This window comes from Enemella dayhoffiae (assembly GCF_002250625.1).
Taxonomy (GTDB): Bacteria; Actinomycetota; Actinomycetes; order Propionibacteriales; family Propionibacteriaceae; genus Enemella; species Enemella dayhoffiae.
Genome location: NZ_NMVQ01000047.1, coordinates 55,194 through 108,046 on the forward strand (window position 1 = coordinate 55,194; position 52,853 = coordinate 108,046).

Here is a 52,853-nt window from a genome sequence, read left to right on the forward strand (position 1 = left end):
TGCTGCGCTGGGACCCCTCCACCAGTCCGGCGCGGGAGCGCGAACAGACCGCTCCCACCGAACCAGGCTCCGAGCAGGCACCCGACCCCCACCCGGACACGCTGCGCAGCGCCGAGCTGGCCCCGGGGGATGAGTTGCCCGCGTGGCGGTTGCCGATCACCCAGCACCTGATCGTCGCCCTGGCCACCGCCACCTACGACTTCAACGACGTGCATCTGGATCGCGATGCGGCCCGCCGCCGCGGGGCACCCGATGTGTACATGAACATCCTCGGCAGCAATGCGCTGATCGAACGCTATGTGACCGACTGGGCGGGGCCGCTGGCCCGGTTGACCAGCTTGCGGACCCGGCTGCGGGTGCAGAACCTGCCCGGTGACACCCTCACCGTCACCGGGCGGGTGGAGCGGAACGAGGGGAGCACGGTAGGGCTGACGGTCACAGCGACCAACTCCCGCGGGCCGCACGTGCTGGCCGAGTGCGACATCCTGCTGCCCGGCTGATCAGCCGAAGTCGAGCGTCGCGGGCGTGATGCCCTCGGCCCGGAGCAGGTGCTTCAGCACCCGACCGACCGGGTTGCGGGGCAACTGCTCGCGAAGCTCGAGATAGCGAGGTCGGGCATAGCGCGGCACCTGACCGCAGATCCAGTCGTGCAACGCGACAGGGTCGAGCGGCGTACCGGGTTGGGGCACCACCACGACCTTCACCTCGTCCTCCCCCAGCGCGGAGGGCACGGCATGCACCGCCACCTCGGCGATCCTCGGGTGGGCGGCGATCGCCGTCTCCAACTCGTAGCTGGAGATGTTCTCCCCGCCTCGACGCAGGCTGTCGGTCACGCGGTCCACGAAGCTCAGATAGCCCTCGTCATCGAATCGGCCCAGGTCGCCGGTGTGGAACCAACCACCGCGCCACGCCTCCTCGGTCTGCTCCGGCCGGTTCCAGTAGCCGTCGAACATCACCCCCGGACGTCGTGGCCGACAGGTGATCTCGCCCACGGTTCCGTTCGGCACGGGCCGATCCGACTCGTCGCGCAACTCCACCTCGAAGGACCCGATCGCCTGTCCCGCGGTGCCCGCCCGGTACGCCCCCGGTGGGGTCATCGTGATCAACGCGGCCTCGGTCATCCCGAACACCCCCGCCCCGGCCCGGCGTACGCCGAAGCGGTCCCGCCACAGCTGGGCCAGTTCGCGGGAGACCGGAGAGCCGCTCACCGCGCGGAGCTGGCCGTGGCAACGCTGCTCGGCCGGCGAGTCGGGTGCCTGGGCGACCAGGGCGAGCATGGCCCCCATCGTGGCCGCCACCCGCGCACCGGAGCGCTCGATCGCGGGCCAGAAGTCACGCACCGAGAAGCGACTGGCCAGGCTGATCCTGCTGCCTAGGGCCACCGTCGCGGCCACCTGGGTGAGGGCGCTCAGGTGGAACAGCGGCAGCGCGGTCCAGACAGTCTCCTCCGGCATACGCTCCAGGTTCTCCGCCACGTCGATGGCGAAGTTGACCAGATAGCGGTGGCTGACCACACAGGCCTTGGACACGCCGGTGGTCCCCGAGGTGAAGACCAGGTGCCCCGGTGCCGCCGGGTCGGGCCCCGTCACTCCCATCGGCCCCGTCGCTCCCATCGACCCCGGCGGCTCGGGCGACTCGGCCGGTTCCTCCGGGACCGCCTGTGGTGCCGGTACACCCGCCGATTCGGCCGCGCGAGTCAATTCCTCGCGGAACTCCTCCTGCGCGAACAGCAGCGTCGGTTGGGAATCCTCGACCTGGTGGGCGAGGAAGCGTCCGACATTGGCGATGTTCCAGGGCACCACGACGTTGCCGCGGCGCGCACAGGCCCACCAGAGGACTAGTTGGAAGGGACAGTTGCGGGCCATGATGCCGACGCGTTCTCCCGTGCCGATGTCCTGCCGCAGCTGAATCGCCAGCTGACGAGACCACCGGTCAAGCTCCGCGAGCGTCCATTCCCTGTCGTCGAAGGAGATCCGGACGTCGGCCCCGGTGGCCAGGGATCGGTCGATCAGGTCGATGATGCCCAGACCACGCAGACCGTTCCCGGTCATGACAGCCGCTCGACCACCATGGCCATCCCCTGTCCGCCGGCGGTGCACATGGTCTCCAGGCCGAATAGACCGTCCCGCCAGCGCAGGCCGTTGATCAGCGTGGTCGCGATCCGCGCCCCGGTCTGGCCGAACGGGTGGCCCAGCGCGATCGCCCCGCCGAACGGGTTCACCCGGGCCCGGTCCACCCCGAGCTCGTCGATGGTCGGCACCACCTGGGCGGCGAACGCCTCGTTGATCTCGACCACGTCCATGTCGTTGATCCCCAGCCCGGCCTGTTTCAGCGCACGCCGGGAGGCCTCAACGGTGCCCATCCCCATGATCTCGGGAGAGAGCGCGGCCACGGCGGTGGAGACGATCCGGGCCAGCGGCTTGAGGCCCAGGCTCTGGGCCCGTTCGTCGGACATCACGACCAGCGCGGCGGCCCCGTCGTTGAGGCCACAGCAGTTTCCGGCGGTGACCGTGCCGTCCGGGCGGAACACCGGTTTCAACCCCGCCAGGCCGTCCACGGTGACCCCGGCCCGCGGTCCGTCGTCCCGATCGACGACGGTGCCGTCCGGCCGGGTCACCGGGGTAATGTCCAGATCGAAGAACCCCGCCGCGATCGCTGCCTGGGCGCGTTCCTGGGTCTCTGCGGCGTACTCGTCCTGACGCTGGCGGGAGACTCCCCGGGCCTGCGCCACGTTCTCCGCCGTCTGCCCCATGGCGATGTAGACATCGGGCAGCTCGCCCTCCTCCCGCGGGTCGGTCCACGGGGCGGCGCCGGCACCGGTGCGCTGTTCGCTGCGTGCCCGGGCCCGGTCGAAGAGGGGGTTGTGGGTGTCCGGCATCCCGTCGGCCTTGCCGCGGCCGAATCGGGAGACGCATTCCACCCCCGCCGAGAGCACGATGTCGGCCTCACCGGCACGAATCGCGTGGGCCGCCATCCTGGTCGACTGCAGGCTGGAGGCGCAGTAGCGCTGCACCGTCGTGCCCGGCACGCCGTCCAACCCCAGCTCGATGGCCACGACGCGCGCCAGGCCGTAACCCTGTTCGCCCGCCGGCTGGGCGCACCCGAGCACCAGGTCGTCGATGTGACTCGGGTCGAGCTCGGGGATCTGATCCAGGGCGGCCCGGATCATGGCGGTGGCCAGGTCGTCGGCCCGCAGATCCACCAGCGACCCCTTGTAGGCTCGCCCGATCGGTGAGCGGGTCGCGGCGACGATGACGGCTTCTGGCATCAGATACCTCGTGTTCGGTCGGGGGACGTGTCCCGGAGCTTGAATTTCTGGATCTTGCCGCCCGCGTTGCGCGGCAGGGTGTCGACGAACTCGACGGCGCGCGGACACTTGTAGTTGGCCAACCGCTCCCGGCAGAAGGCGATCAGTTCGGCCTCACTCGGATCGCCCCCGGCCGCCGGCACCACCACCGCACGGGCCACCTCACCGAACCGGGGATCGGGTTGCCCGACCACCGCCACGTCGGCGACCCGCGGGTGCTCGAGCAGCACCCGTTCGACCTCGGCCGGATAGACGTTGAAACCGCCGCTGATGAACATGTCCTTCAGCCGGTCGGTGATGGTCAGGTAACCGTCCGCATCCAGCCATCCCACGTCACCGGTGTGCAGCCACCCCTGCCGGTCGATCGTCTCCTCCGTGGCCCGGGGGTTCTCGAAATAGCCGATCATCACGTTCGGCCCGCGGATCACGATCTCGCCGCTCTCCCCTGCTGGGAGGCGATTTCCAGCCGCGTCGTGGATCTCCACCTCGACCCCGGGGATGGCCACCCCCGAGGTGGTGGACAGGCGGTGTTCGTCGGCGTCCGGCGGGCAGATCGTCGCCGTGCCGCAACTCTCGGTCTGCCCGTAGGCGGTGAGCACCGTACCGATGCCCAGCTCATCACGCATCGCGCGCAACAGCGGCACCGGAACCATGGCCGCCCCGGTGACGGCGAGACGCAGGCTGGACAGGTCGGCCGATCGATGTCGCGGATCGTCAAGCAGGGAACGGAATACGGTCGGCGCACCAGGAAGCACGGTGATCCGGTGCCGATGGATGAGTTCCAGCACGGTCCCGACGTCGAACACCCCCACCGGATGCAGCGCCGCACGGACCAGCAGGCAGGCGAGCATCCCGGCCCGATAACCGAAACTGTGGAACAGCGGGTTCACCAGCAGGTAACGATCCTCCGGCCCCACCCCGGCACCGGTCGCCCAGGCGAGGTCGGTGACGAGGTTGCTGCCGTGGCTGACCATCGCGCCCTTGGGGTGTCCGGTGGTGCCCGAGGTGAACAGGATGTCGGCCACGTCGTCGGGTCCCAGCGCCTCGATCCGTTGCTCCACCTCGGCGTTATGCCCGGCCCCGGCAGCCAGGAACTCCTGCCAGCCCAGGGAATCGGGCGTACTCGCCTCCTCGAAGGAGACGACGGTGCGCAGGTGTGGCAGGTCCTCCGCCGATCGCAGCATCGCGACATAGTCGGTGTCCAGGAAGTGCCGCTGCACCAGCAGCACCTCGACGCGGACCAGGTTGAGCGCATAGGCCGCCTCGGCCCCGCGGAAGCGCGTGTTCAACGGGGTCAGCACCGCCCCGGCGCAGAGGATGCCGTACGCCGCGACCACCCAGCGCAGGCTGTTCGGGGCCCACAGACCGACCCGGTCCCCGGGTCGTACCCCCTGGGCCACCAACGCCGCGGCCACCTCGCGGGCCGTGGCCCACAGCCCTTCGTGGGTCAGCACCTGGTCGCCCTCGATCACGGCTGGACGGTCCCCGGCGTCGGCCGCGGCGGCCGCCAGGGCGTGCGGGATGCTCACCGGAGCCGAAACGGTGTCGTCCATGGTCACCTCCTGGGCACGGATCGTAGCGAACCAACCAAGCGCTTGCTAGTGTACGCGTGTCGGCCCGTTGCCGGGCAAGAGCGATCGAGGAGGATCCATGGGCGAGGCCTACATCGTGGACGCCGTCCGGACGCCGGTCGCCCGGCGCGGCGGCGACCTGGCGAATCTGCACCCCGCCGACCTGGGTGCGCACTCGCTGCGGGCGCTGGTCGAGCGCACCGGAATCGACCCGGCCGCCGTGGAGGACGTGATCCTCGGCTGTGTGGACACGATCGGCGGCCAGGCCGGAGATGTGGCCCGCACCGCCTGGCTGGTCGCCGGGTTGCCCGAGGAGGTGCCCGGGACCACCATCGATCGGCAGTGTGGTTCCTCCCAGCAGGCGGTGCACTTCGCCGCCCAGGCGGTGCTGAGCGGGACCAGCGACCTGGTCGTCGCGGGTGGGCTGCAGCAGATGAGCAGCATCCCGATCTCCGCGGCGATGTTGACCGGCCAGCAGTACGGATATGACGATCCGTTCACCGGATCCACCGGTTGGCGGGCGCGTTATGGCACCGAGCCGCCCTCGCAGTTCCGTTCGGCCCAGATGATCGCCGATCGCTGGAAGTGCGATCGTGCCGCGATGGAGCGCTTCGCCCTGGCCAGCCACGAGAAGGCGCTCGCCGCGATCGACGCGGGCCGCTTCGACGACGAGATCGCCCCGGTCGGGGACTTTGCGGTGGATTCCTGCCCGCGCCGAGGCACCTCCCTGGAGAAGATGGCCGCCCTGGATCCGTTGGAGGACGGCGGCAGCATCACCGCCGCGGTCGCCTCGCAGATCTGCGACGCCTCGGCCGCCCTGCTGATCGCCTCGGAGCGAGGCGTCCGGACCCACGGGTTGACACCGATGGCGCGGGTGCATCACCTGTCGGTGCGCGGCGCCGATCCGGTCTGGATGCTCACCGCCCCGATCCCGGCCACCGCGCACGCGCTGCAGCGGACCGGCCTGGACATCGACGACATCGACCTGTTCGAGGTGAACGAAGCGTTCGCCTCGGTGGTGCTGGCTTGGCTCGCCGAGTCGGGTGCCGACCCGGATCGGGTGAACGTCAACGGTGGTGCGATCGCGTTGGGGCACCCGCTCGGTGCCACCGGTGCCCGGCTGATGACCACCATGCTGCACGAGCTGCGCCGCCGAGGTGGCCGCTATGGGCTGCAGGTGATGTGCGAGGGTGGCGGACAGGCCAATGTCACCATCGTGGAGAGACTGTGACGATCGTGGAGAGACTGTGACCATGAACCGTGATCCTCGAGGGGTGATCGTCACCGGCGGCACCCGAGGCATCGGCGCGGCCATCGCGGCCCGCTTCGCCGCGGCGGGTGATCGGGTGCTGGTCTGCGGGCGTACGCCACCTCCGGCGCTGCCCGACGGGGTCGAGTGCACCTCGTGCGATGTCCGCGATCCGGAGCAGGTGCAGGAGCTGATCGAACAGGCCATTCAGCGTCTCGGCCGATTGGACGTGGTCGTCAACAACGCCGGCGGCGCCCCGGTGGTCGATGCCGCAACGGTGTCCCCCCGACTGGTGAGCAAGGTGATCGAGCTCAATCTGATCGCCCCCTTCCTGGTGGCCCAGGCGGGGTACCGGGTGATGCGCGAGCAGGACGGTGGGGGCGTGGTGTTGAACATCGGGAGCGTTGCCGGCAATCACCCGGCACGCGGCACCGCGGCGTACACGGCGGCCAAGGCCGGGTTGAGCGGCCTGACCCGGGCCCTCGCGTTGGAGTTCGCGCCCGAGGTGCGGGTCAACCAGGTGACGGTGGGGCTGGTGCTCACCGAGCTGGCGGAGCAGTACTACGGCGACGAACAGCGGCAGGCCGAGGTCGCCGCGGTGGTCCCGATGAACCGGATGGCGACCCCGGAGGACGTGGCGGCCGCCTGCCTCCTGCTCGCCGCTGCGGATGCCGGTTATGTCAACGGTGCCGAGCTCCTGGTCGACGGGGGCGGTGAGTTCCCGGCCCGCGACGTGGTGCTGCGTCGCTGAGCGGAGCCGGTCGGGTCAGGGTCAGTAGCGCGGTGCCGGTTGCACCCCGTCCAATCGTCCCTGGAGCAGCTCCCAGACCACGCGGGTGAGGAAGTCGACACCGGCGACCAGGTCCTCATCGCGGGTGAACTCCCGTTCGCAGTGGGAAACCCCGTCCACACTCGGGATGAACAGCATCACCGTCGGCACCACGGTGTTCATCGGCACCGAGTCGTGGCCCGCCATGGTCTGCATCCGGCGTACCTCGACTCCCGCGTCGGCGGCCACCTTCTCGGCCAGCTCGACCCCCTCGTTCGGGTAGTACAGCTTGGGTCGTACGTCGAAGTCGCGGGCGCTCACCTCGACCCCGGTCTCGCGTTGCAGCTCGTCGAATCGTTGCACCAGTCGATCACGGGCGGCCTGCACGATCTCGGGGTCGTTGGACCGCAGGTCGCCGACCATGCGGACGTACCGGTTCACCACGATCGGCGAGTTCGGTTCCACGGTGAAATAGCCGACCGACGACATCAGCGCCTCGGGCTCGAACTCGTCGCAGATGTCGTGCAGCATGGTGATCACCCGCGACGCCACATAGAGCGCGTCGTGCCGGTCGGCCATCAGCGTCGCGCCGGTGTGCGACTGCTCCCCGGTAACCTCGATGTCCAACTTCTGCGTGTACCAGGTGGAGTCCACCACCCCGAATCCGATCCCCTCCCGCTCCAGGATGCGTCCCTGTTCGATGTGGATCTCCGCGTACGCCGCGGGCTGGGGCGGCTCGTCACTGCCCAGCGCGTCGATCGCGGTCAGCGCCTCGCGCACGGAGGTGCCGGCCAGGTCGGTCACCTGCAGCATCGTGTCGCGGTCCATGATTCCGGCGAACACCGAGCTGCCCATGATCGAGGGCTGGAAGCGGCCGCCCTCCTCGTTGAACCAGTCGACGACGGCGAGGTTGTACGCCGCCGCCCCCGGCTGTTGCTCCGCGCGGGCCTGCAGCCGCTCGGCGGCGTGCAGCGCGGCGATCACCCCGTACGCCCCGTCGTACTTTCCGCCGCGTGGCTGGGAATCCAGGTGCGACCCGACGAACACGTAGGGAGCACCCGGGCTGAGCTCGACCAGCGCGTACAGGTTGCCGATGCCGTCGATGCGCGTCTGCCAGTCGTGCCGCTCGGCGAAGCCGCGGAACCAGGCGCGGAGCTCGCCGTCGGCGTTGGTGGCGGCCTGTCGCTCCACCCCGCCGGCCTCGGTGGCCCCGATCCGGCTCACCTCGGCGAAGGACTCCAGGAAGTCGGTCTGCATCATTTCTCCTTCCGGTGCAGCGAAACGCTGTTCAGTGGATCTGGCCGCGGGTCTCCCGCACCCGCAGCAGGAAGATCATCGCCAGCACCAGCACCGCGAACCCCATCACATAGAACGCCGGCACATAGGGGATCTTCGTGGCCGACACCAGCGCTGTTCCGATCAGCGGAGCGGTGCCGCCGAAGATTGCATACCCGAGGTTGTAGCTGAACGCGGCCGAGGTGAAGCGGGTCCTGGTGTCGAAGACCTCAATGAAGAAGGTGTAGCAGCCACCGCCATAGAGGGTGATCGCCAGCACGAACAGCAACTGTCCGAGCAGGGCCAGCGCCACCTTGCCGCTGGTGACCAGCAGGAAGGCGGGCAGGGTGAGCACGAGGATCGCCGCGAGCCCGATCAGCAGCATCTTCCGGCGGCCCAGCCGGTCACCGAGCCGGCCCATGAGCGGCAACAGAATCGTGTAGGCGGTCATCGCGATCGCGTTCAGGCCAAGGGATTGCGTGCTGCTGAGCTTTCCGGTGGTGGCCACGTAGGTGATGAAATAGCCGGAGAGGAAATAGAACCCCATCGCGGTCATCCCCATCACGAAGACGACCTGCAGCATCTTCAACCAGTTCTCCCGGAACGCCTCGCCGACTGATACCGAGGCCGCCTTCTCGGCGCGCACCTCGGCCTCCATCTCCCGGAAGGCGGGCGATTCGTCGGTCCGCAGCCGGATCCAGAGCCCGAACAGTGCCAGCGGCAGCGCCAACCAGAAGGGGATCCGCCAACCCCAGCTCAGAAAGGCCGCGGGGCTGAGCGTGCTCTGCAGCAGCAGCACCAGTGCCGATGCGGCCACCGACGGCAGCGCGGTGGCCGCCAACGCGATGTTGATCCACCAGCCGCGCCGGTCCACCGGTGCGTGCTCGAACACGAACGCCGGGGAGCCGACCGACTCACCCCCGGCGGAAAACCCTTGGAGCAACCGGAGCAGCACCAGCAGCACGGTGGCCGTCACCCCGAGGGTGTGATAGCTGGGCAGGGACCCGATACCGGCGGTGGCGACACCGATCAGCAGCAGGGTCGCGAAGAGCACGTTGCGACGACCGATCTTGTCGCCCAGGGCGCCGAAGACCAGGCCGCCAATCGGGCGGATGAAGAACGACACCCCATAGGCCGCGAAGAGCGACAGCAACGCCGTCGTTTCATTGCCCGGTGGGAAGAACAGTTTGGACAGGGTGATCGCCGAGATGGCATAGAGGGCGAAGTCGTAGAACTCGATGAACTGTCCGACCGAGGCGCCCGCGAGTACCCTGCGCTGCATCGGGGTGATCACGCCCTGGGTGTGATAGGCGTTCTCCAGCGCGGTGTCGCCGGCGCCGGCGCCCCTCGTTCCTGTCCCGGTGCTCCCGGTCATCGGTCCTCCTGTCCGGGCCGACCCGGCCCACCGGAGCAGGATCTCGAGTCGGTGTTGCAGGGACGCTACCCCGAGATTCCGACTCTGTTAAGGGATCCGGTCGGGCATCTCAGAACTCGACGCGCACCACCTCGCGCCACCGTGGCAGGAACTGCTGTGGATCTTCCACCGCGTCGCCGCGGTTCCACAGGGCCAGATACAGCTCGACCGCGGGCGCGCTGAGGCGTACGCCGGCCGCCGGGCTGGGCTCGGTGCGGGTGCGGGTGCCCTCAGGTCCGAGCTCCAACGACCAGGACCGATCGGAGTCGCTGGCGGTGAACTCGACGGTCAGCGGTTCGGGGTTCGTCAGCCCGGTCCGGCGCCGCGGCACGAAGCCGGTCAACAGTTCATCGATCCCGTCGGCGGCAAGCCGGGGCGTCAGCCACGTCTCCGCCGCCGTCGGCGTACGCCCCAGCCGCGCCGCGAGCGCGTCGACCGCGTGGATGCTGGTCTCGTGACACTGCCGTCGGGCCCAGCCAACCCGCGGCGAGTCCCCGGTCCGCAGGAAGAACGGGACGTCGAGCTCCTCCGGGGCGCCGCCCAGGGTGCTGAGCAGTTCGGCCCACCCGTCGTCGAACCAGTCCAGCAGGTCGGTCGCCCGCCGGCCGGCCTCGGTGAGCGCCGACCCGTCGGACATGCCGCGGCCGAGCAGCACGTCGGTCGCCCAGCGGTGCACCATCCCCTGGTGCACGACCAGGTCGCGGACCGTCCAGTCGGGGCACGTCGGCACCGGGGCGTCCAGTCCGGCGCTGGTGGCGTTGGCCCGTAGCACCGTCCCGGCCCGGCCGATCCCGTCCCCGAGCTCTTCCCAGTCGATCAGTGTCGCCATGCCCCCAGTCAACCGGCTCACCGCCAACTTTGTCAGTGGTTATGCCCCGGACAACCCAGGGGCCGGGGCGTCTGACCTGCAGTCGCCGGATCGGCCGGCTCCTGAACACAGTCGCACTGGGTTTGATCATGGAGGTTCGCGGAGACTGCAGGTCAGACGCCCCCGCACCCGGAAACCGGCCGCCCCGGGCGGTCCCCGTATAATGACCGGATCACGGGAGTCCGGGGCACCGGGCTGAGAGGAAGGTCAGACCTTCGACCGTCGAACCTGATCTGGGTCATGCCAGCGCAGGGAGGCCTCTGCACCAGTCGAGAACTGGTCACCCGTGCCCAACGAGAAAGGGGCACACCATGCGAAACACCCAACACGTCAACCACGACCACGACGCCGAACCCGCCGACGAGACCCGCCCGGCCGCCACCGGCCGGCGATCTTGGCGGGTTGTCGACATCGTGGTCGCCGCCGTCCTCGGCGTCGCCTGCGGACTGATCTTCGTCGGCTGGAACTCCCTCGGGTACGCCTGGTTCGAGGCGATGAACGCCCTGACTCCGGGCCTCGGCGGCCTGGCCGCCGGCGTCTGGTTCCTCGGCGGACCGCTCGGCGGGCTGATCATCCGCAAGCCCGGCGCCGCCCTGTTCGTCGAGTTGGTCGCCGGGTTCGTGTCGATGGCGATCGGCAACCAGTGGGGCTGGACCACCATGTATTCGGCCCTGGCCCAGGGGCTCGGCGCCGAGCTGGTGTTCGCGATATTCGCCTATCGCCGCTTCGGCGTCGCCGTGGCGCTCCTGTCCGGCCTGGTCGCCGGGGTCGGCGCGTGGACGTGCGAGTTCATCCTCGGCAACTTTGCCAAGGACCTCGGCTACAACGTGATCTATCTGGCCTGCGTCGCCGTCTCCGGCGCCGTCCTGGCCGGCCTGCTCGCCTGGCTGCTGATGAAGGCGCTCGCCCGCGCCGGCGCCCTGGACCGCTTCGCCTCCGGGCGGGAGTCGGGCCGGTTGGTGTGAGTACACGTTGACACCGCTCGGGGTGCGGGCCGAGGGCTGGGGCTGGCGGCACGCCAGCCGCCGGGCCTGGGCGGTCTCCGGGTTGGACCTGCGGGTCGAACCCGGGGAACGGGTGCTGCTGCTCGGCGCCTCCGGAGCGGGTAAGAGCACGCTGCTGCACGCTCTGGCCGGCGTCCTCGGCGGCGCCGAGGAGGGCGCGGAGGCCGGCCGGCTGCTGGTCGACGGGCGGCACCCGACCCGCGCCCGGGGCCGGGTCGGGTTGGTGCTGCAGGACCCGGAATCCCAGGTGGTGCTGGCCCGGGTGGGTGATGACGTCGCTTTCGGGTTGGAGAACCTCGGCGTCCCGCGCGCCCAGATCTGGCCCCGGGTGACCGACGCCCTGCACTGGGTCGGCCTGCCGTTGCCGCTGGACCATCCCACCGAGCAGTTGTCCGGTGGGCAGAAGCAGCGCCTGGCGATCGCCGGTGCGGTCGCCATGCGGACGGGACTGCTGCTGCTCGACGAGCCGACCGCAAACCTCGATCCCGAAGGGATCTGCGAGGTACGCCGCGCGGTGACCAATCTGGTCGCCGACCGGGAGACCACGCTGATCGTGGTGGAGCACCGGGTCGACCTGTGGCAGGACCTGATCGACCGGGTGCTCGTGCTGGACGCGGGCGGTGGCCTGCTCGCCGACGGGCCGCCCGAGCAGATTTTCCAGTCCCAGCAGGAATCCCTGCTGAACGCCGGGGTGTGGGTGCCCGGCGTACCGCTGCCCGAGATCGAGGTGCCGCCCCCGGCGTACCAGCCGACCGAACTGCTGCGCGGCAGCGACCTGGCGATCGGTCACCACACCGTACTACGCAGCGGCATCGACCTCGGCATCGACGCCGGCGCCTCGACGGTGCTGACGGGTCCCAACGGTTCGGGCAAGACCACACTCGCCCTCACCCTGGCCGGGTTGCTGCCGCGGCACGCTGGTGAGCTGGCGGCGGCCGAGGAGCTGCGGCCGGCTCCCCTGCGACGTGGCAGGCGTACGCCCGACCCCGCGGACCCGGCCGGGTGGCGCTCGGTCGACCTGCTGCGCCGGATCGGTACCGTGTTCCAGCAGCCGGAACACCAGTTCGTCGCCCCCACCGTGCGCGATGAGCTCGCGATCGGGTTACGCGCACTCAAGCTCCCCACCGCCCAGATCGACCAACGCTGCCAGGAGTTGTTGGCGCTGCTGCGGCTCACCCCGTTGGCGGCCGCCAACCCGTTCACCCTGTCCGGGGGGCAGAAACGGCGGCTGTCGGTGGGCACCGTGCTCGCCACCGGCCCGCGGGTGATCTTCCTCGACGAGCCCACCTTCGGCCAGGACCGGAACAGCTGGATCGACCTGGTCCGGCTGGTCGCGGGCATGCTGGCCGAGGACCGGGCCGTGGTCTCGGTGACCCACGACGACGCGTTCATCGAGCTGCTCGGGCAGCGTCGGGTGCACCTGGCGGGCCGATGACGCTGCTCGATCGGCTCAACCCGGTGACCCGGATCGCGATGGCCATGCTGTTGTCGATTCCGCTGATCCTCACCCTGGACTGGCTCAGCGCCGGGGTGGGTCTGGTGCTGGTGATCACGGCCGCCCTGCTGGTCGGGTTCCCGCCCGCGATGATCGCCAGACGACTCGCCCTGTTGCTGCTGGTCGCCCTGCTCGCTGCGGTCTCGATGGCCCTCTATGGCAGACCCGGGGGCCGGGAATGGTTTGCCTGGTTGCTGATCCGGGTGACCGACAACTCGCTGCTGCTGGCCCTTGCGGTGCTGTTGCGGGTGCTGACGCTTGGCCTGTCGGCGATCCTGCTGCTCGGTGACATCGACCCGACCGACCTGGCGGACGGGTTGGCTCAGGTCGCGCGGCTGCCCTCCCGGTTCGTGCTCGGCGCGCTGGCCGGGGTGCGGATGCTGGGGTTGTTCACCGATGACTGGCGCACCCTCGGCCTGGCCCGGCGGGCCCGCGGGCTCGGTGACGCGGGGCGGGTACGCCGGTGGCTGTCGATGGCGTTCGCCCTGCTGGTGTTGGCAATCCGGCGCGGCAGCCGCTTGGCCACGGCGATGGAGGCCAAGGGGTTCGGCGCCACCGGACCCGACGCACCGGTCCGCAGCTGGGCGCGCCCCTCCCGGTTGGGAGCAACAGATGCGGTGGGAGTGTGCGTAACGTTGCTGATGGCGTTGGTGGCGGTCGGCTCCGCGGTCTGGTTCGGCACCGTGTTCTGGGTTGGTTCGTGATCGGCTCGCAGCAGGCGGTCGAGCTTGCCGCGGCGATGCTGCTGCCGGGGCTGCGCGACAAGCGCGGGCGGTGGGTCGCCCTGCTCGACGGCGGCTCGGGGGCGGGCAAGACCAGCCTGGCGCACGGGTTGGCCACCGCGCTGGCCGAGGCGAGCGGGCGGCGGTTGCGGGTGGTCAGCCTGGACGACTGCTATCCCGGCTGGGACGGGCTGGCCGCCGGGTCGGCGATGGTGGCCGAGCAGATCCTCGGCCCGGCCGGTGGCTACCGCCGCTGGGACTGGACAAACGATCGTCCCGGAGCATGGGTGCCCCTGCCGCCCACAGACGGCCTGCTGGTCGAGGGGTGTGGCGCGATCACCCCGCAATCGGTGGCGCTGGCGGATGTTGCGGTGTGGGTGGAACTTTCCGAGCCGGTACGCCGAGCCCGCGCCCTGGCGCGGGACGGGGCGGCGTACGCCCCGCACTGGAACCGCTGGGCCGAGCAGGAGGCCCGCCACTGGCGCGAGCACCGACCCCGCGAGCTGGCCGACGTGGTGCTCGACCTCGGCTGACCCGTCACAACAACCCCCAGATCGGACCCGTTTTCGCACTGGGCGAATAGGGGGCGATTCTGGTCATGATCATTTTCGATGGTGCACCGGACGGACTGGTGAACGAAGATGGGTCCCATGGAGAAACCTCGCGCGGATGAACGCGGCATCGACGACTATCTGCAGACCTATCGCGAGCTGATGGGGTTCGTACCCCCTCGGGTGCAGGCCCGCTTCGACGACCTGCGCGAGACGAACCCGGATCTGCTGCTCGCACAGGAGAAGGTGCGCGCCCTGGTGTCCAACCCGGCCGATCTGGACGAGCTCACCGTGCAGCTGATGCTGTTCGCGATCCTCGCCAGCCGGCTCAGCGATGCGGCCAAGCTGCACGGTTGGGCCGCCCGCCGCAAGGGGGCGAGCTGGGCCCAGCTGCAGCAGACGCTCGACCTGGCGTACCTGTTCGGGGGCCAGTCGGTGGCCAACCGCGCCCCCTCGGTGCTCGCGGAGATCCGTGAGCTCGAGGCGAAGCACGGGCTGCCGAGCTACTGACTCGGCGCATCAGCCGGCGATGGTGGCGTGCTCCCGCAGCTGGGCCGGCGTCGGCACCGGGTCGAACCCGAAGAACTCCAGATAGGCGGGGATCTGCTCGAACAGCATGTCCGTGCCCACCTGCGTCGCACAGCCCCGCTCCCGGGCCGCCCCAAGGAAGGGGGTGACCCGATGGGTCATCACCACCTCACCGACGAAGGACCCCGGGTCGAGCCGGGAAATCTCGACCGGCATCGGATCCCCGGGGTTCATCCCCAGCGGGGTGCCGTTGACGACCACCTCGAAGCCGGCCGGATCGTTGCCACCGGTCTCGACCTGCAGCTGCGGATAGTGCCGCCGCAACCGTTCGGCCAATCCCTCCATCGCCTCGACCCGGGTGTCATACACCGCGAGCCGGGAAACCCCTGCCGCGGCGAGCGATGCGGCGATCGCCGAACCGACCCCGCCGGAGCCGACCACCAACGCGGAGGCCCCCTGCGGCATACGCCCGTTGCCCAGCATTCCGCGGACGAACCCTTCACCGTCGAACATGTCGGCGACCAGCCGCCCGTCCGCCTCCACCCGGACCGCGTTCGCCGCCCCAGCGATGGCGGCGGTCGGGCGCACCTCGTCGACCAGGTCGAGCACGGTGACCTTGTGCGGCATGGTGACCAGCGCCCCGCGCACATTGGTCGCCTTCATCACGATTTCGAAGCCGGTCCCGAACTCGGTGGACCGCATGCCGAGCGGCACCACCCGGGCGTCGATCCCGGCGTGGTCGAACCACGGGTTGTAGATCATCGGCGCCTTGAACGAGTGCGTGGGATCGCCCAGGTGCAGCAGCAGGGTGGTGTTTCCGGTGAGCATCGGAACCTCCTCAAGGGATGTGGACCGGCACGGTTGAGCCGGTTCTGGAAGCGGTCAGGATGGCTGTCACCACGGCGACGGCGGCCAGTCCGGCCCGCCCGTCACACAGTGGCTTCTCCGCGCCACGGATCACCGCGGCGAAGTGGGAGATCTGTGCGGCGAGTGGGTCCCGGGCCGCGACCTGGAGCTGTTCGGTCCGCAGCGGCTCGGTCCAGGACGCCTCGCCAGGGAAGAACTTCAGCCGCATGGTGGGGATGGCCAGTGAGCCGCGCGTACCCATCACCACATAGGCGTCCTCGTCCTGGTGGCGTTCGTAGCTCAGGTTCTCCCCGGCGGTCTGCTCCCAGGAGCGGGCCGAGGCGGCGACGTCGGAGAGCAGGAAGGTGCCCAGCGCACCGTTCGCGAAGCGCAGCAGCACCGCGGCGGTGTCCTCCACCGCAAACCCCCGCGCCGCGTTGGCGACGGACGCCTGGACCTCGGTGATCGGGCCCAGCAGCTGCCGCAGGTTGTCCACGTCATGGATCAGGTTGAGTTGGATCGGCCCGCCACCAGGTCGGCGCCGCCACCCGTCCCCGACATCGAAATAGGCGTCCGGTTTGTGGAAGCAGGCGTTTCCCTGCACCGCCACCAGCCGACCGAGACGACCGGAGGCGATCACCTCGCGAGCCGCCGCCATCACGGCCGAATGGGTGCGATGGTGACCGGTCAGCAGGGCCACCCCGGCCGCCTCCGCCCGGGTCACCAGGTCGGCCGCTTCGGTGACCGTGACGGCCAGTGGTTTCTCCACCAGGACGGGGATCCCGGCATCGATCACCGCGACCGCGTCGGCATGGTGACACAGGTTGGGCGTGGCCACCACCACCCCGTCCGGGCGTTGCTCGGCAAGCAGCTCCGGCACCGACCGATGCACCGGTACGCCGAGCGCGGCCGCCAGGTCGGCAGCTTGCGGGGACGGGTCCGCGATCCCGCAGAGTTCGGTCCCGGCGTACGCCTGGATCTCCTCGATGTGACGCCGCCCGATCAGACCGGCCCCGGCGACGGCGATCCGCACCGCCGCCGGGGCCTGATGCGTCGAGACGGACATCAGCCGCGCTGCGAGTCGCCGGCAGCGGCGCGGATCCGCAGGTATTCGTCCTTGGGAATCTCCTGCGCGTCCTTCTCGCCCAGGTCGTTCACGTGGATCCGATAGGTCTCCCGGGCCGACCAGGCGGAGAGGGCGCAGACGATGGTGATCGCCATCGTGATCGAGCCGATCTTCCACCAGATGCCGGTGCTGCCCGGGGGCGCCACCAGGGTGAAGATGGTGGGCAGGAAGGCCGTCAGCATGGTGCCGACGTTCTGCGAGATCGCCATCGAGGTGACCCGGGTGCGGGTCGGGAACAGCTCGGGATAGAACGACGGGAAGATGCCGTTGTAGCCCTGATAGACGAGTCCCCACATGGCCAGCGAGAACACGATCGCCAGCGGCACACTGCCCTGCCCGATCGCCCACAGATAGCCGAAGGAGAGGGCGCCGGAGGCCAGGCAGCCGACGATGATCGGAGGTCGCCGACCGATCCGGTCCGAAAGCGAGCCGACGAACGGGATCACGATGCAGGCGAGGATGTTGCCGAGCACCGGGATCCACAGATAGACGTCCTTGTGGAAGCCGACCCCGTACGCCTTCTGGGTGGCGTACGCCGCGCCGAAGACCGTGGTCACGGTGGGGATCACGTTCATCAGCGCCATCAGCACCACGCGGCCCATGTTCGGAGCCGTCTCGGCGAACGCGCGGGTGATCGGGTTGACCTGGACCGCGCCCTCCTCGGCCTCCTCCTTGAAGGCGGGGGTTTCCGGAACCCCGCGGCGGATCAGATAGCCGGCGACCACGACCACCACCGAGAGCACGAACGGCAGGCGCCAGCCCCAGGAGTTGAACGCGGCCTCGGGCAGCAGTCGGGCCAGCGGGATGAACACCGCGGCCGCCAGGATCTGGCCGAACTGGGTGCCCTGCAGGGTGAACGAGGCGAAGTAGCCGCGTTTGCCGAACGGGGCGTGCTCGACGATCATCGAGCTGGCGCCGGAGATCTCACCGGCGACCGCGAAACCTTGGATCAGCCGCAGCACCACCAGCAGGATCGGGGCCAGCGCGCCCACCTGCTGATAGGTCGGCAGGAACGCCACCGCCAGGGTGGACAGACCCATCAGCATCATGCAGAGCACGAGCACGTTCTTGCGTCCGTGGGTGTCGCCCCAGCGGCCGAGGAAGAAGGCGCCGATCGGGCGGGCCACGTAACCGACGCCGTAGGTCGCCAGCGAGGTGGCGATGGCGACGGTCGGGTCCCCGGCGGGAAAGAAGATCTGCGGGAAGATCAGCGCCGCGGCCTGGGCATAGATGAAGAAGTCGTAGTACTCCAGTGCCGAGCCGATGAACCCGGAGGCAGCGGCCTTCCGGGGGCTGTGTTCGCCCTGCGGCTCGTGGTGGTTCGCGTCCAGCTGGGCCCCGCCTGCTGCGTGGGACATGGCTGCTCCATTCGTCGTTGGATGGTCACGGTCCCTGGCCTAGGCAATGAACCGTATGGTACAAACTATGTACGAGGCAGTACATTAAACCGATGTTGGATACTTTCACAAGGGGGTGAGCGGATCTTGTCTCGCTATGCACTGCAGAAATGTCTCTTCGACCACCTGCGCCGCCTGGAGGACCCGGGCGACAACAGGGCCGCCGATGACCTGGTCACCGACGGTTACGACCTCGACCCGGCCGAACTGGCCGCAGCCAGCGGCGGCGATGTCGCCGCGTTCCACGACCTCGGCGTACACCCGGTGTTGATCAACGGCTATTGCCGCGCCAACGGGTGGAAGCGCGCCGACTACAAGCAGCTGTTCCGGGCCGAACAGGTCCGCGACGCCGAGCAGACGGGAGAGCTCCGATGGCAGAACTCGTGACCGGCCTCTCCGCCTCACACGCGCCGATGATGTCGGCCGACCCCGGGTCGGCGCCGCCGGAGATGGCCGAACGGTTCTTCGGCGCGATCGACCGGCTCACCGCGGCGGTGCGCGACGCCGACGCACAGGCGCTGGTGATGGTGTCCGGCGAGCACTTCAGCAACTTCTTCCTGGACAACCTGCCGCAGATCTCGATCGGGCTCGGCGAGTCCCACCTGGGGCCGGTGGAGAAGTGGCTGGGGATCGACCGGGTGGAGGTGCCCGGGCAGCCCGCGCTGGCCGAGCACCTGCTGGCCGGCACCATCGCCCGCGGGCACCTGCCGGGGTTGTCGCACCGACTGGTCGTGGACCACGGGTTCATGACGGTCTATGACCGGCTGTCCCCGGCCAAGGACCTGCCGCTGGTGCCGATCATCGTCAACTGCACCACTCCCCCGCTGATGACGTTGCGGCACGCATGGAACTTCGGGGTGTCACTGGGCGAGGCGATCCGCGACTTCGACGGCCTGCAGCGGGTCGCGCTGTGCGGTGCCGGCGGGCTGTCCCACTTCGTCGGCGAGCCGCGGGTGGGTGACATCGAGGAGGACTTCGACCGCTGGTTCCTGCGGATGCTGGAGGCGGGCTGTCCCGACGAACTGCTCGACCTCGGCAACGAGGAGCTGGCCGAGGCCGGCAACGGCACCGGCGAGGTGCGCGCCTGGGTGATGGTCGCCGGCGCGATGGCCGGATCCCGCACCACCGCGCTGAACTACGAGCCGATCTATGAGTGGATCAACGGCATGGGTGCGGTGCTGCACGAGCCGGTCACCGGTTCGACGGGCCAGGAGTCCTGATGGCGCGCACGGTCGTGGACGTGCACGCGCATGCGATGCCGATGTCGCTGCTGCGCTGGCTGGAGGGTGAGGGACTGGCCGACCTGTCCCGGCTCGAGGACCACATCGTGGTGATCGACCCGCGGGTGTCCGGGGTCGGCGCGGGTGCGCCGCTTCCGTTGCCGGACTCGATGTTCGACAATGCCGTACGCCTGGCGGAGATGGCGGCGGACGCGGTCTCGCACCAGGCGATCTCGCTGCCACCCTTCCTGATGGGGTCGACGTGCACCGACACCGACCTGGTGCTGGAGCTGGTACGCCGGGGCAACGACGCGTTGGCCGAGCTGGTGGCCGACGACGAGTCGCTGATCGGGCTGGTGGGCGTACCCGTAGGGCACCCGGGTGCCGAGGCCGAGCTGCGCCGCGGACTGGACGAGCTGGGGCTGGCGGGGGCGGCGATCGGCTCCCGGGGCGCCGGCAAGGACCTGGACGACCCGGTGAACGCCCCGGTCTGGTCGCTGCTCGCCGAGCGGGAGGTGTTCACCTTCCTGCATCCGTCGGCGATGCCGGATCCGCCGCGGATGAAGGACTTCTGGTTTCCGCAACTGGTCGGATATCCCATGGAGACGGCGATCGCGACGGCCCGGTTGGCGTTCTCGGGGGTGCTGGAGGCCAACCGGTTCCCGCTCTGCCTGGCCCACGGCGGCGGTTGTCTGCCGTCGCTGCGCGGCCGGTTGGACATGGGCTGGGACCGCAAGCCGGTGGCGCACACCACCGAGGTGCCGCCGAGCGAGATCTTCGACCGGCTCTATTACGACACCGCGGTGTTCTCACCGGTGCTGCTGCAGCGGCTGATCGAGGATGTGGGCGCCGAGCACGTGCTGGTCGGCACCGATTATCCGTTCGACCTGCGCGAGAAGCACCCGGTGGCCGCGGTGGACACCCTCGGTCTGTCGTCGGAGCAGAACCGCGCGGTCCTCGGCGAGGTCGCCGCCCGGCTGCTGCGGATCAGCTGATGCTGGTGTCGGTTCGGGCGCGCGCGCGTCGGTGGGTCGCGGTCTCAGGCCTCGTCGGTGCTGCGCAACCAGCTCAGCACGCTGTCCACCGCCATCTGGCGCAGCCGAGCCCGATTGCCCGGATCTGCCATGTCGTAACCGAAAACGGCCTGGATGGAGTTGCGGTGGTTCACCGAATACATCGCCTGGGCCATGATCAGCAGGTGCACCTCCATGGCGCTCACGCGGCGGGCGAAGCTGCCGTCGGCGAGGCCGCGCTCCAGCACCTCGGCGATCAGCGTGATCACCGGGGAGTTCAACGCCATCGCCCGTTCGGAGGCACGCAGGTATTGCGCCTGGTGGATGTTCTCGATCGACACCAGCCGGCACAGCTCGGGGTGGGCGCCGTGATAGTCGAACGCGAAGCGGACGATCTTGGTCATCGCCTCGACCGGCGGCAGATCCCCGAGTCGCAGGTTTTGTTCCTCGGAACGGATTGCGGCGTACACGCCCTCGAGGACGGCGGTGTAGAGACCCTCCTTGCCGCCGAAGTAGTAGTAGATCATCCGCTTGGTGGTGCGGGTCTTGGCGGCGATCTCGTCGACCCGGGCACCGGAATAGCCGTTGGCGGCGAACTCATCGGTCGCGACGGCCAGGATGTCCGACCGGGTGCGTGCCGCGTCTCGCTGCAGCTCGACCGGTGCCTGGTTGGTCATCGTGCTCGTCCTTTCCGCAACCCTCGCCGGGTCTGTGCCACCCCCAGTGTTCCACGTTTTCCCGAATCCCCCGACCGGAAGGAAGTGTGATGAGTCCGTTCATCGCCGTGCTCAACGGCCCCAATCTGAACCTGCTCGGCCAACGCCAGCCGGAGGTGTACGGCCACGACACCCTGGCCGACGTCGAGAAACTGTGCGCCGACACCGCCGAGCGGTTCGGGCTGGAGGTGCGTTGTCGGCAGAGCAATCACGAGGGCGAGTTGCTCGACGTGGTGCACCAGTGGCGCACCGAGGCGGCCGGGTTCGTGGTGAACGCCGGCGCGCTCACCCACACCTCCGTCGCGCTGCGCGACGCGCTGGTCACGATCACCAGCCCGCTGATGGAGGTGCACATCTCCAACGTGCACGCGCGGGAGTCGTTCCGGCACCACTCCTATCTCTCCGACATCGCCAGCGGGGTGATCGTCGGCTGCGGGATTCAGGGGTACGCCTTCGCCATCGAACGCCTCGCCGCACTCCGGGAACGCTGATGCGCAAGGGGATTGCGACGGTGTCGGTAGGCGGCACGCTGACCGAGAAGCTGGACGCCATCTCGGCGGCCCGGTTCGACGGGATCGAGCTGTTCGACGCGGACCTGATCTCCTCCCAGCTGTCGCCGCGAGAGCTCGCGGCGCGCTGCGCCGACCTGGGGCTGGGGATCGACCTGTTCCAGCCGGTGCGCGACGTCGAGGGTACGCCGCCGGCCCGCTTCGACGCCGTGCTGCACCGAGTGCGGGCGAAGTTCGACGTGATGGCGCAGCTGGGGGTGGACCGGGTGCTGATCTGCTCGTCGGTGGCGCCGGACGCGATCGTCGACGACCGCGACCTGATGGCCGAGCAGTTGTCGGCGGTGGGTGACCTGGCCGCGGAGGCGGGGATCCTGGTCGGCTACGAAGCGCTCGCCTGGGGGCGTACCACCAGCCGTTTCACCGAGTCGTGGGACGTGGTGCAGCGCTGCGGGCACGACCACGTCGGTGTGGTGGTGGACACCTTCCACATGCTCGGCCGCGGTGACGGGCCCGAGGCGCTGGCCGGCGTACCCGGGGAGAAGATCACCTTCCTGCAGGTGGCCGACGCCCCGCGGATGGGGATGGCGGTGCTCGACTGGTCTCGGCACTTCCGCTGTTTCCCCGGGCAGGGGAACCTCGACGTCGCCCCGCTGGTGGCCGAGGCGTACGCCCGCGGTTATCGCGGGCCGCTGTCGCTGGAGATCTTCTCCGACGTGGTCCGCGAGGCCGACCCGCGGGCGACCGCCCTGGACGCCATGCGCTCCCTGCTGCACCTGGAGGAGGAGCTCCGCGATCTCTGGGCCGACGACTCCGAGCAGGATCGCCCGCACGTCGCGCTGTTCGACCCCCCGCCGCCCCCGGCCCGGGTGGACCCGGCGTTCGTGGAGATCGCGGTGGGTGGCGAGTTCGGTTCGGCCGGGATCCAGCAAACCCTGTCCGGCTTGGGTTTCAGCCACGTCGGGACGCACCGCGGGCTGCCGGTGCACTGGTGGCGCAACGGCGACGCGCACGTGGTGCTGAACGCGCTGCCGACGGCGGCCCCGCTGTCGGTGACCGCCGTCGGGGTGGGGGTCGGCGACCCGCTGGACGTGGCCTCCCGCGCCGAGGCGCTGCTGTGGCCGCGCGCCCGATCGCGGCGCCGTCCCGGTGACGCGCCGCTGCCCGGCCTGGACACCCCCGGTGGCCTGGCCGTGTTCCTCACCGGCGGGGACCACGGCGACGGCTGGCAGGTCGACTTCCGCGCCCCGGAGCATCCGGCGGCTGCGCCCCTCAACGAAGACGGTGTCGGACTCGGCATCGACCACATCGGCGCCTCGATCGACCCGAACCTGCTGCCGGCCGAGCAGTCCTTCTTCCGCACCGTGCTGGGGATGCGGGCGGGCGCGCTGACCGAGTTCATGCAGCCGGGCGGGCGGATGCGCTCGCGTCCGCTCACCCCGTCCGTCGGTGAGCTGCGGATGATCGTGTCGGTGGACGACGGTACTCGCCCCGACGAGGCCCGGCGCGGACTGAACCAGGTGGCGATCGCGGTTTCCGACGTGTTCGCAGTGGTGGCCCAGGCCCGGCGGGCCGGGTTGCAGCTGATGCCGGTGCCGGACAACTACTACGTCGACCTGGCCGCCCGGTTCGCCGAGCTGTCGTCGGAGCAGGTCGAGCGGCTGCGGCAGCACGGCGTGCTCTATGACCGTGACGAGAACGGCGGGGAGCTGTTGCACCTCTACACCCCGATCCTGGGCAACGGGTTCTATTTCGAGGTGCTGGAGCGACGGAACGGGTACGCCGGCTTCGGCGCCGCGAACACGAGCATCCGGCTGGCCGCCCACGCCGAGCAGCGGGAGCGCGACCCGCTGGAGCGCTGAGGCGTACGCCCGCACGCCGGTAGTCCTGCCGTCGGGAGGCCGGACTAGTGCCCGTCAACCAGAACTTGACATCGTCAGTGTCCAGGAGGTCGGCCTCCGGCAGGCCGACGACCGCGAAGTGCTCGACCGGGCCGCCGGCGCAGGACGCATCTTGGTGACTCACGACGTCTCGACCATGCTGGGTTTCGCCTACGGACGCGTGGCGGCTGGGCTGTTCATGCCGGGCGTCCTCGAGATCCCCGACCAGACTCCGCGCTCGGTGATCATCGATGAACTCCTTCTGATCGCCGCGGCCAGCCAGCCGGAGGAGTGGCGCGACACGGTCCGCTACCTCCCGCTCCGCTGACCCGCTCACGCGGGGAGGACGCGGCCGCGGGGTTGACCCTCCATCACCTGCTGCAGCAACTCGACGGTCTCCTCGTCGAGGTCGACGTTGAGCCGGCGGGCGTGCCGGACCATCCGCAGCGCGAGCCGCTCCACCTCGGTGACGTTGTTGGCGCGGTGCTCGGTGCGGACCCGGGCACAGAGCAACCGTTCGTCCTCGGGGGCGGCAACCAGGGCACGGTTGGTCGCCCAGCGGGCCAGGTCGAGGTCGCCGCGCTCGAGCGCGCGCTGACTGAGCACCAGTCCGACGTCTCGCACCATGGACGAGATGTCGGAGCGCAGTTCCTCGGCCCAGTGCCACTGCCCGGGTGCGGCGTCGGCCAGCGGAGCCCCGCGTACCAGTTCCAGCGCCTGCACCAGATGACCGTCCGCGGCCCGGTCGACCCCCCCGATGGTGAGCAGTTGCAGCCGGTGCCAATCGGAAGAGACTCCGCCGTGCAGGGAGATCCGGCCGGAGTAGGCGTCCGGCAGGTAGGGCTCCCCGGTGGGGTCGAGCCCCAGCCAGCCCCTCAAACGGCTCATGTTGGAACGCCGCGTGGTCTCGGCGACGAACAGGGCGTTGGTCATCATCGCCGAGGTCGCGTTCGGGTTCTCCAGCAGCCAGGCACAGTATTCGATGCACTGCCGACGGGCCCGGTTGGGTGTCTCGCCGACCGCGCCGACCAGCTCGATCGGTCCGACCAGCAGCACCATTGGCGGTTGGGCCGCCCCCGCTGGGGTGGCTGCATGCAGGACCGGTTCGTGGGCGTCCATGGCAGCGGGCTCCTCGGTGCGTCGATCGGCCCGCCTCGGGCCCAGGGGTGTCACGTTCGCGAATCGGTCCGGCTCCTCGGCGTACGCCGCGGCCACCGGATCGCGGGGCTCGTCCACCGACCCCGGGGCGGACCACCAGGGTGCCGGCCTGGTCTCCGGAGACCGCGTACGCTCCAGCAGCCCGACCAGGCTGTCCCGGGTGCTGCCGAGCAGTCGTTGGGCGATGAAGTCGATCTGATTGGGCAGGGAGGACAGCTCGGGTGGGGCCACGAGTTCGGCACCGGGGATCTGGTCGTCGGCGACCACGGCCACCACCCGGCCGGAGTCGGTCAGATCCGCCAGCCGCCTGCGCTGCTGGGGCGTCAGCGTCTGCCCGATCAGCAGCACCCGGGGGCGCCAGGCCTCTGCCAGTTGGGGGCGGCAGCGCAGATCGCGCGGGTGGGCGTCCGGCGCGGGGTGTCGCGCTGCCGCGGACAGCACCGTGTCGAGATCGTCGGCGGTTCGCACCTCAGGCTGGTCGATCGCCAGCACCAGTTCCGCGTCACCGCCGATGACAGTGACGCTCTGTCCGCTGCCCCACCAGGAGGAGCTCAACTCCAGCAAAAGCGACCCGAACACCCCGGCGACCGTGTCCGCGTCCCCCGACAGCCCGAGCAACCCGATCGTCTCCAGGTCGTGCAGCAGCAGGGTCCCGTCGGCCAGTTCACCGAGGCAGACGACACTGGGGTAGGGGCAGGGTTCATCGGCCAGTGCGTCCGCGCCGACCAGCGCGGCTCCGCCGTCGCGGTCGAGCCAGAGGTGGGTGGCGTCGGCGTGGAATCCGGGCGGGAGCGTCGCCGGCACGCGATCCACCTTCACGCTGATCCGGTCGTCGTCGACCAGCACCGCACCCAACCCCGGAAGGGATTCCCCGGCCTCGCGATAGTGCCGGCCGAGAGCGCGCAGGGCCAGGTTGAGCACGGTCAGGCTGAGCGGATCCTGGGCCTGCCCCAACGCCGCTTCGAGGTGGCGCTGAGGCGGTGTCAGCGGCAGCAGTTGGCGCCCCAGCGGGCGCTGGGTCAGCTGGGTCCGCCGACGGGTCGCCACGACCCCGAGCAGGGCGGCGGCGGTGAGCGAGCTGATTCCTGCGACGCCGAGCGCGATCCGGGCGGCGGGTGCCAGAGCGGCCTGTTGCTCCTCCAGCGGGTCCGTTGCCGTTGCGGGCCCGCTCACGCCGACCGCGCAGAGCTGCTCGGCCGGGGCGTACGCCGCAGCGCTGGCGGACTCGTCGGAGGGGGCAGCGGGCGCGGGTTGGCCGGAGGGGACAGCTGCCGGCGGGTCGGAAGCCACGGCCCCCGGTGCCGGTGGAGGTTCGGCTGGAGCGGGTTTCGCAGGCGGCGCCTTCGGGATGCCCGGCAGGGCCAGCAGCCAGCCGATCTCGATCTCGTCGGGATCGTCGATGAGCGACTGGTTGGCGGCGGCGATCTTGGCCCACATCCGCCCGTCGCCGTAGTGCTGTTCGGCGATCGACCACAGGCTCTCGCCCCGTTGCACTCGGTGCCGCTGCCACTGATCGGATTGCGGGCTGGACCGTTCGGGCACGGCCGGCGTCGGCGCGGGCGTACGTTGCCCGACGTGGTCCGGGGCCGGGACCGACCGGGTGTGTGCGGGGGGTGGCTGCGCGTGCGAGACGGCCGGGGCCGCGATCATCGCCGCGACGCTGAGCACCAGCACCGACATGGCGGCCTGGGGTCGGCCGAGGCCGGGCAGGGTGATCCGGATCCGCTGCCGGCTGAGCACGCGGACGATCTCACTGAGGACCGAGAGGGTGAAGACGGCCCAGGCCGCCCAACCGAGGACGGTCAGCGCGCCCAGCAGGATCGCACCGTTGTCCGGGGTGAGCAGCACCTCGGGGAAGTCGCGCCACAGCCGGGCCAACTGAGAGAGCCGGCCGACGCGCAGCAGCACCCACGGCACCCCACCGACCAGACCGATCAGCAGCAGCAGCGCGGCCACACCGCGGACGAATCGCATCATCGTCTCCGATAGGTGTCCAGGGCCGAGACGGCCCGTCCGGACACCTCCACCGAACCGGGCAGCCCCCAGCCGATCAGGTCGGCCAGCCAGACCCGGCAGGAGACGTGTGCGGTGACGTTGGCCGGAGTTCCGGGCGGCGTACCGAAACCCGCCAGGTCCAGCTGCACGGACTGTTCGGAGCAGCGCAGACCCGCCGTCGACAACCCGCTTCGCGCACTGGTGTTCGCTTCCCGGCGAGCCGTGTCGACATCGCGGGCCAGCGTGGCCGCCCGGGCGGCGCTGTGCGCGACGTCGTTGACCGCGGCCCGGGCGAACCAGACGCGGGCACCGCCGACGAGGACGGCCACGACCAGCACGATGACCGGCGTCAGCACGGCCAGCTCCAGCGCGGCCGCCCCGCGCTCCTGACGGCGGTTCATCGGTGCTCCAGGGGTGCGCTGGCCCGCTCGGTGACCGCGGACATGCCCAGGTCGACCAGCAGCGGGACTCGTCCGCTGACGTCCACGTCGACCCGCCCCGCCCCGCGGCGTACGGTCACGCTGACCTCGCTGAGCCCTCCGGCGTTGGCGACCGCGGTGGCGGCGCTGTGCCCCGCGCCGTGCCCGGCCCCCAAGGCCGACTCCGCCTCGGCAGCGGCGGCCGCGGCCTGCAGGACGGTGTTTCGACCATGCCACCAGAGACCCGCCTGCAGCCCACCGAGCAGGGTCAGCAGCAGCACCGGTGTGATTACCGCCCACTGCACCGACTCGCTGAGCCCACGCTCATCCCTGGCCGCATGTGTCGCAGAGACCCGCATGATTCACCGCGGCATTTTTCCCTGTACGTACACGGTTACCGCAGCGATCACCAAGCCGGCAATGGTCACCGCACCGGCCATAGCCCTATACTCGCGTTCCATGACCGAGGCCGTGATCTACTGCCGCATCTCCCGGGACGCCGCCGGCCAAGGCCTCGGCGTGACCCGCCAGCGCGATGACGCCACCAGCCTCGCACACGCCCGCGGGTGGACCATCACAGAAACCTTGGTGGACAACGATATCTCCGCATCCGGCCGCCGCCACCGCCCCGGCTTCGAACGCCTCATCACCCTCCTCACCGAAGGCCGCACCACCGTCGTCGTGGCCTGGACCCTCGACCGCCTCACCCGCAACCGCGCCGACACCGTCCGCCTCATCGAGGCCGCCCAAGATGCCCGCGCCACCATCGCCCTCGTCCGCGGCTCCGACCTCGACATGTCCTCACCCGCCGGCCGCCTCACCGCCGACCTGCTGGCCGCCGTGGCCCGCTCCGAGATCGAGACCAAGGCCGACCGCCATCAACGCGCCGCCCAGCAGGCAGCCGAGGCCGGCCGCTGGCACGGAGGTGTACGCCCCTTCGGCTACGAGTCCGACGGCGTCAGCATCCGCGCCGGCGAGGCCGGTGCAATCGCAGCCGGCGCCCAATGGATCCTCGACGGCGTGCCCCTCGCCGACATAGCTCGGCGCTGGAACGACAACGGCACCCCCACCACCAGCGGTCACGACTGGGACGGCAAGTCAGTCGCGCAGGTGATGCGCCGAGCCCGCAACGCCGGCCTGCGCCGCCACCAGGGCAACCCGATCGGCCCAGCCGAGTGGCCAGAGATCATCGACCCCGACACCTGGCACGCCGTCCTCGCCGTCCTCAACGACCCCGGACGCCGCCATCGCCGCCACGACGCCTGGCTCCTCACCGGCGGCATCGCACTGTGTGGCCGGTGCGGGGCTCCCATGCAGGCCGGCACCTCGAGCGGTACCCGGATCGGCGGGAAGAAGGAGGTGTACCCCACCTACCGCTGCTCCGCGGCCGCCCATCTCAACCGGCACCGCGGCCGCGTCGACGCAGTCGTCGAGGAAGCCGTGATCACCTACCTGTCCCGCCCCGACATCGGCACCCTACTCCCCGCCGACAGCCCCGACCTGTCCGGCATTACCGACGAAATCGACACCCTGCGACAGCGATCGGATCGACTCGCCGATGCCTACGCCGACGGGACCGTGGACCTGCAGCAACTCACCCGCGCCAACACCCGCATCGCCGCCCGTCTGACCGACCTCGAGCAGCAGCTGGCCGCCGCTGCCCCCACCCTGCAGCGCGGCCTGTCCATCGTCCACGCCCCCGACCCGCGCGAGGCCTGGCAGGAGTTGACCCTGCAGGCACGCAAGGACGTCATCCGCGCACTCGCCACCGTGTGGGTCGACCCGATCGGCAAGGGGAAGCGCCGCGAGGTCGGCGTCCGCGTCGAGTGGCTCACCTGAGTCGTCGGCCGGCTGCCTTCTTGGCACGCAGCTGCCGGAGCATCCGCACGAGGGTGGGCAGCTCGCGCTGGGCGCGTGGGTCGTCCAGCAGCTGCAGTGTGCGCTGGGCCATCCGGGTCGGACTCATGCCCAGCTCGACGGCCGCCGCACGGCGGTGCCGCCAGGGCAGAAACGCGGCGTGGATCATCGCCTTCTCCTCGGCGGTGAGGGTGGCCACGGGGGCGATTGTTGCTGACTCCATACCGGCACGGTAAGGGTCGGGTCTGACAGTTTCCTCCGGCCCGCCTTTACCGCTTCTTGGGAACGCAGGGCACCGACTCGAACCCGCTCGGAAGGACCGTGGGGGCAACCATCGAATCGATCGGCCCCTGCTGTCCATCGACGACGTGGAGCTCGTAACCCTTCGCACCCCGGTTCGGGGTGGTCTTCATCAGCTCGTTGCCCAGCTGGATGAACTTGTTGTACAGGGTGGTCACGCCCGGCTTGTTGATGTCCGGCACCGCCTCGCTGCGCCACTTCCCCAACATGTCGCTGACGTCATCGGTCTCTCGGGACTCCTGGTTCGCAGTGGCCCATTCGACCTTGTACAGAGCGCCGCTGTTGCTGCTCACGCCATGGGTGGCATCGATCTTGACCATGACGTATGACGGCTTGCCGGTGAGCTTGGCCTCCTTGCGCAGGGCCTCGACCTTCTTGATGGCCTCGTGATTCTCGTCCGTGGGAAGACTGAACTCGTAGGTCACCCCCTGGGGGCCGTTGTCGCAGACGAAGGTGACCGGGCCGTCAGAGGCCTTCCAGCTCGGCATCTCCTCGGGGGGCCCCTCTCCAGCGTTCGGGTCGTAGGACCCTGACGGTTCCGACCGCGGGGCCGTGGAGGCCGGGCCGGGCTGGGTGGCCCCGCTGGTTGGCCCCGGGGCGGGCTGCGCACCCTGATTGCCGCCACTGCAGGCCGACATGGCGAGAACGCAGACGCTGGTGATGATCAGGGTCTTGTACATGAGTCCTGGACCTCCTGGGGGGTGAGTGGGCATCAATCATCACCCGCGAGCCGCCGCATGCACCGCCCAGTGACCGAACCGTGACGGAATCACAACTCGTGAGACGGGTCCTCCTCGAGGCGTCGTCGGATGGTGGCCTTCTCGGCCGGATGGGTGTGCAGCGGATCGAGCCGGGCCTGCACGGTGAGTCGATCCACCCACAGCGCCTCGGCCACGTGCTCCAGATCGCCGCGATGGAAGACCACCTCGTCGAGCACCTGGTCGAGGTCGGGCAGTAACCAGCGCGCCGCGTGGTGCCGCACGCGCCGCTCCACGGTGGGTGGCTGGCAGCTGGTGTGACCGCGGCGGATGTGCTCGAGCTCGTGGGCGAGGGTGGCTCGCCGTTCGCGCTGCAGTAGCCGGCGGTGCATCCAGATCCGGGAGACGCCGTCGGTGAGGCCCCAGACGCCGCGGGGCAACTCGGCCCAGTGGAGGGTGATGTGGGGGCGCTGGCGGAGTTCGTTCCAGGGGTGCGGGGTGGTAGTGAGCTCCATGCTCCGGAAGAGTAAGCGTGCCGACTGACGGTCAGGGCTTCAGAACGTGGAAGACCCTCTGGAAGTACCCGAGAGCCTGTAGGACCAAGGCGAGCAGGTAGATAGACCCCCCCACGATCACGGCTGAGGCGACCTTGCCCCAAAATACCGAGAGGACGCCAGCGAAGATCTGGTAGAGCACCGTCACTGCAGCCAGAGTGACGCCGTACATCACCGTGAAGACAAGGTGGGTTCTGGTGTTGTCAAGAACTGTGAGTGCGTAACCATCTGTGGCCAGCCCGGCAGTGCTTCGAGCGTCGATGCTCTTGTTCCAGATTGTCACGGCCATGCTGAAGCAAAGCCCGATCACAATTGCCAGAATGGTGAGTATGCCCGTCACGTTGTCAAGCTTCATGCCCCAACGGAAGGCGGCCATCCCTATGCCGGCTCCGAACAGAGGCATGAGTACCTGCGACGCACGAAGATGTCGTCGTCGATCAGCCCCCAACTGGAGGAATTGATCCCTAGGGGTCAGTAGAAGGCTTGGAATCTGTTGGTCTGACACCCCAGTCCCCTCCAAATCCGTTCTCAACATCCACTGGCTCGCTCGACCAATCGCAGTCGTTTGGCTCGAGTAGATCTGCGATCCCGGCTGCCTTCATTTCGGTGACCGCCTCCTGGCATGCGGCCTTGAACCCATCTTCCTCCGCTCGCCCAACCACGCCTTCGGGACCTGCCGGAAACGACAGTGTGATTCCGGCCTGGGTGTCGACATGGAACTGACGGGTTTTCTGATCCTTGCGCAACTCGAGTGCGACGCGCCAGCCCTCGTCCAAGAGTTGCTGCGCCGCGCGATCGGCATCTTGATAGTCCGCGTGCAGGGGGATTTCGGGCATCAGTGCCGCGATCAGCTTCTTGGCGTCAACCTTCCCCTCAGGGTCCCGGAATCGGTCCCAGGGCCACCACTTGCGCCGCGGCATCGCCACTCTGAACTCAGGCAGCATGGTGATCGGTGACGATGCGCCCTCACGAACCGATGTGCGTTGTAGAACGATCGCCTTGATCTTCGACTGGCTCGCCCAGCGCTGCATAGCATGCTCAGACATCGCTGGTCTGATATCGACACGAAGCCCTAGGCGTGTGAGGAGTATCTCCTTCACCATGCGGGTCACGAGCGTCGTTAGTCCTCGATTGCCGAATCTCTCCACCAAGAGGAGTCCGATCTTGCCGGTTCGAGAAAACAGGAAGACATGACGGAGTGGCAGGTCTGTCACGTCGTCAGGGCCGATAGGAACCCTGCCACCAGAGGAGAGGCGGAGGGCGCCAGACATTCCCCTGGTCCCTGACGTGGCTTCGACCAGCAGGCACAGCTCTCCCTGCCTGACGGCCTTGATTGTGATGGTCTGGTCGGAACCCTTCTCATCATGCGCACGCTCACGGTCCAGCATGAGTGCATACGCCTTTGTCACTGCATCGAGGGCAGACGTTTGTCCGCCGTCGACGTCGCTGAGAGGTCGGAACTCGTCAGAACGATTTGGGACACCGAATGTCACGATGTAGGGCACGAGCTGATAGCTGCTCGCCATCACTCCTCCTCGTCCTGGTTCTCCTCGCCGGTCTTCTCCTGTCCCCGCAACTGCTCCTCACGCCCCGACGCGAGCCCTGTCTGGTACGCCGCCAACTGCTGCAGCAGATCCGCCGGCACCTGATCACCGCGGCGGATCTGCACGATCACGTCCTTGTCGACGTGGATGATGTCGAAGCGGGCCCGACGGAACTGGTCGATCAGCTCGCCGTGGTCCTCGGCCAGCATCAGCGCATCCAGTCGATCGAGGATGCGCTCCAGCTCGGCAGCGTCGCCGGTTGACTCAGCGTCCGCCAGGTCACTCTCGATGGTCCGGATCAGCGGATTGTCGCCGTTGTGGCGCAGGAAGCGCTCGCGGCGGCTCCGGATCGCCGCCGTGGTCTTCTCAGCCTCAGCTGTGCCTGCATCCTTCTGCCCTCCTCGCTCCAGGCGGTTCCGAAGAATGCCCAACAGTGCCTCGTTCGACAGCTGCGCATAGTCCGGTTCCACGACAGTCAACCTGTCCACCGGGACTCCGATCGAGATCGCGGCTTTGGTCAGGAACGGCCCCTCGCCTATGTGAGGGAACGCCTTGGCCAGGCCGGCGATCGTTCGCTCCTCCGGCATCCGACCCAGCGTTTCGTTCTTGAGCAGGCTGTGGACGTGCTGCCGTTGGAGTCCCGACTTGCGCACCAGCTCGGGCTGGGTCATGTGGGAGGCGTCCATCAGCTCCTGGATGAACTTCCCTAGCTCGTGCACAACTCAACCTTCCGACTTGACCAGGTCGACCGCCAGCGAGGATCGGCGGCCGTGTCAACCGGGACATGACCGCTTGACGTGTCGATTGTGTCAAGCAGCCTCGGTCACCCACAACGGCGCGCCGTGGGGCGACTACGGGAACGACAAGAGTGTGATTACTTGACATTCCGTCAATCGTGGCACGACACTTAGTCGTGTGATACTTGACAAGCAGTCAACCGAGAGGGGACAGTGGTGGAACACCGAAAGCGACGACGCCGAGCGAAGGGGCGCTGGATGCGACTCAATGACCCGAACCTGCTCCGCAGGTACATGGACGATCGGGACTTCAGTCAAGCCCGCCTGGCTCGCTACGCCGGCTGCTCGCGCCAGTTCATCTGGCAACTGCTGAACGATCCCACCCGGCGCACCTGCACCCAGGAGGTCGGCCGTCGCATCGAGGAGGCGTTGAACGTGCTCGAGGGCACCCTATTCACGCCCAACAAGTCGCCTGATACGCGACCTTCCGTCACTCAGAAGACGACGGCCGCCTGACCCCAGTCAAGAAGAAGGCCCCCGCTGGTGGAAGCAGCGAGGGCCAGACAGATCGAAAGGACCGATCCGTGAGTACCAACCCTACCGGCAACGATCGTCGGGCCGATCTCACCGACGAGCAGCGCGCCAAGATTCGCGAGCAGGTCCTGCAGACGGCACCCCTACCGAACGAGCAGCAGCTCCGCGTCATCCGTGCGGCCTTCCGCTCCGGCCGCCGCAGTACCGACAAAGGGGCTGCAGCGTGACCACCTTCGAGCTCGGCTACGCCATCACTGCCGGACTGCTCCTGCTCGTGGTGCTCATCGCTCTCACTGGCAACGGGGACGACACCGGCTGGAGAGCACGTTGAGCGCCACAGTGATCGGGATCGATCCCAGCCTCACCGCCACCGGTATCTGCACCACTGCCGGTGATCTCATCACCCTCCGCTCAACCCCGACCGCCGGCGGTCTCCCCGAGGAGCTCGCCCGCATCGAGGCACTCACCGGCCGCATCCTCGCCCACGCCGACGGTGCCGATGTCGCGGTGATCGAGGCGCCCTCGTTCGGCCAGTCACGCCAGGGCGGCGAGCACATCCGCGCCGGGCTGTGGTGGATGATCGTCGCCGCCCTCACCCACGCTGACATCAGCACGGTCCGCGTTCCGCCCGCCGCGCTCAAGAAGTTCGCCACGGGCCGCGGGAACGCGACGAAGCCGGACATGCGGATGGCGCTCTATCAGCGCGCCAGCATCGACTGCCGCGACGACAACCAGGTGGACGCCTTCTGGCTCCGCCAGATCGGTCTCCACCACCTCGACCACCCCGACGCCATCCGCCTCCCGGCCACCCATCTCGTGGGGCTGGCGAAGGTCGACTGGCCGATTCCGGACGCCTGTCCGTTCTGAGCCGGCGGTCCCGGAGCGCGCAGGGGAAGGCCGCTCCGGGACCGCCCACCACCCACCGAAAACCCAATCCCGCAAAGGACTCCTCGATGACCACCACGCACGAGACCCGAGTCGACGAACCGCCGTTCGACCCCGACTACGACACCAGCACCCCGCCCGACCCTCAGGACCCCAAGCCGCCGTTCGACCTGGCGCCCCCGGGGCTCGACGAACCGCGCGACCCCGACGACCGGGTGGCCTGTTGCGGAGACCTGACTGTCCGTCACCTCGGCACCAACATCCTCGTCCGGCCGAAGAGTCGGGAGCCGTTCGCCGGCATGCTGCGCTCGGTTCGCCTCGACGGCGGCCACCTCGTTCTCAACACGGGCAGGTTGCACGCAGTCTCCCTCGACACCCCCTGCGAGGTCATCGATGCCTGACCTGTCCTGGCTCAACGGGGCCGTCCTCACCATCGTCGTGCTCCCGGTCGTCGCGTACGCCGCGGGTCTACTCATCACCGATTGGAGGCGATCGCGGTGACCGTCGAGGAAATCCAGCGACTACGGCAACGCGCCATGTTCAACGGCCCGGTCGGCCGCAAGGAGGTCGCCGAGCTGTGCGACTTCACCCTCGGGTTGATCGCCCGCCGCAACCAGTTCGCCAACCCCAGAAGGGAATCCCGTCATGGCTGAGCGCCGCTACATCAACCCTCGCACCGGCGAGGTCAACGATGATCCCGCCATTCGCCCGTTCGATCAGGTGCTCCGCGACCTGTCCGAGGGTGCCACCAATCGCGAGCTGTCCGATCGTTTCTGGGACCTGCTGCAGGCGGTGCAGGAGACCGCGAAGGCCGGGTCGCTGACCTTCACCCTGTCCATCGGTTTCGACGGCGTGGGCCGCATCGAGATCAAGGACGAAATCAAGACCAAGATCCCCGAGCACAACCGCCAGACCACCGCGTTCTTCATCGACCAGTCCGGCAACGCGACTCGCCGCGATCCCAACCAGCCAGAGATTCCCGGCGTACGCCATCTCCCCACCCAGGAAGCGAACTGACTCATGTCCAACAACACCGACACCATCTACACCCAGACCCCCGTTGACGCCGAACCGCAGACGGCCATGGTCCTCACGCAGACCGCCCAGCAGGCCGTCCTCCCGCGCCGTCTCGAAGACGGCGGCCTGTACGCCGTGCTCCGCGGCGACCGGATCGAGCTGATCGAGACTCCCGGCTACGCCGACCGGCACGCCGACGAGCGAGCCGATGCCCCGCGCATGGTGCACCGCCAGGTCACCGTGACGACCGCTCAGTCCCTGCTCGACCACCTCGCGCGCAATACTGACGACAACCCCGAGAAGGTCGGCGAGGAGTACCTCTTCAACGATGGATCCCTGGAGGTGTGGGCGAACCTCGATCGCCGCACCATCACTGCCCATCTCGACGGCGTCAGCGGGTGGCGCAAGCACAGCGCGACGCTGACGCTGAAGCACTCCCGTGAGTGGTCCGAGTGGAGCGAGGTCGACGGTCAACTGTTGCCGCAGGTGCGGTTCGCGCAGTTCATCGAGGATCACCTGTCCACCATCGGGCAGCCGGACGGCGCCGAGCTGCTGGACGTCTGCCAGACACTGCAGGCCAACACCAAGGTCGCGTTCAAGAGTCAGCAGATCCTCGCGAACGGCCAGCGCCAGTTCCAGTACGAGGAGACGGTGGAGGCGAAGGCTGGGCAGAAGGGGGCGCTGAAGATCCCGGGTGAGCTCACCCTCGTGCTGCGGCCGTTCCAGGGCTCCGAGCCGGTCGCCGTGACGGCCCGGTTCCGGTACCACCTCGAGGAGGGGTTGCTGCGTCTCGGTGTTCGCCTGACTGAGCCGGAGAAGGCGGTCGAGGATGCGTTCGACGGGATCGTCGAGACGGTCGCGGCCGGGGTACCCGTGCCGGTGCTGTACGGGGAGGGCTGATCTCCGTGACCGCCACAGACCCTGTCGAGCAGGTATGGGTGCCCCCGGTGTCGGAGGTGCCCCGCGATCGCTGGTCGAGGCCGTACATCACCCCGCCCGACGGCGGGAAGCGGACCGCATACCAGCGCATGACCACCTTCATCAAGGTGCTCGAGGATCGGGCGCAGCTGGAGAAGTGGGGCAAGCGGATGGTGGGAGTCGGCCTCGCCGCACGCCAGCAGGACCTCCTGTTCGGCCTCACCCCCCACATCCCGGTCCTGACCACCATTCACGGCCCCGGCCAGCCCTCGGCAAGTGGGACCTCACAGTGCGTGTGCGGGTCGCCGTTGAACCGGTACGGGGATTGTGAGGAGGAGAAGCGTTCCAAGGGCGCGGTCGATGAGTTGGTGCAGGCGGCGATGGATGCCGCGTCGTCATCGGCGAAGGCCACCATCGGCACCACCTGGCATTCCCTGACCCAGCGGTGCGACGAGGGGAAGGACCTCGGCCCCATGCCCGCCGACCTCGACCAGGCGATGCAGCGCTACATCGCGGCCACCAAGGGTTGGGAGTGGGTGCACATCGAGCAGCTGATGGTGCTCGACGAGTACCGCGTCGCTGGCACGCCGGACCGGATCGCGCGCATTCCCGGCGTGGACGGGTTGGTGATCGTGGACCTCAAGACCGGTGCCTCCACGCTCCGATTCGGGATGCGTGAGGTTGCCATGCAACTGGCCGGCTACTCGCGGTCGGTCCTCTACAACCACGAGACCGGTGTCCGCGCCGCGGTGCCGGATCTGCGGACCGACATCGGTGTGGTCATCGCGCTCAACCCTGTCAGCTTCGAGGTCACGTTGCGGCAGGTGAACCTCGACGCCGGCTGGAAGGCGTGCCAGGTCGCGGCGTGGGTGAAGGACTGGCGACAGCAGAAGAACATCGACACCTCGTTCGAAGTGGCGATCGCCGGCCAGGCCACCCTCGCCGCTGAGGCCGAGGCGTACAACCAGACCCTCAGTCAGGGTGACGTGCTCGACGGCATGGTCGTCGACTACCCCGCCCCCACGCCCGAGGCGATCTCACAGGGAATCCGCCATTGCCGCACCCGCGAAGCCCTGATCGGTCTGTGGGAGACCGCCGCGAAGGCGGGCAGCTGGACCGAACGGCACACGGCCGAGGCCAAGGTCCGCCTCGAGGACATCGCCGGAGACCAGGCGCAACTGGCGCACATCAGAGCTTCCTGAAACCCAACCCAGAAAGAAGGAACAGAGAATGTCAGAACCGACTTGGGAAACCATCGAGGTCCCCCGCGGCAGCTTTGTCGGCTGGGGCGACCAGCAGGGACAGCACGTCACCGGTACGGTCATCGAGTACAGCCCCGCCGGAGGAACCGACTTCAACAACGAGGTCTGCCCCCGACTCACCGTCGAACTCACCGCCCCCGCGGCCTCGTTCGACAAGGCGGGCAACCGCAGCGACTACCAGGCCGGCGATCTCGTCGTCCTGAACTGCGGCCTCGCGAACCTGAAGCGGGCGGTGAAGTTCGCCAACGTCGAGGCCGGTGACATGGTGAAGATCACCCTGGCCGGGTTCGAGAAGGTCGACAAGGGCACGGTGAAGCTGTTCGACATGAAGGTGGCCCGCGGGGCCGGTCGCAGCGCCCAGCAGGCTCCCGCCCAGGCTCCGCAGCAGCAGTTCCAACAGGCGCCGCCTCAGCAGACGTTCCAGCAGCAGACCCCTGCCCCGCAGCAGCAGTTCCAGCAGGCGCCGGCCCAGTCCAACCCGTGGGGCGGCAACCAGACCGCCGAACCCCCCTTCTGAGCCGGACCTGAGCCATGACCGCCACGATCGCCAACACCGAGACCCGGATCGTCGATGCCATGCGCGCCGACGACTGGGGCACGGTTGATGCGCTCACCGCCGAGCTGGACCGACTGCAACACCTGCAGCCGGTCCAGCCGGTCACCCCCCTCGGCGCCTCAGCCCTCTGGTATGCCCAGCAAGGCATTCCCGTCTTCCCCTGCTGGCCACCCGGAACCCGCGACCACGCGGGAAATCCCCGCGACAAGCAGCCCATGACTCGCAGCGGTTTCAAGCAGGCCACCCTCGACCCCGCCCAGATCACTGACTGGTGGACCCGATGCCCTGACGCCAACGTGGCGCTGGCCACCGGCCATCGCATGGATGTGGTCGACCTCGACGGCCCCGAGGCGATCCATGCATGGGGGGAGCTCGCCGACCGGCCCGAGGTGGTGGCGGTGGTGAAGACCCCGCGGCCGGGTGGCTGGCACCTGTGGGTGCCGGTATCGGGCCGTGGGAATCGGGCGAACATGCTGCCCCACGTCGACTACCGCGGTATCGGCGGTTATGTCCTCGCTCCGCCCTCGCGCGTCGTCGAGACCGGCTACCAGGGCCGATATCGGTTCACGCGCCCGCCGCTGGGTGGCGCGAGATGACCACCGTGAGGCGCCCGGCGGGCGCGGCTGCAGCGACGTGTCGAACTTCCTGACCGGCCGACTCAATCATGCCGAGCTCGCCGCCCCCCCTCAAGTGGGCGCTCGGCGTGATGACGAGCACCCCGACACTGCCCGCGCTCCTCTCTACGACAACAGGAGAAATCAATGACCCATCGCATCATCACCGCCGGCGACATCGGCGAGGACCAGCGCGAGATCGAGTACGAGCCGTTCCCGATCGAAGCGCCCGTCGAGCCCGCACCCGGTCCCCTGCCCGAGGAGGTGCCGGCATGAGTGACCGCCGCTTCTCGGAACGACCGTTCGCCGCCGGCTCCCTGGTCGGCCTTCGCGCCTTCCGGGTGGACGGGCTCGGCCGTCTGACGGGGGTGCGGTATCAGCGGGTGTGGCACCCGGGTGTCAACGAGGCCGAGTGCGTCCCGCGTGACGACAGCCTGGCCATGTTCAACTTAACCACCATCTTTAACCCCCTCGCCTCGATCCGACTGAGCGGAATCACAGGTTCACCCGCCGAAGAGAAGACCCGCACCGACGACGAAAAGGTGTTGTGGGAGCGACCCGAGCCGGAACTCGACCTGCCAGAGCCCCCGCATCAGCTGGCTGGCATGGATTGCACGTGCGGCTTCTATGCCTACTTCGACGGGCGCAACGACTACTACAGCGAGGGAATCACCCACGACCTCATGGTGTCGGGAATTATCGAGGGCTACGGGGTCTGCACTGTCGGCTCCCGGGGATTCCGCGCCTCCAAGGCACGACTCCTCGCCCTCATTGCCGACAATCCCGATGATCTGGCCCGTCACGCCGTCGCCTATGCCCGGCTGAGGAAGCTCTACCCCGACGTGCCTTGGTACGACACCGAGGTCGACGCCATCACCGCCCATCCCCTCAGCGACATGCTGCCCGCCCCGGACAGCCCCGACTTCTGGACGCGCTCATGACCACCCTGCATCCGGTTGAACAGGTACGGGGCGGTGCCGTCAGATTTCGCCACATCGTCCTGGGTGCCGCGGTGGTTGCTGCGGCCTGGAGCACGCCGCTGGCGTGGCTCGCAATCGTCGGAAGTGCTGTCGAGGAAGGAGACCGATGATGCCTGACCGATTCCCGCAGCGGCCGGACCGCGCTATCCGGGACTGGGTCGCCTATCTCGCGTTCGCGTTCCTGGCCGGCGTGGTGGTGTACGCGGTGCTCGCAGCGTTGGGACTGGTGCCGGCATGAGGAGGTCTCGATGATCCCGTACATCTGCTCCGGTTGCGGAGACCGCTGGTGGAGCGAATCGGAATTCGCGACCCACCTGTGCCTGTGCGCCTGCCAGCACCTGCCCGAGGAGCACGAGGACCGCCCCGGCCATTACCCCGGCGCCTGCCGTGCCTGCACCTGCTCCGCCTACATCGAGGAGGACCGATGAGCAACAACGTGGACCACCCGCCGCACTACACCGCGCACCCATCCGGGGTCGAGTGCATCCAGATCACCGAACACATGGGCTTCAGCCTGGGTAACGCCGTCAAGTACATCTGGCGCGCTGACCTCAAGGGCGACGCCGTCGAGGATCTCCGCAAGGCGCGCTGGTACATCGATCGCGAGCTGCAACGCATCGCTCCGGGGGAACCGTGGCGTGTGCCGCTCAGTGACGACGAGGAGCGGAAGGTGTCGGCAGTCCGCCGCGACTGCCCCGAGGGATACGTGGTGGTGAAACTGCCGAGCTGGGCTCCTGCTGAAGCGCGGTGGTGGCGAGAGTGTGGGGCCGTCGCCGAGGAGGAGTTAATCGAGGCCACTGCAAGGGCCCTCGAAGCGCGAGGGGTAAAGTGATGCTGAGGTACACCGTACGCCCCATCACCGGATGGGACGGCCCCCGCACCGACCACTTCAGCCGACGTTCCCGGCACACCTTCAAGGCGACATGGTCGTCCACGCTCGACCTTCTCGAGCGGGAGCTCGGTCAGCTCGACGCGACCGAGGTGGTGCTGCAGGTCGATGTCCGCGATCGCGACATTCGCAACGACGGCCAGCTCCGCGCCAACGCCGCCCCCACCGATCCTGGCGTGCGCATGCTGTTCGACTCCAGGCACGGGCCGCTGACCTACCAGTGCGACAGCTGCTCCTACTGGCAGCACAACGTCCGCTCGATCGCGCTCGGCCTCGAAGCGCTCCGCGCTGTCGACCGGTACGCCATCAACGCCGTGGCCGGCCAGCAGTACAAGGGCTACCGCGAGATCACCGCGGGCGCGGTTGATGCACCACTTGATCGCCTCGACGCGTACAGCGTCCTGAGCTACTGGTCCGGTGTCGAGGTCACACCGGGCGAGTCTGCTCAATCACTGATGGCGCGCTGGAAAGAGGCTCGCCGACGATCGCACCCTGACCTGCACAACGGCGACCGGACCGCCTGGGATGCCGTCGAGCGTGCCGCTCGGGTGCTCGGCCTAGGGGGTGCGCGATGAGTAACCACGACCCCGTGACTGACCATGCCCGCCACGCGCTGCAGATGCACACCAGCGAGGACACCGCAGCGCTCATCTACACCGGACTCGCCATCGCCGACGCCATCAACCGCCTCGCCGACGTGCTCACCCAACCCGACGCCGACCCCGAGTCCACACCCATCACCTGCTCCGGCGTGCTCGACCTGGACCACAAACTCCGCTGCCCCATGCCCCACCCACTCACCGAAGCCGAACTCAACCAGTGGACCCGGGCCATGCCCGACCTCGCCGACCAGAACGGGCACACCTGGCACTACATGGACACCCGGGGCGGCGTCACCGACTGGACCAACGCCCAGGGTGATCGCCTTGACTCCGACCAGCTCGTCGACCGCCACAGCCCACTCCACGCCCAGCGGGGTGACCGATGAGCCTCACCCTGACAGACATCTTCGCTGGCGCGGGTGGGTCGAGCACCGGGGCGATCGCCGTGCCCGGCGTCGAAGTCGCGCTCGCCGCCAACCACTGGCAACTTGCCGTCGATGTGCACAACTCCAACCACCCGACCACCGACCACGCCTGCGTCGACCTGCACATGGAGGATCCGCGCAACTTCCCCCGCACCGACATCCTCTGGGCCAGCCCGGAATGCACCAAGTGGAGCCTGGCCAACAGCAAAGCCAAGGCCCTGTCACGGGAGATGGGTGGCGACCCGACTCTGTTCGACGACATCCCCACCGACCTCGAAACCGCTGAACAGGAAGAGATCAACCGCTCCCGCCTGCTCATGTTCGACGTGCTCCGCTTCGTCGAGCACCACCGCTACCGGATGGTCATGGTCGAGAACGTCGTCGACATCGCCACCCAACCGAAGTACGCGGCCGCCTGGTCCGCGTGGCGCCGCGGGCTCGACAAGCTCGGGTACGCCTTCCGGGTCGTGTCACTCAACTCGATGCACGCCCAGCTCGGCGGCCTGCCCGCACCCCAGTCACGCGACCGCCTCTACATCGTCGCGTGGCCCAAGGGGGAGAAGGCGCCCGACATCGACCGGGCACTCCGCCCGCCGGCCTGGTGTAGCCGCTGTGAGGCTGTGGTGGAATCCCAGCAGGCATGGAAGCCCGGCCGCATTGTCGGCCGCTACCGAGCCCAGTACGTCTACGCCTGCGGCCGATGCGGCAATGTCGTCGAGCCTGGCTGGCTGCCCGCCTCCCATGCCATCGACTGGAGCCTTCCCGCCGAACGGATCGCGGACCGTGCCAGACCCCTGTCGCCGAAGACGATGGCGCGCATCCGCGAAGGGCTCCGTCGCTACGGCGGGCCGGTCCACCTCGAGGCCGGCGGCAATCAGTACGACTCGATGGACCCGAAGCACCGCCAGCACGGCAGCCCGACCGGCTACCTGCGAGCATGGCCCGTCGGCGAACCGCTACGGACGCTGCACACTGCGCCGACCAAGGGGCTGGCCATTCCCTTCATCCTGGATCGGCGCGGTGAGTACCGAGTCCGGGATCTCGAATCGCCATTGAGCACGATCACCGCGAACGAGACCACGAAGGCGCTCCTGATTCCGGTCGAAGGCCGGGACGGCAAGCGCGCCAGCTCATCCCACGAGCCGATGAGGACGCAGACGACCCGCAGCGAGACCGGCCTGCTCGTGCCGTACTACTCCGCGAGCGAGACCGCGAAGCCGACCGAGTATCCGATCGGCACCCTGACCACCGTCGACCGGTACGCCCTGGTCATGGACAACAACCACGCCAATCGAGCGCGGCCCGCGTCCGAGCCGATGCCGACACTGACCACAGCGACGACGAAGGCGGTCATGGACGGTGAGCGCCGCGACGTCCAGGTGGTCACCGACGACGACGTGATGGCGTGCCGGTTCCGGATGCTGGAGCCGTCCGAGATCGCTGCCGGTATGGCATTCCCCGGCGACTACCAGTGGGCTGGCACCAAGCGGGAGCGTGTGAAGCTCGCCGGGAACGCGGTCACCCCACCCGCTGCCCGCGACCTGGTGTCTGTGGTCGCTGACGCACTGGGGGCGGCATGAGCGAACCGCTACCCGAGTACGTACACCAGACACTCCCCATCGCTCGCCTCAAGAAGGCAATCGAGCAGATCGAGATGGCCGAGCGGCAGGACGACCCACAGGTGAAGCTCGAGCTCCTGCGGGCCGCGGATGACTCGTGCATGTACGCCCGCAGGTCGGCCGAGTCTCTCATGGCGATGTGGCGAGGGCTGAACGAGCGCGCCGAGGAGTTGCGACGACGGCTCGACGATGAAGCACGCGCCGGCCGGCCGGGACAGGACTCGCTGTTTGAGGAGGCATCGTGAGCGATCTTTTCGACGGGGCCTACCAGCCGCAATCGCCACCACCAGATCCGTACGCCGGACTATCAGCGAGCGCCCGGCAGAACCTCAAGCGCCGCGAGAAGGCCACGCAGCGAATTGCGATCGGGATTCACCCGCTCAGAGACCGTGCGTTGGCCGAGCCCGGGGAGACGTGCGGCACATGTGCCCACCGCGTCCAGGTCGGCGGCCACGCCAGGCCGTACCCGAAGTGTGACCTTGTCCCGATCACCAGTGGACCGGGCACCGACTGTCGAGCCGGCTGGCCCGCCTGCGCCGACTGGGAAGCGTCAGCAGGCCCCTGACGGCAGGCCCCCGATGTCCGCCTGCCCAAGCCCCACCAAGGAGCCCACGTGACCACCAGCTGGAACGACCTCTGGCAACAACCACCAGCCCGCCGCCCCACCCCAGCTGGCCCACTTCAACCACCCGGCGAAGCCACCGCCTACGCCCAGAAGGCCCTCGCCCTCGAATGCGCCGAACTAGCCAGCACCCCTGAAGGGGGGCGCAACCACACGCTCAACATCGCCGCGTTCAACATCGGCCAACTCATCGCGGCCGGCCACCTCGGCGAGCAGGACGCGCGCACCCACCTCACCAACGCAGCCCGCCAAGCCGGCCTCACCGACATCGAGATCCAACGCACCCTCAACTCCGGACTCCGCGGCGGCCATCGCTCCGGACCGCGTCAGGTCGAGCAGCTCCCCGAGGGTTGGACCGTCACCGAAGTGTCCGCCGAGGAACTGCACGCCGAAGCGGCCGCACCCGCCGCCACCGACCAGGACCCGTTCTGGGACTCCAGACCCGTCCTCCAGCACATCCGTGCGTTCGCCCACGCCCGCCTCACCAGCCCCTGGTCCATGCTCGGTGTCACCCTCATCCGCACCCTCGCCTGCATCCCACCCCACGTGGTCCTCCCGCCCCTGATCGGCGGCCCCGGCAGCCTCAACCTGTTCCTCGCGATCGTGGGGCCCTCCGGTGTCGGCAAGGGCGCCACCGAGGCCGCCGCCACCGACGGCGTACGCCAACCCCACGAGGTCTACACCGCCACTGTGGGCTCCGGCGAGGGCATTGCCCACCAGTACGCCAAGCGCGTCCGTGGTGGTGCGCAGGAGACCGTCCGCCAATCCGTCGTCTTCTCCGTCCCTGAGATCGACACCCTCGGCGGCCTCAATGCCCGCCAGGGCTCCACCCTCATGCCCCAGCTCCGCTCAGCTTTCTCCGGCGAAACCCTCGGCTTCGGGTACGCCGACGCCCAGAAACGCCTCATCATCGACCGCCACACCTACCGCCTCGGCCTGATCGTGGGCGTCCAGCCCGGCCGCGCCCACACTCTGCTCAATGACGCCGACGGCGGCACCCCGCAGCGCTTCATCTGGCTCCCCGCCACCGACCCCACGATCAACCCCGAGCCCGACGAGGCGCCCCCGCCCTGGAACGTCCGCGGCTGGACCTGGCGCCCCGAGCTCGGCACCACCCGCGACACCGACGGCCGCTACCAACTCACCGTCCCTGACCAGGTCGCCACCACCATCCGCGAGGCCCACGTCGCCCGAGCCCGCGGTCAGGGGGACGCCCTCGACGGCCACTCCCTGTTCGCTCGCGAGAAGGTCGCCCAGGCTCTCGCCCTCCTCGACGACCGGCAGGAGATGAGCCTGGAGGACTGGGAGCTCGCCGGTCACGTCATGGCGATGTCCGACTGGACCCGCGCGAACGTCCAGGCCACCCTCACGCGCAGCAGTCGTGAGGCCGACCAGCGCCGGGCCGAACGTGACGCCCGCCGCGCCGACGTCATCGACAACACCCGCGCGGAGCTGCAGGTCGACCGGGCCGCCAAGCAGCTCCTGAGGCGGCTCGACAAGGCCGACGACTGGCTCAGCCAGGGGCGGCTGCAGAACAGTCTGCGGGGCGATCTTCGGCCGCTGTATGACGAGGTGCTCGACCGCCTGCGGGATGCGCACGCGATCGAGATCGAGACCCGAAATGCAGGCGGTCAGGAGGTGACCTATGTGCGCAGCCACCGCTGAGCCCAAGGGGTTAGGACGGGTTAGGACGGTCCTAACCCTCTCAGCACATTCGTCTCTCATCTTTCCTACCGCAAAGATGAGAAACAGCCTCTCACTAGTATTTATGAGAAAAATTGTCTTTCCTGTATCCGCGCGAGGCTCACATCTTCGTACGGCCGGTCCTAACCCCCCGATTTGTCCTAACCCGTCCTACCCCCTCACGAGGCCCTAGCCATGGACCGCCAACACCACCACCTCCTCACCCACGCACGACCCCGCCCCATGCCCTGGCACGCCCGACCCAACACCTGCCTCAACTGCGGCTGGACCACCTGGTACGCCCCACCCCTCATCACCGGCTGGAACCCCGCACAGCCCGGCCCGCGCATCCAGGTCGACCCCACCCCCATCAGCGAAGCCACCGCCGACCAACTCGACCGACCCACCTACTGGCTCACCCAGGCCATCACCGACCCCACCCGCTACGTCCTCCGCCCACGCCACCAACCACCCCTCACCGGCCTCACCGACCGCGGTGACCTCCTCCCCGAGCACCGGTGCCACCAACCCGAAGTCACCCCCACCATCCCGTCCCGACTCCCCGAGGAGACCCCATGACCGACGAGTCCGAGCTGTGCCGCTGGGAGGACGACGGCGGCTGGTGCGTCGAGCCGCCCGAGCCGTCGAGACAGCGGCCCACCTTCGACTTCGACGAGAGCCCGGCTCGCACCACCAGGGAGCGGCTCGAGCAGATCCCCGACCTCGTGGCCCAGGTGGTGCTCACCATCGGTGCACCCAATCCGGGCGATGAGGTCGGGCGCACCCCGCGGGTCCCTGGATCCCGACCGCCGATCGACCTGGGCGTCCTCGACCTGCTCCGAACCCATGACCACCGCGACGAGGACCACTCGAGCGCTCCCCTCATCCGCCTGGGTGAGTGCTCACGACTGGTGTGGCAGTCCCTCGATGTCGAGGCTCGCCAGCGCCACCCGCAGCCCTGCGGAGAGCTGGCATGGCGCACCGAGGCGTCCTGGCTGGCGAACGTGTGGAGCGAGGCCCAGCTCGTCCTCGATCTGGCCGACATGGACTGGATCGAGTCCGAGGTGCGTGAGATCCATGCGGCCCTCCGCTCGGCGGCGAGGCTTCGCCGTGAGCCGGCGTACGCCTGCCCGCGGTGCGCCGGGTCGATGGTGCTGACCTGGTCCGGCTCGGTACTCGAGTGCGTTGACTGCAGGCACACCGAGCGCACCGATCTCGAGTCCCGCTACCGCAGGCGCTCGCCCATGCCGACGTCGCTGATCGTCAGCGAGTTCTCCCACCTCGGGGTCACCGCGCCTCGGCTGTGGCAGTGGAAGCGGCGCCGCAAGATCACCTGCGCCGAGACGCCGGCTGGATCACGAGAGTCCTGGTTCTGGCCATGGGATGTGCTCCTGCTCGCATCACCCGACATCGCCGAAGCGGTGGCGCGCCGTGAGTCCGCATGAAATCACACCACTGTGATTTCGATCTGCTACCCTGACAACCGAGCGCATCGTCATGCCCTGGTCCGAGTGGCCTAGCGAAGCATCGACCACACGATCACGCCGACGATGATCGCCACCAGCGCGATCACTCCGTACAACGCGAGTTGGCATCCGAACGCAAGCTGCGCTACTCCCGCCGCCCGGTGAGCGCGCCGCAGATTCTTCTGCTGATCGTCCATGACGTGAGTCTAGGGGGCCATGATGCCTCGACCCGGGTCCACCACCGACCGCGGTTACGGCAGCACCCATCAGCTGCTCAAGGCCGATTGGCAGCGACGCATCGATGCCGGCACCCGAGTCCTGTGCCATGCGACCACCTGTCTCCACCCAGGTCAGCCCATCACTGGGCGAGCGTGGGACCTCGGCCATACGCCGGATCGAACCTCGTACACCGGGCCAGAGCACCAGGACTGCAACCGAGCCGACGGTGGGCGCCGGGCCCACGCGCCACACGTCACGCCGATCTACCGAACCTGGGGGGCACCATGACCAACCGCTACGTCATCGAGGGCATGGTCAACGACGCGATGCGAGGCAGGCGAGTCGCCTACCTCGGACTCATCAAGGAGGCGGAGAACGCCTTCCGCGCCTGCCTCGACGCCCTCCCAGACAGCACCGGAGCGAAGCCGATCCGGGTGAACGGTCGGCAGGCCATCGAGTTCCCCAACGGCGGAACGGTGCTCTTCCGGTCGCCGCAGCGGGAAGGCCTGCGCGGCACGGTCGCCGACGTGGTCTACCTCGACGGCCCCTATCGAGATGACCGAGGAATCCTCGAGGCGATCTGGCCGATGCTCACATCGAGGGAGAACGGCGAGCTCGTCCTCCAGTGACGGAGGCCTCGAAAAATCCAGCAACACCCGCGTGTCTCCTTGACCCGCGGCCGTCATTTACCCCCCGAGGACAACCCATCTAGCGCTTGCAAGGGGGCCGATCATCCTGGGAGGTGCCCATGATGGATCGCGACTGCACCCATTGCGGCAAGTCCTTCCCGGCACAGCGCCCGACGGCACGCTACTGCTCGAGTTCGTGCCGGTCGAGGGCGTCCGTGGAGCGTAAGCGTGGGCACCAGGTCGCCGAGGTGGTCGCGAAGCTCCCCGAGCGGCCCGCGTCTGTCAGCGAGGGCCTGCTCGGGGTGACCGCCCGCCAGCTCGAGGCCGCGGGCAAGCTACAGACCTACGCCGGCCAGCAGGCGGTCATCATCGCCCGCCGGATGAGCGACTTCTCGCCGATGGAGAACGGCTCGCAACTGGCGGCTCTGTCCCGAGAGTTGGATCGGTTGATGACGAGCCTTCTCGTTGACATCGCACCGGAGGCGGACGCGCTGGACGAACTACAGGGCAACGTGGTGCCGATGAGGCAGCGGCGTGCCTGACGAGTGGGCATTCAAGGCGCCCGCATTCAGTGCCATTCCGGACTACGAGCACACCGACGGACCGCAGGTGGCGGCGCTGTGCGAGCAGATCGGCTTCGGTCCCGACCCGGAGCAGCGTCTCATCCTCGACGCCCTGTTCGCGCTGCGCCCGACAGGACGCACGGACAGCAACGGCGAGACCGTCTGGCAGTCGGCGGCGTTCGAGACGTGCGTGGTCGCCCCACGGCAGAACCTGAAGACGGGCGTGATGAAGATGGCCCTGCTCGGCTGGCTGTTCATCACGCAAGAGAAGCTCATCACATGGTCGGCGCATGAGTTCGATACCACCCGCGAGTCGTTCCGGGACGTGGAGATTCTGCTGACCAACTCGCCGATGCTGCGCAAGCGGCTGGCGGGAGGCCCGTCGAACGGCATCCATGGCGGCCGGGGTGACGAGCACATCGAACTGGCCGACGGGCGGCGGGTGAAGTTCAAGGCGCGGACGAAGACGGGCGCCCGCGGCCTGACGGGCGACAAGATCATCCTCGACGAGGCGTTCGCGCTGCAGCCCGAACACACCGGTTCGATCTATCCGACCCTGACGGTCGTTCCGGATCCGCAGTTGCTGATCGGCTCGTCGGCGGGAATGGCTCGCTCGAGGATCTTGCGCGACATCCGTGACCGCGGCCGCTCGCCGAAGCCATCCTCACGACTGGCGTACTTCGAATGGTGCGCGGAGCGACGCCCATGCCTCGACCGGCACGGCCGGGTGAACCGGCAGTGCCAGCACTTCAAGCCGTCCCACCCATTGCATGAGCCTGGCTGCGCGCTGGACGACCCCGAGCTGATGGCGCAGGCGAACACGTTGCTGGGTCGGCATCGCGCAAACGGTACGGGCCTGACCGTCGAAAAGATGCGTGACTTTCGGGAGGCGGAGGATCCTGACGAGTGGATGCGCGAGCGTCTGGGTTGGTGGGAGGAGGCCGGCGCCGACGAGCTGTTCGGCGAGGGTCGCTGGATCGCATGCCGCGGCGAGGTCCCTACCTCGGTCGAGCCGATCGCGTTCGCCCTGGCGGTGACGCCGGAGCAGTCCGCCGGCTCCCTGTGCGGAGTGGGGCGGCTCGGTGATCGCTGGGCAATCCTTCCCGCCGGACACGATGCAGACTTGCGGGCGCTTCAGGCCGCGGCGCCGTCCGGCATCCCGGTCGTCATCGACTCCGGCGGTCCCGCTGCCAATCTGATCGCCCCCCTACGTCGTCGAGGCGTACGTGTCGTCGAGGCGAACTTGGGTGACTGTGCCGACGCATACGCCGACATGGTCCGCGCCGTCGGCGCCAAGGAGATTGTCCACGCGGGGTTCCCCGAGCTCGAGGATGCCGTCTCCGTCGCCACCACGAGGGCCGTGGGGGACCGCACCGTTCTCGGCCGGCGCAAGTCATCGGGCGACATCACCATGATCGAGGCCGCTGTTCTGGCGCTCTGGCAGGCCACCCGCCCATCGAAGCCACCGCCGCCACCAGCGACGCCTCCGCAGCAGTTCTCACGCGCCTCGTCGGGCATTGACGTGGCATCGATCGGATTCTGACCTGAAGGGAGGCGTGCATGACGGCACCGAAGGCCTTGCGTGAGCTCGGTTACCAGCACGCCTCGAGCGCGTGGTGGGCCGCCCCGGATCCCGAGACGACGCCAGAGCTGCAATGGCCGAAGTCCGTGGCCGTCTACGACACGATGCGTCGCCAGGATGCTCAGGTCATGTCGGTGCTCCGCGCCGTGTGGCTTCCGGTCCGGCGCACGAACTGGTGGCTGGATCCCGCCGGGGCACGCCCGGATGTGGTCGCCCAGATCGCCGAAGACCTTGGCCTCCCGATTCGAGGCCAGGACCCTGCCATCGATCCGGAGTTCGTGCGGAGTCGCGACCGGTTTTCGTGGTCCGAGCATTTGCGGCTTGCGCTGCTGATGCTGCCCTTCGGACATTCGTTCTTCGAGCAGGTGTACCGCTTCGACCCGGGATCGGGCTTCTACCGGCTGCGCAAGCTGGGGTGGCGGCCACCGCGCACGATCTCCAAGATCGACGTCGCGGCAGACGGCGGGCTGGTTGCGATCGAACAGTCCGGCGGCCTTGCGAAGAAGGACGCGCGGATTCCCGTCGACCAGCTCGTCGCGTACGTCCACGAGCGAGAGGGCGGGAACTGGCTCGGTCAGTCCCTGCTGCGGCCGGCCTACAAGTTCTGGTTGCTCAAGGATCGCGCCCTCCGAGTGCAGTCACAGGCGATCGAACGCAACGGAATGGGTATCCCGCTGTACAAGGCGTCACCCATTGCTGAGGGTGTCGACACCGAGGAGGCGCGCCAACGCGAGACTGAGGAGCTCGAGGCCGGTCGGCAGATGGCATCGGCATGGCGCGTTGGGGATAACTCCGGCGGCGCGGTCCCCAACGGGGCGGACATGATTCTGCGGGGCGTCGAAGGCCGGATCCCTGATGCCGATCCGGTGATCCGCTACTACGACGAGCAGATCGCCCGTGCCGTCCTCGCCCACTTTCTCAACTTGGGCACCGAGACCGGCTCGTGGGCGCTCGGTTCGACGTTCGCCGACTTCTTCACGCTGTCACTGCAGACACTCGCGCAGGACATCGCCGATGTGGCCACCCAGCACATCGTCGAAGACCTCGTCGACATCAACTGGGGGTCCGGTGAGCGCGCGCCCCGCATAGTCCACGACGAGATCGGCGCACGCCACCCGGCCACCGCCGAAGCGCTCTATCAGCTCGTCTCCTGCGGCGCTCTGACCGTCGACGACAACACCGAGACGTGGATCCGCAACACCTACGGCCTGCCTGCCCTCACCGGCACCCGCCCCGACCCGTCCTCGACGGAAGGATGACCATGGATTTCGCGAAGCTCCTGCGCCCGCAGGCGCGCTCCCCCCGATCGCCGATGGCACTGGCTGAGGGCCGGGCGTCGATCTACCTCTACGACGTCATCGGCGACCCGTGGTTCGGCGTCGACACGACCGCGCTGGTCAAGGAGATTGACGCACTCGACGTCGCCGACATCGACGTGTACATCAACTCTCCTGGCGGGATCGCGTTCGATGGCATCGCCATCGGCAACGCCCTGCGCCGCAACAGCGCGGCCGTCACCGTGCACGTCGACGGGCTGTGTGCCTCCGCAGCGACGATCGTTGCCCTCTCCGGCGACGAGATCATCATGGCCCGTGGCGCCGAGTTCATGATCCATGACGCGTGGGGCCTGTGCGTGGGTCCGGCCGAGGATATGCACGCGATGGCTGCACAGCTCGACAAGCTGTCCGATGACATGGCGGCCATCTACGCCGAAGCCGCTGGAGGCAGTGCCGCCGAGTGGCGCGACGTCATGCGGGCCGAGACCTGGTACACCGCCGACGAGGCCGTGGCCGCCGGGCTCGCAACCCGCGTCGACCGCGAGGTCGACGGCGCCGAGGCCAAGGCCAAGTACGACCTGCGCGCATTCGCGCACGCCGGCCGGGACAACGCGCCCGCGCCCACCTTCACGCGGGCCACGACCCGCGCCCAAGAACCTCCGGCCGAGCCGGCGGAATCCGCAACCCATCAGGAAGGATCCGACATGTCGGACACCATCACCTCGGGTCTCCGTGAGCGGCTCGGCATCAAGGCCGATGTCGACATCGACGAGGCCGGCCTCATGGCCGCTCTCGACGAGGCTCTCGCGGAGCGCGCCGAGACCACCACGCCCGTCCCGGGCACGACTGTGATCGACGAGGCCACTCTCGCCGACCTGCAGGCCAAGGCCGCGCAGGGGGAGGCTGCGCGTGCGCAGCAGCTCTCCCAGGAGCGCGAGGCCAACGTCAATGCGGCCGTCGCCGACGGCCGCATCCCCCCGGCCCGCAAGGACCACTGGGTCGCGCAGCTCACTGCCGACCCCGGCGCGGCCGACGTCCTCGCCAACCTGCCCAAGGGCACCATCCCGACCGCCCCGGCCGGGTTCACCGGCGGGGTCGACCAGGCCAGCGACGACGACCAGCTCTACAGCAAGGCCTGGGGTGCCCCGGCCACGAAGGAGGACTGACCCATGGGTGACTACCTGCCCCGTTTCAAGCCCGGCGAGGCGGTCTCGTTCAACGCGACCACCGCGCTCACCGGCGGTCAGCTCGTCGAGCTGACCGGCCCGCGCTCGGTCGGTGTGGCTGCTGCGGCGTCCACCAAGGTCGTCGGCGTGGCGGCCTTCGACTGCAAGGTCGGAGATCGCGTGCTTGTCCACTCCGGCGGCGTTCAGCGGCCCGTCGCATCCGCCGCCATCGCCGCCGGCGACCAGGTCCAGGCCGCCGCCAACGGCCAGGCCGCCACCGGCACCACCGCCCCGATCGGTCTCGCCCTGACCGCCGCCACGGCCGGCGCTCGGGTCGAGGTCCAGATGAACCGCTGAGGAGCAGCATGTACACATATCCGACCATCCCGGTCTCTGGCGACCAGCTGACCGCGGAGCAGATCCACCGCCTCATGCAGTCGCCCGCCCTCGTGGCGCGCCGACTCGCCGACATCCTGAGCCAGAAGTTCATCGCGGACTACCTGCTCGCCGGCCGCTACGTCGCCACCGGCGGCGGAGTCATGTACCCGACCGGCGAGCCGATCTTCGCCGCCGACGACCCCGAAGCGATCGCCGCGGGCGGCGAGTACCCCATGACCGTCATGACC

Annotated in this window: 64 protein-coding genes, 1 pseudogene and 1 riboswitch (2 of these 66 cut by a window edge); of the genes and pseudogenes, 45 read left to right on the forward strand and 20 right to left on the reverse strand. The window is 68.8% G+C overall.

The features are described from left to right. On the forward strand, positions 1–500 hold the 3' portion of the coding sequence (locus tag CGZ93_RS17605) for an FAS1-like dehydratase domain-containing protein (RefSeq protein ID WP_176451830.1). 484 nt of this gene lie to the left of the window's left edge; only the last 500 of its 984 coding nucleotides appear in the window; its start codon lies off the left edge, out of view; its stop codon occupies positions 498–500. Here the strand turns inward: CGZ93_RS17605 and CGZ93_RS17610 are convergent, their stop codons facing one another. From CGZ93_RS17610 to CGZ93_RS17620, 3 genes are read right to left on the reverse strand one after another with little or no spacing between them, the layout of a single operon-like run. Further along, positions 501–2,051 carry an AMP-binding protein gene (locus CGZ93_RS17610; protein WP_094365463.1) on the reverse strand — a complete coding sequence of 517 codons (1,551 nt, stop codon included), beginning with the start codon at positions 2,049–2,051 and terminating at the stop codon, positions 501–503. Then, positions 2,048–3,268, reverse strand: coding sequence for an acetyl-CoA C-acetyltransferase (locus CGZ93_RS17615; protein WP_094365464.1), 1,221 nt, complete (start codon positions 3,266–3,268; stop codon positions 2,048–2,050). Before CGZ93_RS17615 ends, CGZ93_RS17610 begins: the two co-directional genes overlap by 4 nt. Then, a complete protein-coding gene (locus CGZ93_RS17620) occupies positions 3,268–4,860 on the reverse strand; it encodes an AMP-binding protein (RefSeq protein ID WP_094365465.1) in 1,593 nt (530 codons plus the stop codon). The genes CGZ93_RS17615 and CGZ93_RS17620 overlap by 1 nt, the downstream gene beginning before the upstream one ends. 97 nt (positions 4,861–4,957) lie before the next feature. Between CGZ93_RS17620 and CGZ93_RS17625 the strand changes: the two genes are divergently transcribed. Together CGZ93_RS17625 and CGZ93_RS17630 are read left to right on the forward strand one after the other, a co-directional pair. Then, positions 4,958–6,109, forward strand: coding sequence for an acetyl-CoA C-acetyltransferase (locus CGZ93_RS17625; protein ID WP_094365466.1), 1,152 nt, complete (start codon positions 4,958–4,960; stop codon positions 6,107–6,109). Between the two features lie 22 nt (positions 6,110–6,131). After that, positions 6,132–6,878 (forward strand): SDR family oxidoreductase, encoded by a 747-nt coding sequence (locus tag CGZ93_RS17630; RefSeq protein ID WP_094365467.1) that lies wholly within the window; start codon positions 6,132–6,134, stop codon positions 6,876–6,878. 21 nt (positions 6,879–6,899) lie between these two features. On the opposite strand, the gene CGZ93_RS17635 is transcribed toward CGZ93_RS17630, so the two are convergent. The 3 genes from CGZ93_RS17635 to CGZ93_RS17645 form a co-directional block, all read right to left on the reverse strand. After that, the gene (locus CGZ93_RS17635; RefSeq protein WP_229117562.1) at positions 6,900–8,153 is read right to left on the reverse strand and encodes a M20 family metallo-hydrolase; all 1,254 of its coding nucleotides are present in this window, start codon (positions 8,151–8,153) and stop codon (positions 6,900–6,902) included. 31 nt (positions 8,154–8,184) lie between these two features. Beyond that, complete coding sequence (locus tag CGZ93_RS17640) at positions 8,185–9,546, reverse strand: MFS transporter (RefSeq protein ID WP_229117563.1); 1,362 nt, start codon at positions 9,544–9,546, stop codon at positions 8,185–8,187. Between the two features lie 109 nt (positions 9,547–9,655). Next, positions 9,656–10,414: a maleylpyruvate isomerase family mycothiol-dependent enzyme gene (locus CGZ93_RS17645; RefSeq protein WP_094365469.1), complete on the reverse strand. Its 759-nt coding sequence runs from the start codon at positions 10,412–10,414 to the stop codon at positions 9,656–9,658. A 203-nt stretch (positions 10,415–10,617) separates the two neighbouring features. Next, a riboswitch (TPP riboswitch) is annotated at positions 10,618–10,725 on the forward strand. Between the two features lie 39 nt (positions 10,726–10,764). Here CGZ93_RS17645 and CGZ93_RS17650 point away from each other — a divergent pair. The 5 genes from CGZ93_RS17650 to CGZ93_RS17670 all read left to right on the forward strand — a co-directional run bounded on the left by CGZ93_RS17650 (position 10,765) and on the right by CGZ93_RS17670 (position 14,735). Further along, positions 10,765–11,418: an ECF transporter S component gene (locus tag CGZ93_RS17650; protein ID WP_094365470.1), complete on the forward strand. Its 654-nt coding sequence runs from the start codon at positions 10,765–10,767 to the stop codon at positions 11,416–11,418. 7 nt (positions 11,419–11,425) lie between these two features. Then, positions 11,426–12,892: an ABC transporter ATP-binding protein gene (locus CGZ93_RS17655; RefSeq protein ID WP_094365471.1), complete on the forward strand. Its 1,467-nt coding sequence runs from the start codon at positions 11,426–11,428 to the stop codon at positions 12,890–12,892. Beyond that, on the forward strand, positions 12,889–13,656 hold the full coding sequence (locus CGZ93_RS17660; protein ID WP_094365472.1) for an energy-coupling factor transporter transmembrane component T family protein: 768 nt from the start codon (positions 12,889–12,891) through the stop codon (positions 13,654–13,656). Before CGZ93_RS17655 ends, CGZ93_RS17660 begins: the two co-directional genes overlap by 4 nt. Then, positions 13,653–14,207 carry a nucleoside/nucleotide kinase family protein gene (locus tag CGZ93_RS17665; RefSeq protein WP_229117564.1) on the forward strand — a complete coding sequence of 185 codons (555 nt, stop codon included), beginning with the start codon at positions 13,653–13,655 and terminating at the stop codon, positions 14,205–14,207. Before CGZ93_RS17660 ends, CGZ93_RS17665 begins: the two co-directional genes overlap by 4 nt. Positions 14,208–14,324: 117 nt before the next feature. Further along, entirely contained in the window at positions 14,325–14,735 is a 411-nt protein-coding gene (locus CGZ93_RS17670; RefSeq protein ID WP_094365473.1) for a carboxymuconolactone decarboxylase family protein, read from the forward strand. A gap of 9 nt (positions 14,736–14,744) precedes the next feature. Here the strand turns inward: CGZ93_RS17670 and CGZ93_RS17675 are convergent, their stop codons facing one another. The 3 genes from CGZ93_RS17675 to CGZ93_RS17685 are packed head-to-tail and all read right to left on the reverse strand — an operon-like array spanning position 14,745 to position 18,083. Continuing rightward, positions 14,745–15,581 carry a shikimate dehydrogenase family protein gene (locus CGZ93_RS17675; protein ID WP_094365474.1) on the reverse strand — a complete coding sequence of 279 codons (837 nt, stop codon included), beginning with the start codon at positions 15,579–15,581 and terminating at the stop codon, positions 14,745–14,747. Positions 15,582–15,591: 10 nt separating this feature from the next. Next, entirely contained in the window at positions 15,592–16,665 is a 1,074-nt protein-coding gene (locus CGZ93_RS17680; protein ID WP_094365475.1) for a Gfo/Idh/MocA family protein, read from the reverse strand. After that, the gene (locus CGZ93_RS17685; RefSeq protein WP_094365476.1) at positions 16,665–18,083 is read right to left on the reverse strand and encodes an MFS transporter; all 1,419 of its coding nucleotides are present in this window, start codon (positions 18,081–18,083) and stop codon (positions 16,665–16,667) included. The genes CGZ93_RS17680 and CGZ93_RS17685 overlap by 1 nt, the downstream gene beginning before the upstream one ends. Before the next feature lie 126 nt (positions 18,084–18,209). Between CGZ93_RS17685 and CGZ93_RS17690 the strand changes: the two genes are divergently transcribed. From CGZ93_RS17690 to CGZ93_RS17700, 3 genes are read left to right on the forward strand one after another with little or no spacing between them, the layout of a single operon-like run. Then, positions 18,210–18,509 carry a hypothetical protein gene (locus CGZ93_RS17690; protein ID WP_094365477.1) on the forward strand — a complete coding sequence of 100 codons (300 nt, stop codon included), beginning with the start codon at positions 18,210–18,212 and terminating at the stop codon, positions 18,507–18,509. Further along, positions 18,494–19,342 carry a DODA-type extradiol aromatic ring-opening family dioxygenase gene (locus CGZ93_RS17695; RefSeq protein ID WP_094365478.1) on the forward strand — a complete coding sequence of 283 codons (849 nt, stop codon included), beginning with the start codon at positions 18,494–18,496 and terminating at the stop codon, positions 19,340–19,342. The genes CGZ93_RS17690 and CGZ93_RS17695 overlap by 16 nt, the downstream gene beginning before the upstream one ends. Next, positions 19,342–20,337: an amidohydrolase family protein gene (locus CGZ93_RS17700; protein ID WP_094365479.1), complete on the forward strand. Its 996-nt coding sequence runs from the start codon at positions 19,342–19,344 to the stop codon at positions 20,335–20,337. The genes CGZ93_RS17695 and CGZ93_RS17700 overlap by 1 nt, the downstream gene beginning before the upstream one ends. 44 nt (positions 20,338–20,381) lie before the next feature. Here the strand turns inward: CGZ93_RS17700 and CGZ93_RS17705 are convergent, their stop codons facing one another. Beyond that, positions 20,382–21,032 carry a TetR family transcriptional regulator gene (locus tag CGZ93_RS17705; RefSeq protein ID WP_094365480.1) on the reverse strand — a complete coding sequence of 217 codons (651 nt, stop codon included), beginning with the start codon at positions 21,030–21,032 and terminating at the stop codon, positions 20,382–20,384. A gap of 89 nt (positions 21,033–21,121) precedes the next feature. On the opposite strand from CGZ93_RS17705, the gene aroQ reads away from it, so the two are divergent. The 4 genes and pseudogenes from aroQ to CGZ93_RS19930 all read left to right on the forward strand — a co-directional run bounded on the left by aroQ (position 21,122) and on the right by CGZ93_RS19930 (position 23,785). Then, positions 21,122–21,562: a type II 3-dehydroquinate dehydratase gene (gene aroQ / locus CGZ93_RS17710; protein WP_094365481.1), complete on the forward strand. Its 441-nt coding sequence runs from the start codon at positions 21,122–21,124 to the stop codon at positions 21,560–21,562. Next, positions 21,562–23,439 carry a sugar phosphate isomerase/epimerase and 4-hydroxyphenylpyruvate domain-containing protein gene (locus tag CGZ93_RS17715; protein ID WP_094365482.1) on the forward strand — a complete coding sequence of 626 codons (1,878 nt, stop codon included), beginning with the start codon at positions 21,562–21,564 and terminating at the stop codon, positions 23,437–23,439. Before aroQ ends, CGZ93_RS17715 begins: the two co-directional genes overlap by 1 nt. A gap of 25 nt (positions 23,440–23,464) precedes the next feature. Further along, positions 23,465–23,593, forward strand: a pseudogene (locus CGZ93_RS20190) (hypothetical protein); the annotation flags it as partial. Then, on the forward strand, positions 23,594–23,785 hold the full coding sequence (locus CGZ93_RS19930; RefSeq protein ID WP_229117565.1) for a hypothetical protein: 192 nt from the start codon (positions 23,594–23,596) through the stop codon (positions 23,783–23,785). A gap of 5 nt (positions 23,786–23,790) precedes the next feature. Here the strand turns inward: CGZ93_RS19930 and CGZ93_RS17725 are convergent, their stop codons facing one another. The 3 genes from CGZ93_RS17725 to CGZ93_RS17735 are packed head-to-tail and all read right to left on the reverse strand — an operon-like array spanning position 23,791 to position 27,388. Next, positions 23,791–26,589, reverse strand: a complete 2,799-nt coding sequence (locus CGZ93_RS17725; RefSeq protein ID WP_094365483.1) for a LysM peptidoglycan-binding domain-containing protein — start codon at positions 26,587–26,589, stop codon at positions 23,791–23,793. Continuing rightward, the gene (locus tag CGZ93_RS17730) at positions 26,589–27,011 is read right to left on the reverse strand and encodes a TadE/TadG family type IV pilus assembly protein (RefSeq protein ID WP_094365484.1); all 423 of its coding nucleotides are present in this window, start codon (positions 27,009–27,011) and stop codon (positions 26,589–26,591) included. The genes CGZ93_RS17725 and CGZ93_RS17730 overlap by 1 nt, the downstream gene beginning before the upstream one ends. Beyond that, positions 27,008–27,388: a TadE/TadG family type IV pilus assembly protein gene (locus CGZ93_RS17735; RefSeq protein ID WP_094365485.1), complete on the reverse strand. Its 381-nt coding sequence runs from the start codon at positions 27,386–27,388 to the stop codon at positions 27,008–27,010. Before CGZ93_RS17735 ends, CGZ93_RS17730 begins: the two co-directional genes overlap by 4 nt. A gap of 100 nt (positions 27,389–27,488) precedes the next feature. Here CGZ93_RS17735 and CGZ93_RS17740 point away from each other — a divergent pair, with 100 nt between their 5' ends. Further along, a complete protein-coding gene (locus tag CGZ93_RS17740; protein ID WP_176451831.1) occupies positions 27,489–28,868 on the forward strand; it encodes a recombinase family protein in 1,380 nt (459 codons plus the stop codon). Here CGZ93_RS17740 and CGZ93_RS19120 read toward each other — a convergent pair. The 6 genes from CGZ93_RS19120 to CGZ93_RS17770 form a co-directional block, all read right to left on the reverse strand. Further along, positions 28,861–29,109, reverse strand: a complete 249-nt coding sequence (locus CGZ93_RS19120; RefSeq protein ID WP_176451832.1) for a DUF3263 domain-containing protein — start codon at positions 29,107–29,109, stop codon at positions 28,861–28,863. The genes CGZ93_RS17740 and CGZ93_RS19120 overlap by 8 nt on opposite strands. A 46-nt stretch (positions 29,110–29,155) precedes the next feature. Beyond that, positions 29,156–29,866: a hypothetical protein gene (locus CGZ93_RS17750; RefSeq protein ID WP_094365488.1), complete on the reverse strand. Its 711-nt coding sequence runs from the start codon at positions 29,864–29,866 to the stop codon at positions 29,156–29,158. Between the two features lie 89 nt (positions 29,867–29,955). Then, positions 29,956–30,399, reverse strand: coding sequence for a hypothetical protein (locus tag CGZ93_RS17755; protein WP_094365489.1), 444 nt, complete (start codon positions 30,397–30,399; stop codon positions 29,956–29,958). A 31-nt stretch (positions 30,400–30,430) separates the two neighbouring features. Beyond that, positions 30,431–30,793, reverse strand: coding sequence for a hypothetical protein (locus CGZ93_RS17760; RefSeq protein WP_141211271.1), 363 nt, complete (start codon positions 30,791–30,793; stop codon positions 30,431–30,433). A 109-nt stretch (positions 30,794–30,902) separates the two neighbouring features. Beyond that, complete coding sequence (locus CGZ93_RS17765; RefSeq protein ID WP_094365491.1) at positions 30,903–31,964, reverse strand: hypothetical protein; 1,062 nt, start codon at positions 31,962–31,964, stop codon at positions 30,903–30,905. After that, the gene (locus CGZ93_RS17770; protein WP_141211272.1) at positions 31,964–32,653 is read right to left on the reverse strand and encodes a hypothetical protein; all 690 of its coding nucleotides are present in this window, start codon (positions 32,651–32,653) and stop codon (positions 31,964–31,966) included. The genes CGZ93_RS17765 and CGZ93_RS17770 overlap by 1 nt, the downstream gene beginning before the upstream one ends. A gap of 324 nt (positions 32,654–32,977) precedes the next feature. Here CGZ93_RS17770 and CGZ93_RS17775 point away from each other — a divergent pair, with 324 nt between their 5' ends. The 22 genes from CGZ93_RS17775 to CGZ93_RS17860 all read left to right on the forward strand — a co-directional run bounded on the left by CGZ93_RS17775 (position 32,978) and on the right by CGZ93_RS17860 (position 46,770). Beyond that, entirely contained in the window at positions 32,978–33,235 is a 258-nt protein-coding gene (locus CGZ93_RS17775; protein WP_094365493.1) for a helix-turn-helix transcriptional regulator, read from the forward strand. A gap of 68 nt (positions 33,236–33,303) precedes the next feature. Continuing rightward, a complete protein-coding gene (locus CGZ93_RS19125; protein ID WP_176451833.1) occupies positions 33,304–33,480 on the forward strand; it encodes a hypothetical protein in 177 nt (58 codons plus the stop codon). A gap of 100 nt (positions 33,481–33,580) precedes the next feature. Then, a complete protein-coding gene (locus tag CGZ93_RS17780) occupies positions 33,581–34,120 on the forward strand; it encodes a RuvC family protein (protein WP_141211273.1) in 540 nt (179 codons plus the stop codon). 86 nt (positions 34,121–34,206) lie between these two features. Beyond that, positions 34,207–34,539: a hypothetical protein gene (locus tag CGZ93_RS17785; RefSeq protein WP_094365495.1), complete on the forward strand. Its 333-nt coding sequence runs from the start codon at positions 34,207–34,209 to the stop codon at positions 34,537–34,539. 96 nt (positions 34,540–34,635) lie between these two features. Next, positions 34,636–34,791, forward strand: coding sequence for a hypothetical protein (locus CGZ93_RS19130; protein ID WP_176451834.1), 156 nt, complete (start codon positions 34,636–34,638; stop codon positions 34,789–34,791). Then, positions 34,784–35,155 carry a hypothetical protein gene (locus CGZ93_RS17790; protein ID WP_094365496.1) on the forward strand — a complete coding sequence of 124 codons (372 nt, stop codon included), beginning with the start codon at positions 34,784–34,786 and terminating at the stop codon, positions 35,153–35,155. The genes CGZ93_RS19130 and CGZ93_RS17790 overlap by 8 nt, the downstream gene beginning before the upstream one ends. A 3-nt stretch (positions 35,156–35,158) precedes the next feature. Continuing rightward, positions 35,159–36,055, forward strand: coding sequence for a DUF2303 family protein (locus CGZ93_RS17795; protein WP_094365497.1), 897 nt, complete (start codon positions 35,159–35,161; stop codon positions 36,053–36,055). A gap of 128 nt (positions 36,056–36,183) precedes the next feature. Next, positions 36,184–37,275, forward strand: coding sequence for a PD-(D/E)XK nuclease family protein (locus CGZ93_RS17800; RefSeq protein ID WP_141211274.1), 1,092 nt, complete (start codon positions 36,184–36,186; stop codon positions 37,273–37,275). Positions 37,276–37,303: 28 nt separating this feature from the next. Then, positions 37,304–37,852 carry a hypothetical protein gene (locus CGZ93_RS17805; protein ID WP_229117566.1) on the forward strand — a complete coding sequence of 183 codons (549 nt, stop codon included), beginning with the start codon at positions 37,304–37,306 and terminating at the stop codon, positions 37,850–37,852. Between the two features lie 14 nt (positions 37,853–37,866). Continuing rightward, on the forward strand, positions 37,867–38,487 hold the full coding sequence (locus CGZ93_RS17810; RefSeq protein WP_094365499.1) for a bifunctional DNA primase/polymerase: 621 nt from the start codon (positions 37,867–37,869) through the stop codon (positions 38,485–38,487). A gap of 165 nt (positions 38,488–38,652) precedes the next feature. Next, on the forward strand, positions 38,653–38,781 hold the full coding sequence (locus CGZ93_RS19805) for a hypothetical protein (RefSeq protein ID WP_267489755.1): 129 nt from the start codon (positions 38,653–38,655) through the stop codon (positions 38,779–38,781). Beyond that, on the forward strand, positions 38,778–39,446 hold the full coding sequence (locus CGZ93_RS17815) for a hypothetical protein (RefSeq protein WP_094365500.1): 669 nt from the start codon (positions 38,778–38,780) through the stop codon (positions 39,444–39,446). The genes CGZ93_RS19805 and CGZ93_RS17815 overlap by 4 nt, the downstream gene beginning before the upstream one ends. Before the next feature lie 148 nt (positions 39,447–39,594). Further along, positions 39,595–39,723 (forward strand): hypothetical protein, encoded by a 129-nt coding sequence (locus CGZ93_RS19810; protein WP_267489756.1) that lies wholly within the window; start codon positions 39,595–39,597, stop codon positions 39,721–39,723. Between the two features lie 10 nt (positions 39,724–39,733). Further along, positions 39,734–39,913, forward strand: a complete 180-nt coding sequence (locus tag CGZ93_RS17820) for a hypothetical protein (RefSeq protein WP_094365501.1) — start codon at positions 39,734–39,736, stop codon at positions 39,911–39,913. Continuing rightward, positions 39,910–40,317 carry a DUF3310 domain-containing protein gene (locus tag CGZ93_RS17825; RefSeq protein WP_094365502.1) on the forward strand — a complete coding sequence of 136 codons (408 nt, stop codon included), beginning with the start codon at positions 39,910–39,912 and terminating at the stop codon, positions 40,315–40,317. The genes CGZ93_RS17820 and CGZ93_RS17825 overlap by 4 nt, the downstream gene beginning before the upstream one ends. Next, a complete protein-coding gene (locus tag CGZ93_RS17830; RefSeq protein WP_094365503.1) occupies positions 40,317–40,949 on the forward strand; it encodes a hypothetical protein in 633 nt (210 codons plus the stop codon). The genes CGZ93_RS17825 and CGZ93_RS17830 overlap by 1 nt, the downstream gene beginning before the upstream one ends. A gap of 14 nt (positions 40,950–40,963) precedes the next feature. Continuing rightward, on the forward strand, positions 40,964–41,362 hold the full coding sequence (locus CGZ93_RS17835) for a hypothetical protein (protein WP_141211275.1): 399 nt from the start codon (positions 40,964–40,966) through the stop codon (positions 41,360–41,362). Continuing rightward, complete coding sequence (locus tag CGZ93_RS17840) at positions 41,359–42,981, forward strand: DNA cytosine methyltransferase (protein WP_094365505.1); 1,623 nt, start codon at positions 41,359–41,361, stop codon at positions 42,979–42,981. Before CGZ93_RS17835 ends, CGZ93_RS17840 begins: the two co-directional genes overlap by 4 nt. Then, a complete protein-coding gene (locus tag CGZ93_RS17845; RefSeq protein ID WP_094365506.1) occupies positions 42,978–43,265 on the forward strand; it encodes a hypothetical protein in 288 nt (95 codons plus the stop codon). The genes CGZ93_RS17840 and CGZ93_RS17845 overlap by 4 nt, the downstream gene beginning before the upstream one ends. Before the next feature lie 368 nt (positions 43,266–43,633). Further along, positions 43,634–45,307 (forward strand): hypothetical protein, encoded by a 1,674-nt coding sequence (locus CGZ93_RS17850; RefSeq protein WP_094365507.1) that lies wholly within the window; start codon positions 43,634–43,636, stop codon positions 45,305–45,307. A gap of 213 nt (positions 45,308–45,520) precedes the next feature. Continuing rightward, a complete protein-coding gene (locus CGZ93_RS17855) occupies positions 45,521–45,904 on the forward strand; it encodes a hypothetical protein (protein WP_094365508.1) in 384 nt (127 codons plus the stop codon). Further along, the gene (locus CGZ93_RS17860) at positions 45,901–46,770 is read left to right on the forward strand and encodes a hypothetical protein (protein WP_094365509.1); all 870 of its coding nucleotides are present in this window, start codon (positions 45,901–45,903) and stop codon (positions 46,768–46,770) included. The genes CGZ93_RS17855 and CGZ93_RS17860 overlap by 4 nt, the downstream gene beginning before the upstream one ends. A 71-nt stretch (positions 46,771–46,841) precedes the next feature. Here the strand turns inward: CGZ93_RS17860 and CGZ93_RS19135 are convergent, their stop codons facing one another. After that, on the reverse strand, positions 46,842–46,988 hold the full coding sequence (locus tag CGZ93_RS19135; RefSeq protein WP_176451835.1) for a hypothetical protein: 147 nt from the start codon (positions 46,986–46,988) through the stop codon (positions 46,842–46,844). A gap of 306 nt (positions 46,989–47,294) precedes the next feature. On the opposite strand from CGZ93_RS19135, the gene CGZ93_RS17870 reads away from it, so the two are divergent. From CGZ93_RS17870 to CGZ93_RS17900, 7 genes are all read left to right on the forward strand, one after another. Further along, positions 47,295–47,639, forward strand: a complete 345-nt coding sequence (locus CGZ93_RS17870; RefSeq protein ID WP_094365511.1) for a hypothetical protein — start codon at positions 47,295–47,297, stop codon at positions 47,637–47,639. Positions 47,640–47,854: 215 nt separating this feature from the next. After that, positions 47,855–48,181: a hypothetical protein gene (locus tag CGZ93_RS17875; protein WP_094365512.1), complete on the forward strand. Its 327-nt coding sequence runs from the start codon at positions 47,855–47,857 to the stop codon at positions 48,179–48,181. Further along, positions 48,174–49,745, forward strand: coding sequence for a beta/alpha barrel domain-containing protein (locus CGZ93_RS17880; protein WP_094365513.1), 1,572 nt, complete (start codon positions 48,174–48,176; stop codon positions 49,743–49,745). The genes CGZ93_RS17875 and CGZ93_RS17880 overlap by 8 nt, the downstream gene beginning before the upstream one ends. A 17-nt stretch (positions 49,746–49,762) precedes the next feature. Next, entirely contained in the window at positions 49,763–51,043 is a 1,281-nt protein-coding gene (locus tag CGZ93_RS17885; RefSeq protein ID WP_094365514.1) for a phage portal protein family protein, read from the forward strand. Between the two features lie 2 nt (positions 51,044–51,045). Then, positions 51,046–52,227, forward strand: a complete 1,182-nt coding sequence (locus tag CGZ93_RS17890) for a head maturation protease, ClpP-related (protein WP_176451836.1) — start codon at positions 51,046–51,048, stop codon at positions 52,225–52,227. Positions 52,228–52,230: 3 nt separating this feature from the next. Beyond that, complete coding sequence (locus CGZ93_RS17895; RefSeq protein ID WP_094365516.1) at positions 52,231–52,584, forward strand: capsid cement protein; 354 nt, start codon at positions 52,231–52,233, stop codon at positions 52,582–52,584. An 8-nt stretch (positions 52,585–52,592) separates the two neighbouring features. Then, positions 52,593–52,853, forward strand: the start of a protein-coding gene (locus CGZ93_RS17900; protein WP_094365517.1) for a phage major capsid protein. Its footprint extends 657 nt past the window's final position; only the first 261 of its 918 coding nucleotides appear in the window; the start codon lies at positions 52,593–52,595; its stop codon lies beyond the right edge, outside the window.

Excerpts from the sequence above, each read along its gene's own strand:
- CGZ93_RS17805 (WP_229117566.1), top strand. The coding sequence starts at position 37,304 with ATGTCAGAACCGACTTGGGAAACCATCGAGGTCCCCCGCGGCAGCTTT.
- CGZ93_RS17820 (WP_094365501.1), top strand. The coding sequence starts at position 39,734 with ATGATCCCGTACATCTGCTCCGGTTGCGGAGACCGCTGGTGGAGCGAA.
- CGZ93_RS17735 (WP_094365485.1), bottom strand. The coding sequence starts at position 27,388 with ATGCGGGTCTCTGCGACACATGCGGCCAGGGATGAGCGTGGGCTCAGC.
- CGZ93_RS17675 (WP_094365474.1), bottom strand. The coding sequence starts at position 15,581 with ATGCTCACCGGAAACACCACCCTGCTGCTGCACCTGGGCGATCCCACG.
- CGZ93_RS17830 (WP_094365503.1), top strand. The coding sequence starts at position 40,317 with ATGCTGAGGTACACCGTACGCCCCATCACCGGATGGGACGGCCCCCGC.
- CGZ93_RS17890 (WP_176451836.1), top strand. The coding sequence starts at position 51,046 with ATGGATTTCGCGAAGCTCCTGCGCCCGCAGGCGCGCTCCCCCCGATCG.
- CGZ93_RS17730 (WP_094365484.1), bottom strand. The coding sequence starts at position 27,011 with ATGAACCGCCGTCAGGAGCGCGGGGCGGCCGCGCTGGAGCTGGCCGTG.
- CGZ93_RS17760 (WP_141211271.1), bottom strand. The coding sequence starts at position 30,793 with ATGAAGCTTGACAACGTGACGGGCATACTCACCATTCTGGCAATTGTG.
- CGZ93_RS17625 (WP_094365466.1), top strand. The coding sequence starts at position 4,958 with ATGGGCGAGGCCTACATCGTGGACGCCGTCCGGACGCCGGTCGCCCGG.
- CGZ93_RS17815 (WP_094365500.1), top strand. The coding sequence starts at position 38,778 with ATGAGTGACCGCCGCTTCTCGGAACGACCGTTCGCCGCCGGCTCCCTG.
- CGZ93_RS17640 (WP_229117563.1), bottom strand. The coding sequence starts at position 9,546 with ATGACCGGGAGCACCGGGACAGGAACGAGGGGCGCCGGCGCCGGCGAC.
- CGZ93_RS17855 (WP_094365508.1), top strand. The coding sequence starts at position 45,521 with ATGGACCGCCAACACCACCACCTCCTCACCCACGCACGACCCCGCCCC.
- CGZ93_RS17725 (WP_094365483.1), bottom strand. The coding sequence starts at position 26,589 with ATGCGATTCGTCCGCGGTGTGGCCGCGCTGCTGCTGCTGATCGGTCTG.
- CGZ93_RS17785 (WP_094365495.1), top strand. The coding sequence starts at position 34,207 with ATGACCACCACGCACGAGACCCGAGTCGACGAACCGCCGTTCGACCCC.
- CGZ93_RS17895 (WP_094365516.1), top strand. The coding sequence starts at position 52,231 with ATGGGTGACTACCTGCCCCGTTTCAAGCCCGGCGAGGCGGTCTCGTTC.
- CGZ93_RS17755 (WP_094365489.1), bottom strand. The coding sequence starts at position 30,399 with ATGGAGCTCACTACCACCCCGCACCCCTGGAACGAACTCCGCCAGCGC.
- CGZ93_RS17750 (WP_094365488.1), bottom strand. The coding sequence starts at position 29,866 with ATGTACAAGACCCTGATCATCACCAGCGTCTGCGTTCTCGCCATGTCG.
- CGZ93_RS19135 (WP_176451835.1), bottom strand. The coding sequence starts at position 46,988 with ATGGACGATCAGCAGAAGAATCTGCGGCGCGCTCACCGGGCGGCGGGA.
- CGZ93_RS17650 (WP_094365470.1), top strand. The coding sequence starts at position 10,765 with ATGCGAAACACCCAACACGTCAACCACGACCACGACGCCGAACCCGCC.
- CGZ93_RS17635 (WP_229117562.1), bottom strand. The coding sequence starts at position 8,153 with ATGCAGACCGACTTCCTGGAGTCCTTCGCCGAGGTGAGCCGGATCGGG.
- CGZ93_RS17705 (WP_094365480.1), bottom strand. The coding sequence starts at position 21,032 with ATGACCAACCAGGCACCGGTCGAGCTGCAGCGAGACGCGGCACGCACC.
- CGZ93_RS17800 (WP_141211274.1), top strand. The coding sequence starts at position 36,184 with ATGACCACCTTCATCAAGGTGCTCGAGGATCGGGCGCAGCTGGAGAAG.
- CGZ93_RS17740 (WP_176451831.1), top strand. The coding sequence starts at position 27,489 with ATGACCGAGGCCGTGATCTACTGCCGCATCTCCCGGGACGCCGCCGGC.
- CGZ93_RS17670 (WP_094365473.1), top strand. The coding sequence starts at position 14,325 with ATGGAGAAACCTCGCGCGGATGAACGCGGCATCGACGACTATCTGCAG.
- CGZ93_RS17685 (WP_094365476.1), bottom strand. The coding sequence starts at position 18,083 with ATGTCCCACGCAGCAGGCGGGGCCCAGCTGGACGCGAACCACCACGAG.
- CGZ93_RS17765 (WP_094365491.1), bottom strand. The coding sequence starts at position 31,964 with ATGGCGAGCAGCTATCAGCTCGTGCCCTACATCGTGACATTCGGTGTC.
- CGZ93_RS17620 (WP_094365465.1), bottom strand. The coding sequence starts at position 4,860 with ATGGACGACACCGTTTCGGCTCCGGTGAGCATCCCGCACGCCCTGGCG.
- CGZ93_RS17840 (WP_094365505.1), top strand. The coding sequence starts at position 41,359 with ATGAGCCTCACCCTGACAGACATCTTCGCTGGCGCGGGTGGGTCGAGC.
- CGZ93_RS17790 (WP_094365496.1), top strand. The coding sequence starts at position 34,784 with ATGGCTGAGCGCCGCTACATCAACCCTCGCACCGGCGAGGTCAACGAT.
- CGZ93_RS17615 (WP_094365464.1), bottom strand. The coding sequence starts at position 3,268 with ATGCCAGAAGCCGTCATCGTCGCCGCGACCCGCTCACCGATCGGGCGA.
- CGZ93_RS17770 (WP_141211272.1), bottom strand. The coding sequence starts at position 32,653 with ATGACCCAGCCCGAGCTGGTGCGCAAGTCGGGACTCCAACGGCAGCAC.
- CGZ93_RS17700 (WP_094365479.1), top strand. The coding sequence starts at position 19,342 with ATGGCGCGCACGGTCGTGGACGTGCACGCGCATGCGATGCCGATGTCG.
- CGZ93_RS17695 (WP_094365478.1), top strand. The coding sequence starts at position 18,494 with ATGGCAGAACTCGTGACCGGCCTCTCCGCCTCACACGCGCCGATGATG.
- CGZ93_RS17660 (WP_094365472.1), top strand. The coding sequence starts at position 12,889 with ATGACGCTGCTCGATCGGCTCAACCCGGTGACCCGGATCGCGATGGCC.
- CGZ93_RS17870 (WP_094365511.1), top strand. The coding sequence starts at position 47,295 with ATGACCAACCGCTACGTCATCGAGGGCATGGTCAACGACGCGATGCGA.
- CGZ93_RS17845 (WP_094365506.1), top strand. The coding sequence starts at position 42,978 with ATGAGCGAACCGCTACCCGAGTACGTACACCAGACACTCCCCATCGCT.
- CGZ93_RS17630 (WP_094365467.1), top strand. The coding sequence starts at position 6,132 with ATGAACCGTGATCCTCGAGGGGTGATCGTCACCGGCGGCACCCGAGGC.
- CGZ93_RS17775 (WP_094365493.1), top strand. The coding sequence starts at position 32,978 with ATGCGACTCAATGACCCGAACCTGCTCCGCAGGTACATGGACGATCGG.
- CGZ93_RS17885 (WP_094365514.1), top strand. The coding sequence starts at position 49,763 with ATGACGGCACCGAAGGCCTTGCGTGAGCTCGGTTACCAGCACGCCTCG.
- CGZ93_RS17610 (WP_094365463.1), bottom strand. The coding sequence starts at position 2,051 with ATGACCGGGAACGGTCTGCGTGGTCTGGGCATCATCGACCTGATCGAC.
- CGZ93_RS17860 (WP_094365509.1), top strand. The coding sequence starts at position 45,901 with ATGACCGACGAGTCCGAGCTGTGCCGCTGGGAGGACGACGGCGGCTGG.
- CGZ93_RS17825 (WP_094365502.1), top strand. The coding sequence starts at position 39,910 with ATGAGCAACAACGTGGACCACCCGCCGCACTACACCGCGCACCCATCC.
- CGZ93_RS19805 (WP_267489755.1), top strand. The coding sequence starts at position 38,653 with ATGACCCATCGCATCATCACCGCCGGCGACATCGGCGAGGACCAGCGC.
- CGZ93_RS17680 (WP_094365475.1), bottom strand. The coding sequence starts at position 16,665 with ATGTCCGTCTCGACGCATCAGGCCCCGGCGGCGGTGCGGATCGCCGTC.
- aroQ (WP_094365481.1), top strand. The coding sequence starts at position 21,122 with ATGAGTCCGTTCATCGCCGTGCTCAACGGCCCCAATCTGAACCTGCTC.
- CGZ93_RS17795 (WP_094365497.1), top strand. The coding sequence starts at position 35,159 with ATGTCCAACAACACCGACACCATCTACACCCAGACCCCCGTTGACGCC.
- CGZ93_RS19810 (WP_267489756.1), top strand. The coding sequence starts at position 39,595 with ATGCCTGACCGATTCCCGCAGCGGCCGGACCGCGCTATCCGGGACTGG.
- CGZ93_RS19120 (WP_176451832.1), bottom strand. The coding sequence starts at position 29,109 with ATGGAGTCAGCAACAATCGCCCCCGTGGCCACCCTCACCGCCGAGGAG.
- CGZ93_RS17645 (WP_094365469.1), bottom strand. The coding sequence starts at position 10,414 with ATGGCGACACTGATCGACTGGGAAGAGCTCGGGGACGGGATCGGCCGG.
- CGZ93_RS17810 (WP_094365499.1), top strand. The coding sequence starts at position 37,867 with ATGACCGCCACGATCGCCAACACCGAGACCCGGATCGTCGATGCCATG.
- CGZ93_RS17715 (WP_094365482.1), top strand. The coding sequence starts at position 21,562 with ATGCGCAAGGGGATTGCGACGGTGTCGGTAGGCGGCACGCTGACCGAG.